Genomic DNA, 57,671 nt, shown 5'->3' with positions numbered 1-57,671 from the left:
GGTTGTCTTTGTTGATACGAATTTTAATTTCGCTATTGCCACTGACCACAATCGGACGGCTAGACAGGGTGTGTGGGTACATCGGCACCAAGCAGACCGCGTCAAGCTTGGGGTGCACAATCGGACCACCGCCTGATAAGGCATAAGCGGTAGAACCTGTTGGTGTGGCGGCAATCAAGCCGTCACTGTGCTGACGCGACACGGCTTGTCCATCAATGGTTAGGTTAAAATCCAACATGTGCACCGATTTGCCTGCATGCAGCACGATGTCGTTTAGCGCCATATCTTCATAAATCACATGCGCGCCTTGGCGAATCTCCATTTTGAGCAAAAACCGATGGTCTAGCTGATACGCGCCGTTTAGGATATCGTGCAGCTGTTGGTGCAGTTGTTCGGGGTTGATGTCAGTCAAAAAGCCCAACCGCCCACGGTTCACGCCAACCACAGGCACAGGGTATTTTGCCAAAACCTGCGCGGCGTGTAGCATTGAGCCATCACCACCAACCACAATCACCAAATCACACGCACCGCCCAGCACGCTGCGCTCAATCAAGGTCACATCGCCTAGCCGTTCGACCGATAGCGCAGGCAGACGCGCGGTGGTGCAATCCACCCACACTTGCAAACCTTGCGCATGGCAAAAATCACAAATTTGATAAATACTTTCAATATTACTGGTTTTATTGGCGCGTCCCATCACGCCAATGCGACGAAAGGCGGGGTTGCGAATGCGGCTTGTAGTCATAAGGCAAGCGTTTGGCTGATGAAAGCCTGTATTTTAGCACAGTTTTGGCGGATTTTTTGGTCGGTGGTCGGTTTTGCTGGTCTCAATTTGCTATTACCAAATGCAATTGACTAGCGTTACGTTTTGTCACAACAAACGGCTATACAAATAGGGTTTAGCTTGCTATGGTAGCACACAATAACCGCAAGGGATTTTTGGCAGATAAATCTTGCAAAAACAGCAGGATAACACCATTAATAAGCTTAGGCGGTTTTATTTTTGCCTAGTAATGGGATGTTAATTTTTTTTGATTAGAGGATGGATTATGGCAAATCCAATTATTTCTCGCGCTGAGTTTACGGTCAGCAATCAGCCATTGACGGCGCGCGGTGTGGCAAACAAAACCGCGTTTTTGCTGGCGATTTCGGTGATATCGGCGCTGGCCTTTTTTGGCTACTGCGTATCAGCGCGTATTTCATACGGCTTTATCAATGCGATGTCATTGGGCAGTATTTTGTTGGCGTTTGGTCTAAGCGTGTTTATCGGTTTTCGCCCACACATGGCAAAAACTTTGGCTATTCCGTTTGCGATTTTAGAAGGGGTGGTAGTCGGTGCGATCTCGTTGTTTACGGCACGGTTAGACCCAAGCCTACCTGTGACGGCCATGTTATCGACCTTTGCCACAGGTGCGGTGATGCTAGCGTTATATCGCGCGCGCGTGGTCAAAGTGACGCAAAAATTCCGCTCTATCATGGTATCGGCAATTTTGGCCGTGATGGTGGTGTATTTGCTGCAAATTTTCTTAAGCATTTTCTTTCATAACTCAATCCCTGGATTGTTTGATGGTGGCGCATTAGCGATTGGCTTTAGCCTGTTTGTGGTGGTGCTCGCCTCATTTAGCCTGTTGTTGGATTTTGACAACATCGAGCGCGCGCAAGCGGCAGGTGTGGATGAAAGCTATGAATGGGTGCTTGGCGTGGGTGTGCTATCAACGCTGATTTGGATGTACTTAGAAATCACGCGCTTGCTTGGTTATCTACAAGACTAAGCGATTAGCTTAATGATATTTTTCAAATATATCTAAAAAACCTGCCAATTCGGCAGGTTTTTTTGTTGGCAATGCCTGATGGGTTAAGTGCGTAAGGTCTGCACGCCATCGGCAGTAGCTTTAAGCACGATATCCGCGCGATTAACGGCAAAAATACCATTGCACACCACGCCAACGATGTTGTTGAGCCGTTGCTCCATTGCCAACGGGTCGCGCACATCAAGCCCGTACACGTCCAAAATCACGTTGCCATAATCGGTGACAAAGCCCTCACGATACACAGGCTCGCCGCCCAATTCAACCAACTGACGGGCAACATACGAACGCGCTTGCGGTAAAACCTCAATCGGTACGGGAAAGTCCACCCCAAGCTGATTTACGGTTTTGGATGCATCAACCAAACAAATAAACTGCCGCGAGGCGGCGGCAACGATTTTTTCACGGGTCAAAGCACCACCGCCACCTTTAATGAGGTGGTGCTGGCTATCCACTTCATCCGCGCCATCAATGTACAAATCCAGCGTGCCTGTGAGGTTTAAGTCCATCACTTCAATGCCAAGTGCGGTTAGTTTTTCAGCGGTGACGTTTGAGCTTGCCACCGCACCTTTGAGCTGTACTTGTGGCAACAAGTCAATCAAGCAATTGACTGTGCTACCCGTACCTACGCCCAAAATCATACCTGTCTCGATGTACGCCAGCGCGGCTTGGGCGGCGGCTTGTTTTTGTTGTTGTTGGTTGTCAGTCATGGCGTTACCTATCATTGAGCGGTGAAAACATTTGCCAGTATAAAGAACCCATTGCGTGAGCGTCAAGCGGCGTTGTGCAAGCAAAATCTCACATGATGCACAAAAAAACTTGCAAGCCCACAGCGAAACGCCTACCCTATCTTATTTTAAAACCGTTGGCCGCCATCATCGCTAGGATGGCAGCAAATAATGCCAAATGATTGGGGTGAAATATGTTAGCAGATTGGGTGCGGTTAATTTTACAAGCCACGGTGTATGAGGCAGCGATTCGAACACCGCTTGAGCCTGCCAAACGCCTGTCTCAGCGGCTAGACAATGAGATTCGCTTAAAGCGTGAAGACTTGCAGCCTGTGTTTTCGTTCAAGCTGCGTGGCGCGTATAACCGCATTAGTCAGCTGACAGCCGCAGAACAGGCGCAAGGTGTGATTTGTGCATCAGCAGGCAACCATGCCCAAGGCGTGGCATACTCTGCCAGCCGTTTGCAGCTGCCCAATGTGATTGTCATGCCAACCACCACACCCGACATCAAGGTTGAGGCGGTTAAGGCATTGGGCGGTAATGTCGTACTACACGGAGATAGCTTTGATGAAGCCAATCGCTATGCCATCGCGCGCGCGCAAGCTGATGGCTTGACGTTTATTCCGCCCTATGATGATGCATTGGTGATTGCAGGGCAAGGCACGATCGCGCTTGAGCTGATGCAGCAATGGCGCGCGCTCGATTATGTATTTGTTGCCACAGGCGGCGGCGGTTTGTTGGCAGGTGTGGCGGCGTTTTTGGGCGAGGTTGCACCGCATGTCAAGGTGGTGGCAGTCGAGCCTGAAGAAGCAGCGTGTTTGCAAGCTGCGTTAACAACGGGCGAACGCGTGCGCTTACCGCAAGTTGGGCTATTTGTCGATGGCACAGCGGTGGCACAAATCGGCGAGTTGCCGTTTGACGTGGTGCGCATGCCCAAATCTGACGGCACAGGCACGGTGGTTGAGCCTGAGGTCGTGACGTGCAGCAACGATGAAGTGTGCGCCGCCATCAAAGACGTATATGACGAGACACGCAGTATCGTCGAGCCTGCGGGCGCATTAGCGGTGGCAGGTATGAAAAAATACATCGCTGAGCATGACTTACATGGCAAACGTTGTGTGACGATTTTGTGCGGCGCGAATATGAACTTTGACCGCTTACGCTATATCGCAGAGCGCACCGAGATTGGTGAGAAAAAAGAGGCAATTTTTGCCGTCACCATCCCCGAGCAGCGCGGCGCGTTTTTGGCGTTTTGCCAAGCACTCAATGGGCGTAACATCACCGAGTTTAACTACCGTTTGCACCATGCCGAAGCCGGGCTACCCGATGGTGCGCAGATTTTTGTTGGCATCGGCCTAAAAGGCGGTGCAGCAGAGCGCAAGGCGTTGAATGAACTTTTCGCCCAAGCCAATTATGCCGCGGTGGATTTGACAGATGATGAAGTCGCCAAAACCCATATTCGCTATCTGATTGGCGGGCACGCTTGCCTGCCTGATGAGCAGCTACTGCGAATCATGTTCCCCGAGCGTCCAAGCGCGTTGCTCAAGTTTTTGACAACACTGGGACAAGATTTTGACTTTAACATCAGCCTGTTTCATTACCGCAACCACGGCGCGGCAGAGGCACGCGTTTTGGCAGGGATTCAAATGCCTGCCGACAGCGTTGGCGATGTGGTCAGCAAACTGCAGCAAATCGGCTATGATTGTGAGGTCATTACCGACAACTTGGGCTATCAGCTGTTTTTACGCTAAATCAATCACTTGAAAAAAGCTGATCTAAAAATCATTGACTAAAAAACGGATTGCCAATACCAAGATTAGCAAGCCGTTTTTTTGGCTAGACCTTTTAACAATACTTAAGCGCTAAGCTTAGGCGCTGAGCTGATCCAAATCAATATACTCATCAACCAGCGGTGCCAAATCAATCTTCACGCCCAAATTAACCAAATTCCAATACTGCCCAGACAGCGTACGCTCAAGCATTAGCGTCAAAGGCGACGGCTGAAACTGCTGCCAGTATTTAAGTGACTGCTTGGCTTGCTCAACGATTTGGTGATGCACTTGACTATGCTCAAAATCAAACGGCGCGTGTTGAGCCAAATCATACGGGGGATTGTGTAAATCCGTAAACCCGTACGGTGCAAGAACAAGGTTTAACCAATTGTGATAAAACGGTTCGGGCAGTGGTTCGGGCGTTTTTTTTAGCCCCAGTGTCACCAAATCCGCGTCAATCGCTGACGCGTCACCACGCAGCGCGTCACAAGCAATTTGATAAAACTGGCGCACCTCAGCATGGCTATAGGTTTTGATGCCGCCAAAATCATACGCCACCACCGTACCATCGGAGCGAAACGCAAAATTGCCAGGGTGTGGATCGCAATGCAAGCGATACAGCTTAAACAACTGCCCTGCACTAAAATGAAACAACCGTGTGGCGATTTGTTGCTTGATGTCATTATCCCACGTTGCCGCTACCGACAACGGTTCGCCACGCTCTTCAGACAGCGTCAATACACGGCGGCTTGAATGACTGGCAAAGACCCTAGGTATCACAATGCCTGCATCATCGCGATGAAACTCACCAAAAATCGCTAAATTTTGCGCCTCCTTTTGATAATCCAACTCATCGACCAAGCTATCGCGCAATTCAGCAAAAATTTGGTCTTGCAATGCCTTGTCAATTTTTAGCACACCAGTTAATTTGAGCGCAAGACGCACTTGTTTTAAGTCGCTGTCGATGTGCGCGTCAATATCGGGATATTGCACCTTAACCACCACCGCTTGTCCATCAGGCAAGCGCGCGCGATGCACCTGCCCAATGGACGCAGCTGCAAACGGTTCTGGCTCAAATTCGGCATACAACGTTGCCAATGGCTGACCCAATTCGCGCTCAACTTGCTGCTCAATAACATCAAACGGCATAGGCGGCGCGTCATTTTGCAATTTTTCTAAGGCTTGCGCGATTTCGGGCGGAAAAATGTCTTTGTATTGTGAGGCAATCTGCCCAACTTTCATCGCCGCGCCTTTCATCTCGCCCAGCGTATTGGCGATTTGCACGCCGACTTGGGTCAGCATTTCACTGCGTGCGTCTGCCTTTTGTTCCTCGCTGCCCGTGGCATGGCGGATAGCAGTTTTGGCGGCTTGCCCTGCAATGTTGGCGGTCATGCCTGCCAATTTAAGTAAGCGTTTTTTAGCGGTCATACTATCTTTATTATCAAAGGGTTGGTGATACTATCGCGCAAAACTTGGTGCAAGTCAAACGCCAAACGCGTGCGCCTTACACATGCAAATCATACCCACAACGATCACAAAAATTTGCCTCACGCGCATGACCAAACTTACCGCAATTTGGACAACTCACAGGCTGCAATTGTGGGCGCATGGTCTTATTCAATTCTGCGGTAAACAATCCCGTTGGCACAGCAATGATAGAATAACCCATAATCATCACCATCGATGCCAGCGCTTGCCCAAGCGGCGTTTTGGGTGAAATATCGCCATAGCCCACCGTCGTCATGGTGACAATCGCCCAATAAATACTGACAGGAATACTGGTAAAGCCGTTATCCGCGCCCTCAATGCTATACACAATCGAGCCGATAATCGTCACCAAAATCAGCACCGAGATAAAAAACACAATGATTTTTTGCCGACTACTGCGCAGTGCCATCATCAAAAAGCCCGCCTGCTGCATGTAATCGGTAAGTTTTAAAATCCGAAACACGCGCAAGATACGCAAAATACGCACCACAAGCAGCGACTGCACGCCTGCCATGCTGATAAACAAGCCCAAATACGTCGGCAAAATCGACAAAAAATCGACGATACCAAAAAAGCTTAGCGCGTAACGCCAACGATTGGGCGCGGCAAACAGGCGCAGCAAGTATTCAACAGTGAATAAAATGGTAAAAAACCATTCGGCGTAATAAAAGTAGGTGCCGTATTTAAGACGAAACACCAGCACGCTATCGAGCAGTACCACTGCCAAACTGGTGATAATCGCCACCAACAGCAAAATATCAAACGCCTTGCCCAACGGCGTGTCTGTGCCATCGATAATGACATGAATAGCATGGCGCAAGCCTTGTTCATCATCGCGCAAGCTATCAAAACGCAAGACACCAAAACCCGAGCGGCGTTTGCGTTTGGCAGGCGCGTCAGGCACCCAGACGTGCTCCGCTTCGCTGTCTGCGTCATCTGTGTCAAACAAATCGCTATCGTCAAGCGTGTCGCGCTGATCAGCGGTACTGGCGGTACGTGGTGGCTGTTTTTTGTTTGAGTTTTGGTTTGAATTCGTGCGTGATGCCAAGCCGATTTACTCCCACACCGCGCCTATCGCGCAACCGATTAACGCTGCCCATCGTGTCTGCATATCCACATCGATATATCCACGTCGATATAGCCACATCAGTCAATTTTTTAATCATTTTTTAAATAAAAAAATCAAACTGACCAAATCCGACGCCAAAACGTGATATAGGGCGCATACGTTATTTGCTCAATTCGTGCAAAATTCACCCCATACCCCCTTTTACCAAGCAAGGTACGTCGTTTATAATATCGCCGTTTTTCACATCGCGTTTTTGCTATCGCTGGTGCAACATACTAGCACGTTTGGAGGAAAAAATCACATGGCAGGACATTCTAAGTGGGCAAATATCAAGCACCGCAAAGCCAAACAAGATGCCGCCAAAGGCAAAATTTTCACCAAAATTATCCGTGAATTGGTGTCTGCAGCAAAACAAGGCGACCCCGACCCTGCCAGCAACCCACGTTTGCGTGCTGCTGTCGAAAAAGCCTACTCTGCCAATATGACCAAAGACACCGTCAAACGTGCCATCGAGCGCGGCGCAGGCGGTGGCGAAAACGACAACGTACAAGAAATCACCTATGAAGGCTATGGCTTAGGCGGTGTGGCGGTTTTGGTTGAAACCATGACCGACAACCTCAACCGCACCGTGGGCGAAGTACGCCACGCCTTTAGCAAAAATGGTGGCAATCTTGGTACATCAGGCTCGGTGGCGTATTTGTTTAGCAAACGTGGCGAAATCACCATCAGCGACTTGACATTAGAAGACCGCGTGATGGAGATTGCGCTTGAAGCAGGCGCGACCGACATCGAAAATGATGGCGAAACCTTGCTGGTCATCACCGAACCTGACAGCTTTGGTGCGGTCATGGACGCGCTTGAGCAAGCCGAAATCAAACCTGAAAACGCTGAAGTTACCATGTCCGCCTCGACCTCGGCAGACATCACCGATATTGAAGACGCCAAAAAAATCATGCGCATGATTGAAATGCTTGAAGACTTAGACGACGTGCAAGACGTTTATACCAACGTCAATTTTAGCGACGATATCATGGTCCAGTTGGATGCTTAACGCCCAACACGCTGAGCATTTTGTTATCCGCCCAATCAAACCCGTGTCTGTGCTGTATGACGCGACGGCATGGGTGTTTGGATGATCGCAGCAGGGCATCTTGCCACCTCAAGTAACTCAGCATTTGGATAAAGTGTGACAAACACACGCGCAAAATCACTATCATGCCACAATGGCGTGCTGACATCCGCCGCCAAGACGCCATTTTCTTGCTGCTCATTGGTATGAATCAACAGCCAAACCGCATCTAATTTGCGCCGCGATTGATACGCATCGACCTTGCTGGCTTTTTTTGCCATGACCGCATCAATATCACGCTGGCAAATCAATGAATCAATCGGTACACCGCGGCTATCCGCCATATCCTCCAAAAACGCACGCGGCAAAAAGCGCATGGTATGGGCAACCGTTTGCTGCACGCGATTGCCCCACGTGTGGCGGCTATGTTGTGCCAAGGGCTGTGCAGAGGTGGCTAACACACACGCGGTATTCGCCCAAAGACCAAGCGGCGTGTTATTGATTTGTGCTTGCCACGTCAAATGCTTTGCTGCCAACGTCGTTGGGTGAAAACGGCTATAAAACTGTAAGCACGATTGCCAGTACCAACGTTTGAGCATCAAATTATCATTGCCCAAGCGGTCACGCAAGCGCGGCAAGGTAGTCAGCTCAATGCCAATATAATATTCACCGCCTGATTGTTTAGCAAAAACGCACGTAAAATCAGGCTCTTGTCCATCATCTTGCCCCGAGATGGTCTTAAGTGGGTGCAACTGCGCCAACGCCAAAAAATGCGCCAAATACACCCATTCGCGCTGACGTTTGAGCTGCTGCTGTGACGTGGGCGATTTGACAACTTTACTTGCCGAAGATTGCGACGACATACACCAAACTCTTTAACCAAAAATTTAACAAACGTCTAAATCAACAAACCAGATCAGCGCCCAAACGCATACCGCATAACAATCGCTTGGGTAAAATTGGCTTACTGTAGCACATAAATAAGACAGTTTTGTTTAAAGCATTTTTGGCAAGCTGTTGGCAATTTTTGATAGCCTTTTGGCAAAAAAACCATCTTAACCCTTGCAAATTTACGCACAAGTCCCATATAATAAACAATCTAATTGGGGATGTTCTGGCTTCGACGCTGGTAATGAAACTCAATGAGGCATGTCGAGAGAGTATGTCCTCTCGTAAATCAAATATACATTAAACTAGTCGCAAACGACGAAACTTACGCTCTAGCAGCCTAAGGGCTGTTTGGGTCGCCACTGATTGTCTTTGGTCAGGTTGGTCACCCCGAAGCGAACGTACAAAGAATCGGTCAATACGTTGTCTTGCCGTATTGGCTTAAATCTTAAAGACTCGCCCTTGCTATCCTGACTGTCGGTTCAGTAAGGGTTAAAGCCATAGACAGAATCTAAACATGTAGATTCATGAGCGTAGTGCTGGCGGACGCGGGTTCAACTCCCGCCATCTCCACCAAATTATTAAAAACCAATGGCTAATTAGTCATTGGTTTTTTTATTGCCTACTAGGACTGGCTAGCAGTTAGTTCGCTTAACCGTCAGATCGCTTTGCAAAAAATGCCATAAAATAAACCATATAGATAGATTTTTCTGAATAAATAATAACGCAAATTATTATCTTTATTAGCATCTTTGTTAGTTACATAATTAAACATAAATATTACCAAATTTATTAAATTCTGTCATAAAAATGTCATGTAGAAAGAAAAAGTAGGTCAAACTACTACCGTATTTACCAAAACTTATTTGTTCAGTAACTATTATAAAATTATAATTCACGCTCCTAAAGTTAAATTAATCAATCCCCGATTGGCGGATATTTTGTGATTTTTGGTTAGGCATTGCGCCACAACCCATCACAACATATTACGCCAAACAACCAGTTAAACCGAACAAGTCAGCGACTGTGAATGTGTTTTTTTACAGGTACCGCTATGGGACTTGGATAGCGTGAGCTTTAGGTTAAGTGCTATTTTAAGCAGTGAGGTATGGCTGCTTAACACGCGAGGTTTAAACGACAAAAGGAACGTTTGATGAAATATCTTTTGGCAAGTCTGCTGCTTGTGACAACAGCAAGCCAAGCCAGCGTGGTATCATGGTACGGCAAGCAGTTTCACGGCAGAAAGACCGCTTCAGGTGAAGTTTTTAACCAAAATGCCCTGACTGCAGCAAGCAATTCGCACAAAATGGGCAGCAAGTTAAAAGTCACCAATCGGGCAAACGGTAAAAGCGTCGTTGTACGTGTGACAGATACGGGAGGTTTTGGCAAATACGGTCGCGCATTGGATTTATCGCGCGGTGCGTTTAGCAAAATCGCAGATTTATCAGCAGGTATCGCACACGTTGATATTCAAGCTTTAGACTAATGACAAATTGGTCGGCGTTTGCCAAAAAGAGACGGCTCTAAGCTGTCTCTTTTTTATTGTGGGCAGTAAATACTATATCTAACCTGTAAAATCGGCCGCTTGCCACTGTGTCGTATGCACCTGCTGGTCAAGATGGTTTTGTAAAGCAGGCAAATTAAAGCCGTCTGACTCACTCACAAAGCTAATACTCAAGCCTTGATTGCCCGCCCTGCCCGTACGCCCAATACGATGGACATAATCGTCAGGATTATCAGGCAAAGTATAATTGACCACGCAAGCCACGTCATCAACATGGATGCCGCGCCCTGCCACATCGGTGGCAACCAAAATATCTGCCTTGCCATCACGAAATTGGCTTAAATAGCGTTCGCGCTTGTTTTGAGCGACATCACCCGATAGCATCACCACCGAATACTGCCCATGAATGCGGTTGTATAAGGTACGCACTTGGTCTTTACGATTGGCAAAGATAATCACCTTTTGCTCGTGATAATGCTGCAAAATGGTTTTTAGCGCGTCTAGCTTGTCTTGATCAAGCAAGGTATAAAAACGCTGCTCAACGTTGGCACTGGTTTTTTGTTCAGGCGCAATTTCAACGAATATCGGGCGATATAACCAGCGATATGCCAAATTCATAACATCTTGATTAAACGTCGCTGAAAATAATAACGTTTGCCGATGGGTATTAGGCGGCATCATACGGATCAAGCGCTTGATATCGGGGATAAATCCCATATCTAGCATACGGTCGGCTTCATCTAGTACCAACAATTCAATACGATCAAGAAACACCGCATGCTGATGGCACATATCAATCAGCCGTCCTGGGGTCGCAATGATGATATCAACAAGCTTGTTTTGTAGCTGACTAAGCTGTTTGTCGTAATCAATGCCACCAAGTAAGCATACCGTGTGTAAATCGGTGAACTGGGACAGCTGTTGGCAATCTTGGTAAATCTGTTGGGCAAGTTCACGCGTCGGTGCCAAGACCAGTGCACGTGGCTCGCCTAAATAACGTTGCCCGTCTTTTTTTGCGACAAGTGGGTTTGTGAGTAGTTCTTGAATGACAGTCAGTAAAAACGTTGCTGTTTTACCTGTACCCGTTTGTGCTTGTCCGATCGCGTCTTGTCCTGCCAGTGTATTAGGCAAAATCTGCGCTTGGATGGGGGTTAGACGCTCATAGCCTAAACGCTCAATGGCTTTGAGCAGGGCGGGCACCAATGGCAACTCATGAAAAAATTGGAACACAATGACCTTAATTGACAACAAATCAAAGTAGGCTTGATTAGCTGGGCGTTTTGTATACCGCCAACCTTCGCGCTATGATTTTTAAATTTATTACTAGGCGGACTAAAATCGTCCAATCGCGTTCTACTAATGATTACAAACGCATGGACAAGGGCATTGTCACTTGACACTACCCTATTGTTATACTTATATTTTATATCATGAATTTACTGTTAGTAGTAAATTTCAATCTATTTAGTCAATTTTGGTGACTTCTTCGGCTTGTAGGCCTTTTTGGCCTTCCACCACGGTGAATTCTACTTTTTGACCATCTTGCAATGAACGGTAGCCATCACCTTGGATTGCGCGGAAATGAACAAAAATGTCCTCACCGCTGCTACGTTGGATAAAACCAAAGCCTTTCGAGTCGTTAAACCACTTTACCACGCCTTGTTCACGAACTGACATAATAATTTCCTCAAATTACTGCTAATTAGATTTGCTAACCTTTGTTAAAGGCATATTGTCTTAAAAATAGCTCTGCTGCGATTGGTAGTTTTGCATGGGCTAAATCAGGTAAATTTGCCAGTCAGCAATATCTAAATCTACTCTTCTACAATGTTCGCGCGCGCGATCTCAACAGTACCACACAAGATACACAACGTTGGCGTTGCATTGTAGTCTGCAAGCATAATAGCATGGGTTTTTTACAAAACAAAGAAATTTTGTGTTTTTTTAGCAAAATTGTTGCACGAATCACGACAAATGATGACAGCGCATTGACACGTTGGCAAATAAGCGATAAATCGTGTGCTGGGCGTGGTTTGATACAAGCAATTAACACCTTGCCCTGCTGTATGTGCCAGTAAGACACCAAGATGCTTGGGCGTGATGTCACTTAACACATTTTTTCCAACAGCATCAAACAAACGACTGTCACAGGCTTGGCGTTGTTTGAGCAGACATTCCTTTAAACACCACAACAGCTGACGCGCTGGTGCTTGTTGCGCCTTGGCAAGAGTAGCAAGCCAACTATTTTCAGCGGCATGAAAAAACCGCCGCGCAACCGCTGTTGAGACAGGCTGATCTTCGATATCAACGGCTAACTTGGCAAATGGGGCGATTAGCACAGCGATCTGCTTACGGCTATGGCTAAAGCTGACAAAATAGTCTGGCGTTATGTCACTTTGCTTGGTGTGTACCAAACGATAGGGCAAGCTATCATCGGATAACTTGCCCTGTAGCCCAATTTTGGCTTGTAGTTTTGCCAGCAACGTGCGACAGGCAGCAGAACCTGCGGTTTTTTCTGCCTGCATTGGGTAGCTGGCTAAGATATCAATTGCTAGATAGGCATGGCAATTTTGGGCATCAGCTGCCGTTTGAGCCACAGGGCTGATATTTGACACAGGGTCGATCTCAAACGCCCACCAATGCACAAACCTTGCCTTATCCAGTCAGTTTTGGTTACCAGTTAATTTGCTAAAAGTTTAGTAAGATAAGACCGCGCGACGATTTTTTGCCCATGCCGCTTCGTCGTGTCCTGGGTCGGCAGGTTGTTCCTCACCATAGCTGACAGCTTCGGTACGGTCAGCAGCAATGCCTTGGCTGGTCAGATAGTTTTGGGCAGCGCGAGCACGACGCTCACCCAATGCCATGTTGTACTCACGGCTACCACGCTCATCGGTATGACCTGCAATCACGACACGCGCGTTTGGGTTGGCTTGCAAAAATTGCGCTTGTTGCGACAACACCGCTTGACCTTGTGCGTCGATATCGCTGCTATCAAAGCCAAAATACACCACATCGCCCATGCTACTGGCATTTGCAGCATTGACCACTGCTGCGCTGTTATTGACCAACGCGCCGCCGTCATAATACGCGCTGCCATTTGTACCTGTCACACCCATTGGCGCAACAACGACTTCTGAAGTCGGTTTTTTGGCAGAACAGCCTGTCAAAGCCGCAGTAAGGCTGACGCAAGCAATGGCAGACAAACGCAAAGCAGAGGTAGGTAAAAATTGCATGGCGATTTCCTTGAATATCAGGGCACTTAAAATCACAAAATATGGCTTGCTAAGCTAGCACTGTTCATACTAAGTAGTCAAATATTGACTTCCTCCCCAAAGTGAGGGGATTCCTTCTACAAGACGGTCAAGCCCGACCGCAAACCTAAGATAGTGGCAACCGCCCGTACAACACACCGTACATCTTAGGTTCTTATTTTAAGCTAATCTTACCGTTAGGATTGTCGTAGACACAAATTAACTTAAGCGTGTGTTTGAAAACGTCTTACCAGTTAAGTTACTGCGTACTCGCAATTTAGTCTTAACTTAACTGTGGACGGTAAGACATTAAATACAATGAGATGCGTGTAGCAAAACTTATCGCATTTAACCATTGCCTTATAGCCACCGCCCAAAATCGGTGATTTTAGGGCAACGGAGGATAAACCACAGTTTTGCTATAGAGTAATAGAAATGCTAGGCTTTTGTAAACATGCTTGAGTCAAATTTTTTGCGCGTTCGTCGGTAAATTTGGCAAAACATGGCAAAATATTAACGCCAATAGCGCAAACGATTGAGCACAAACAAAAACGCCACAAACATACCCAGATAATACGCCAATTTAAGCTCAAATGTTGGATCACGCAATTTAAAGGGCAAGGCAACCACCGTCACCCCTGTCGGAATCCATAGCAGCATAAACGCCCAATAATCCAGCACATCAACCCAGCCCTGCAAGTTATTGCCATGCCGCAGTTGTGACAAGCCCAATAACACACAAGCACCGATTAACAAATTGATCAATGCTTTAGGCAAATTAACAGGATAAATCGAGTAGTGCGTAAAGGCAGGTTTTGACATATTGATGACTTTAAAATTTTAAGAATACACTGACATCAGCCACAGCATAGCAACACAGCTAAATAGCAGCCCAAGCGTTGCTGCATTGCGCATTTGGATTGGTGCACGTCCGCTAATGCGGTTCATCACCCACGCGCCTACCATAAAGCCAGCAGGTAACAGCACACAAAATTCGAGTAACGTCAACAGCATGGGACGCCACAGGGCGTCAAATGTTTCGCCCAATGCCAAACGAAAGCCATAACCTGCCAGTGCCAACACCACGGCAAACGCGGCTAAGCCATACGTTACGCCAATCGGCACTAAAGATGGCTTGGTGTTGCTTAAGTCAGTATCGGCAGGCGATTGTGAAGGCATAGGTAGATCACCACAAATTTACGTCAATCATAAAATGAATTTTAGCGTTAGACCTGTTTGGCGTGCACCAACGTCAATTCAGCGCGCATGGCAGCGATCGCCGCTTGGTAATCTGCTTGCCCAAAAATTGCCGAGCCTGCAACAAACATATCCGCACCTGCTTCAGCCACCGCACGGATATTTGTTGCCTTGATACCGCCATCGACTTCAAGCCGAATGGTACGCCCCGATGCGTCGATACGCTCACGCACGGCACGGATTTTATCCAATGTACTGTCAATAAACGCTTGCCCGCCAAAGCCTGGATTGACACTCATAAGCAAAATTTGGTCAATTTTATCCAATGTATAGTCCAAATAATGCAGTGATGTAGCAGGATTAAACACCAATCCACACTGCGCACCGCCGTCTTTGATCAACTGCAACGAACGGTCAATATGCTGACTGGCTTCGGGATGAAACGTGATCACGCTTGCACCTGCCGCCAAAAACTGCTCAATCATGCCATCCACGGGGCTAACCATCAAATGCACATCGATTGGCGCACTGATACCATAATCACGCAACGCCTGACAAATCATGCTACCAAACGTTAGATTTGGCACATAATGGTTATCCATAACATCAAAATGTATCACATCTGCGCCTGCCGCCAGCACAGCTTCGACCTCTTGCCCAAGGCGGGCAAAATCCGCCGACAAAATCGACGGTGCGATCAAATACGGGCTATGATTTTTTGGATGATTAAAAGCGACATGGGTGGCGGCAGTCATGGCGTACCTACTATATTATATACCTGTGATTGATGATTAAAGTATTGATAAAGCCATTCGTTGTTGGCCGTCTTTGCTGTATTTTAACAGGTTAAGCATTGGTTTAAAATTGACTTCCTCCCCTCCCTAAAGTGAGGGGATTCCTTCTACAAGACGGTCAAGCCCGACCGCAAGAATGTTCTTACTGGCATTGATATCTCTATCATGCCACGTGCCACACTTAGCACAAGTCCATTCTCTTATTCGCAAACCTGCTCTACCTTTTGGACTACTGGACATATCGCCACAGCACGAACAAGTTTGGGTAGTGTATTTCTCATTTACGATTTCAAAACGGCAACCTGCATGCTTGCATTTGTAGGTCAGTTGCCGTTTGAGTTCAAACCAACCTGCGTCATATACGCTTTTGGCTAGTTTGCCTTTTTTGCTGTTAAATTGACTGGTTTTAACATCGCCGACCACGATTAAGGCATTGTTTTTAACTAGCCCTGTGGTGAATTTGTGTATGAGGTCTTGGCGTGTGTTTTTGATTTTGGCATGAATCGCTTTGACACGTTGTTTGTTTTTGGCTCGTTGGGCGATACCCAATTTTTTAGCCCATGCCTGTGTTTGTTTGATTTGTAGTTTATCGCCGTTTGAGGCGGTGGCACTATCTTTTAAGCCTAAGTCTATGCCGATACTACCTGTACCACAGGGTTCTGTTGGGTATTCTTTAACGGTGATACACGCATACCAACGGTTACGGCTGTCTTGGACGACCTCAAGGGTGTTTATTTGATATAGGCTAAGATTGTAGCTGTCCCATAGGTCGATGATAAGCTTTTGCCCTTTGGCTAAACTAAGCTGTAGGGTTGATTTTAAGCCTTTTTTACCCGTCTGATGAGTAGTCAGTAATTTGATTGCGGATTGCTTAAATGGAATCCAACCTAAGCTTTTACGCTTTGCCTTTGGGTTGTTGGTTCGCCAGTTAAGTTTAGCCTTTTTGAATTGGCGTCGCGATTTGGCGTGAGTTTCATTAATGGCTTGTATGGTTTGAGAATGCAAGCCTAGCAGTTCACCGCTACCTTTGGTGTATTCGTTTAGGTCATAGGCACTAAAGAATTTACCAGTACGTTGTCGGTATTTAAAACTCAAGTCATTAACATAGTTCCACACAAAATTGACCAAACCGCTTAGGCGGTTTAGTTGGTCTGTGTGTTTGTCTTTTATGCGTAGCTTGAGGGTTTTCATGGGGTTAGTTTAACATATTTAACAAATTTCTGTGTGTAAGCATGGTTTCGGAGTTGCCATAAAACCACCGCCTAAAGTCGCAGGTTTACGGCAACGGATGATAAAAAAAGCCCAAACTTGTGGGCAGCAAGTTTGGGCGATCGGGCATATGGGTTGTAGTTATCGCTATCCTAGCTTCGGCGTCCCTACCGAATCAACACCGCTGCGTTTCATCCTGAATCGAGCGTTTTTCCCTGTGTTGTGCGCTCAGTATACGCCACAGCGCAATGTCTGACTATTCGCCAAAAGCCGAACTTGTTGTAGGTTTTGGCTTACATTTGCCCGATTTTGTCGGCTAAAACGTCAGCACAAACTGTCGTGTTGTATTTTAGGCAAAATTTTGCGCAAAACTGGCTAAAATTTTGCTTGCAAAATTGCCCAAAAACAGGCATGGTAGCAGGTCATGTAAATTTTTGCCATGTTGTTTGGATCAGATACGCCGCATGGCTAACTAAATTGTACGGCAATTTAGCGTCGGAGCGTGTATCGGTTGGATAGCTTAAAGGGGGACACAATGGCGCAATTACGGGTTGGGTTTGTCGGCTGGCGCGGTATGGTCGGCTCGGTGCTGATGCAGCGTATGGTTGAAGAAGGCGATTTTGACGGCATCACGCCCGTGTTTTTTTCAACCAGTAACGCAGGCGGTGACGCGCCTAATTTTGGTGTGATCAGCCATGCAGGTAAATTGCAAGACGCGCATGACTTGGTAGCACTGGCGGACTGTGATGTCATCGTCACGTGTCAAGGCGGTGATTATACCAAGGCGGTACATGAACCGCTGCGCGCGCGCGGTTGGACAGGTTATTGGATTGATGCAGCAAGCACTTTACGTATGCAGGACAATAGCGTGATTGTGCTTGACCCTGTCAATCGTGGTGTGATTGACGCTGCATTGTCAGCAGGACAAAAAGACTTTATTGGCGGTAACTGTACTGTGTCGTTGATGTTGATGGCGATTGGTGAGTTGTTCCGTCAAGATTGGGTAGAATGGGTGTCTGCCATGACTTACCAAGCGGCGAGCGGTGGCGGTGCTAACCACATGCGTGAGTTGATTCGCGGTATGGGCTTTTTGCACCAAGGCGTGGCGGATAAGCTCAATGATCCTGCGGCGGCGATTTTGGACATTGACCGCCAAATCGCTACGTTGCAACGCAGCGCAGATTACGATGTGACCCATTTTGGCGCACCCTTAGCAGGGAGCTTAATTCCGTACATCGACAGCCAACTTGATAACGGGCAATCGCGCGAAGAATGGAAAGGCATGGTCGAGACCAACAAGATTTTGGGGCGACAAGGTGGTACGGTCGTGCCGATTGACGGCGTGTGCGTGCGCATTGGTGCGATGCGCTGCCACTCACAAGGCTTGACGATCAAGCTCAAACGCGATGTCAGTTTAGACCATATCGAACAAGCACTCAAAGACAGCCAAAACCCGTGGCTAGATGTGGTTGAGAACACCAAAGCCGCCTCTATGCAGAGACTAACACCTGTTGCGGTGACAGGCACGCTGACTGTGGCATTGGGTCGCTTGCGCAAAATGCAGCTTGGTGAGGAGTATTTGGCGGCATTTACGGTGGGTGATCAGCTATTGTGGGGTGCAGCCGAGCCGTTGCGCCGTATGCTTGCGATCATTCGCGGACAGTTATAAAGCGGCACAGCGTTCAGTCGCACCCGTCATACCTTGATTGTTAATCGGTGGCAACGCAATGAGCGGTAGAGCTAAGCTTTACCGCTTATTGCTGATTTTAGGCACGTTACAACAATGCCACTGGTATTTTTTGGGCAATTTTGTTATAACATATTGCACAATTCTACCAATCAATGCCGCTTTACTTTATAGGTTAATAAACATAGGTTAATAAACTAAACAGGCTGTGTTGATTGTTTAACTATTTACACTATTTTGTCGCCCAGTTGTGGCAAACAGAGGATGGTATGCACAGGTTTGCGCAATTTCGACCACGCCGCTTACATTGGTTTTTGTGCACGTTGCTAGCGTTGCCTGTACCCAGTTTTGCCATTGAAGTGGGTGAAACCTATGTAGAATCAGGGCAAAATCAGCCGCTAAGCGCGCGCATCAATGTAACGGATATTGATCCTGCCAGTTTTAGCGTGAACCTTGCCAATCCGCAAGCTTACCGCCAGCTTGGGCTCAATAAAGCCAGCGATATGGCGATTCGTTTTGAGCCAACCAGCAGTAACGGCGGGATGATCGTGCTGACCAGTCGCCAGCCGATCAACGCACCGTTTACCGATGTGCTTTTAACCATCAACAATGCAGGACAAACACGGCTGCTGCCCAAGACTCTGCTACTACCGCTTGATAGCAAACAGCGCATCACACCACAATCAGCTGCCAAGCTGATTGAACCAACACCGACCACCGTGGTGGTGGGCAATACCGAGGCGGTACAATTGCCTGTGATTAATGAGCCTTTGTTAGTGAAACAAACGCCACCACCGCCCTTGCCGATGGTAGACGCGCCCGTTAGCTTGGCAAACGCAGATACTAGCGCACAACCTGTGCAAAATAGTACCCCAAACTTGCCACAAACGGTTGCGCCAAATATCGCGCAAAATACCTTGCCACCGATTGATGCCGCACCAATCACGATGGCTGATGCGTCTGTCATCGGTTCTGGTAATCGCGCCACACCAAACAATACACCTACACTGCAAGTACCGCCAAAGCGTCCCTACCCTGACGCAGCGGCACAAGCTATTACCGCGCAAAACCAACAGACTGCTAAACAGCCCACACCACAAACCACAGTGAGCGCTGCGAATACAACTGCCGCGAATACAACTGCCGCGAATACAACTGCCAATGACACGACAGCAAACAACGATGATGCCATGACCACTTATGTGGTTGAGCGCAATGATAACCTATGGACGATTGCCAGTGATTTAGCCAAACAAAGCAACACCGATGTCCATACCATCATGCAACGTATTGTCGAGGATAATCCGCAAGCCTTTGCCAATAATGACCCAAGCCAGCTGTACGCCAATGCCAAGCTCGCCATTCCAGCAACATTTGATACGCGCCCATCCAAGCGTAGCGTGAATGCTGCCAATCAAGCACAGGCACAAAAAAATACCAAAGCCAATAGCGTCAATGACGACACGCGCAAAACCACGGCAACCAACCGACGCAGCGTGCGCAAAACCCGCAACCAGACAACCACCAGTGCACGCAAACGCCGCATGACGCGCGCTGCTGAACGCCAAGCACAGACGATTCAAAGCCGTTCTGCCAAACGACGTGCTGAGATGACCATCATCACACCCAGTCAGCAAAATGGTGCAGCCCAAGGCGGCTTGAGCCAAACAGGCAATGGCAATATCAGCAACGCACTGTTAAGTAAAGTCAAATCTAAGCGGCAAGCCACTGCCCAACAAGCGCGCGCAGTTGGGCAGCTCAATCAAAATCTGATACGCGCCGAAAATCGCCTACAAATTCAAAATACGCGCTTAGCCCAACTTGAGCAGCGACTCAAACAGCTTAATCAAGCCAACTAAGAACTGGCTAAAAGATAAGTTATTCACCAATTAACACAAGATACCAACGAATCAAGGAGAACAAACCATGACACCGATGATGATGGGCATTATCGCCGCTGTGGTCATTGTGATAATCGTAGCCGTTGTGCTCATGCGCAAAAAATCAGGCAGCGATGGTGGTATGGCAACTGGTGGCAATCGCCCCAAAACCCTTGCCGAACAACAACAAGAAATACAAGCTCGCACCAAGATAGCCGATAACGCACCAGCGACCACGTCAGAGGCTACGCTCACCTCTAGCCAGCCCAGCGAAGACGTGTTAAAAAATGCCCAGCATTTATTTGATCAACGCGATTATGAACGCGCCGAGCAGGTGCTAAAACCTGCCATCGCACGTGAGCCCAATCGCAGTGATCTGGTATTGCTTTTGCTCAATACCTATGCCGTGAGCAAAAACTATGACGCATTTAACGCGCTCTACCCAACGTTGCAACGCTTTCATGACACCCACGTGCAAACGCAAGCGGCAAACCTAAAATCCTTGATCGACGAAGAGATGGCATTTAGCAGCGCGCCTACTGCCAGTGCACAGCCCATGACCCAATCAGCCGCCCAGCCAGCAATGGCTACAACAGCAGCGTCATCGGTCGCACCCTCTGTCAGCGCAGCCACCGATGACAGTCTAGATTTTAATTTTTCATTGGACGATGAGCCAACCACTACCTCGCAAGCAACGACCAGCACACCTGCTGCAAGTGCACCGACCGAACCGACCGTGGAGCTAGACGATTTTGACTTTGATTTGGCATTGGATTCACTGAGCACAACATCGCCCACCGCGCAGACACCAACCGATGCTGTACCCAGCGAAAAAGTGTTGTCTAGCGACGACACCGAATTGGTATTGCCTACCGCCACACCTGATAGCATGCCTGCCCAATCATCCAATGATGGGCTGACACTAGACGACAGCCTGTGGCAAAATGCCACGCAAGCGGCTACCACAACCGCACCAACGCCACAAGTCACACCTGCACAAAACAAAGTATTAAGCAGCTCTGATACCGAGCTTGATTTGTCTGATTTTGGTGATCTAACACTTGACACGCCAGCACAACCGTCAACCAGCGCAACAGACGTGCCGACTACCACTACCACCGACAATACCACTAACGCGTTTGATTTTGATGATTTAACGTTTGAACTCGACGAGCCTGCCCAGCCAAACAGTCAGCCTGCGCTCAACACCGATACGCCTGTGGTCAGTGCACCACCCGTTGATGATGTCGCCCAATTTGATGAAATTGATTTGACCTTTGATGAACCAAGCACAGCGCCTGCCGAAACAGTTGTTGAGCCAGTTATCGAAGCACCCGAGGCTGAAACCACCGAATTCGATTTTTCAAATCTAGAACTCGATGTACCAAACGCCATTGAAGCACCAGCTAGCACCGAGACATCGACAACGAATGATGCGGCATTTGATTGGGCAGATCTTGACCCAGACGTTAGCGAACCTGCCAGCACAACCACCCCAGAAACGCCGACCGTTAGCACCAGTGAAGTTTTCGCCCCAAGCGCGGCACAGCCTAGCGTTAGCGAGCCTGATAGTGTTGCGACGGGCGACGCGTTACGCCCTGATTTGAGCGATGCACTTGCGCAGGTGGAGCAATTAGATAGCACGACGCTAACCCTTGAGCTTGCCGAGCAATATCTTGAATTAGGCGAGTACGACAGTGCCAAACGCTTGCTCAATGAAATTGCGCCACATGCCAACGGCGAAGCGCAAGCCAGAATCCATGCGCTGCTAGACAAAACGTATTGATTTAATTCAGTTTAACGTGTTTGTTATGGCAAAAAAAGGACGGTTTAATCTGTCCTTTTTTATCAGAACTACAGGAGAAATACCATGCCCGATAAGCTCTCCCCCAGCGCGATTACCAAGCCTGCCAAGCCTGTGCCCGATGACGCATTTGGCGATATCGGCGATACGCATGAACTAACTGAGCCGTTGCAGTCATCGGTTGCGCCATCCGACGATTATTTTTCGGCAGTGCGTACCAGTGACCTACCACCTGTGGCAGAAGAGCAGCATTTTACCGCGCCAATGACCTCACCGCTTGAGCGCGCTGAGCTGCCAACAACTGCCACCGCTCCCGTGGCGGATGATGAGCCTGTCAGTTTTGGCAGTCGGCTGATGACAGCAGTGATGGTCACGCTGCTGTACGCGCTGATTGGCTTATTGATTGATGTTGCCATCAATGTAGTGCAGTCGTTATCGGGTATCGGGACTGGCAAGACCGATTGGCTATTTTTGCCAATCTTGGCAGTGCTAGGCGTCGTGTTTGGGCTGTTGTTTGGCAGCAAGGCGTTAGATATCGTGTTTGCACCATTTCGTGACCGTGATGACGACACAGGAGAGGATTTATTTACCGCAGGCATTTTACGCGCGATTGGTTTGGCATTGGCAATCGGCGTGTTTGGCTGGCTGGTGATGATGATGCTAATGTAAGCGTGCCATTATACAGGCAGATCTAATGCATTGGCATAGGCGTTAAACCTGTTTTAAACGCTTGCGCTTTGGCGACATACTGGGCGGCAGATTGTTTAAGCATGGCGATCTGGGCATCGCTCAAGGTTTTAATGACTTTAGCAGGGCTACCGACGGCAAGTGAGTTACCAGGAATATGCGTGCCTTCGGTGACCAGTGCATTTGCGCCGATGATGCAATTTTTGCCAATCACGGCATGGTTGAGTACAATCGCGCCGATGCCTATCAAGCTGTTGTCACCAATTCGGCAACCGTGCAACATGGCCAAATGCCCAATCGTCACACCCTCACCGATTTCAACGCTTATACCTGCGTCGGTGTGAATGACACAATTTTCTTGTACGTTGCTGCGTGCACCCAAATAAATGGGACTGTTGTCACCACGAATCACCGCGCCAAACCACACGCTGACTGCTTCGCCCAAATGTACATCGCCGATAATTTGCGCGCTGTCAGCAATCCAACCGCTAAACGGTGCTTGGTAGGTGGGCTGTTTGTTATTATATTGATAAAGCATGGTGTGATCCCTTAGTTGGCTGATGTTTAACCAATCGGGATACATCCATATACCCCGATATTTGGTAATGCAAAAAATTACAAACCTGCCTTGAGGCTGGCTTCAATAAACTTATCAAGATCGCCATCCAATACTGCCTGCGTATTGGACGTTTCTACGCCTGTGCGCAAATCCTTAATGCGCGAATCATCAAGCACGTACGAGCGAATTTGACTGCCCCAGCCGATATCAGACTTGCTGTCTTCTAGGGCTTGTTGTTTTTCCATGCGTAGCTGCATCTCGCGTTCATACAATTTGGCGCGTAGCATTTTCATCGCCGTTTCACGGTTAGAGATTTGGCTGCGCTCACTTTGGCACGCCACCACGATGCCTGTCGGTTGGTGGGTGATACGCACGGCAGAGTCTGTGGTATTGACGTGCTGTCCACCTGCGCCGCTTGAGCGATAGGTATCAATGCGCAAATCGGCAGGGTTGATGTCAATTTCGATATTGTCATCAATTTCAGGCGACACAAACACGGCAGAAAATGACGTATGGCGACCGTTATTGCTATCAAACGGTGATTTACGCACCAAACGGTGCACGCCTGTCTCGGTGCGCAGCCAACCAAACGCATGATCACCTTTGACATGCAGCGTTGCGGATTTGATTCCTGCTACTGCACCTGATGACAGCTCAATGAGCTCGGCTTTAAAGCCATGCGCGTCGCACCAACGCTGATACATACGCAGCAGCATTTCTGCCCAGTCTTGCGCCTCGGTGCCGCCCGAGCCTGACTGGATATCTAAATAGCAATCGTTGCCGTCCATCTCACCGCTAAACATGCGCTTAAATTCTAAATCCGCTACCTGCTCATCGGCGGCGTCTAGTTCAGCTTGCACATCATCCAGCAAACTGGTATCGTCGGCCTCCACCGCCAAATCTAACATCGCGCGCGCGTCACTTAGCTTGTCATCAAGCGTTTGGATCACGCCAATCACACCATCAAGCTGGGCTTTTTCTTTGCTGATTTTGGTCGCGCGTTCGGGGTCATTCCATAGATCGGGGTTTTCAAGCTCCAGATTGACTTCTTCTAGCCGCTCGATTTTGGCATCGATGTCAAAGATACCCCCGAAGCTGGTCGCCGCGTTCGGCAAGATCTTTGATGCGTTCAAGATACGGGTTGATTTCCATGATAGCTCCTTTAGCAAGCATTGATGATACAGAAAACTTGCTATTATACCTCAGTTTTGCCAATACTGTTTAGCGTTCGCCCAATCTGTCTAGCAAAACTTGAGCAAAATCATTTAAATCCGCCAATCCTCAATCGCCCACTGGTGTGCCAACGCATACGCATGTAGTGCATCATCGGGCGATACCGCCACCGCCACATCTGCCCAGCTTAGCAGTGGAATGTCATTTTTGGAATCTGAATAAGCATAAGTTTTGCTATACGTCACACCTTGCGCCTGCTGATTGGCTAGCCATTGTTCCAAATAAAACAACTTACCGTCTTGAAAACTCGGTTGTCCTGCCAGCTTGCCTGTATAACGGTCGTTTTCAATAGCAAACGGGGTGGCAATGATTCGCGTTGCATCGTCCAAAAACAACGCCGCCACGGCTTGCACGATAAAATCATTGGTCGCTGAGATAATCAGCACGTCGTGCCCTGCGTCAATATGCATTTGCATGGCGTGTTGGGCTTTGGGCCGGACATGTGGTGCGATGGTATTTTGCACATAGTCATCACGCCACGCCTGCAGCGTCGGCATGTCATGCTGTGCCAAAAACCCCGCGACAAACTCGCCATACTCAGTTGAGTCAAGCGTACCCTCAACATACTGCTCATAAAACCGCTGATTGCGCGCGCGAAAATTCGCTTCATCAACCAGCTGATTTTTTACCAAATATTCACCCCACAAATAATCGCTGTCTGCGTCAATCAAGGTATGATCAAGGTCAAAGACGGCTAGCTCGCGTTGGCTGACTGAAGGCTGTGTTGCAGACTGTGATTGATTTGACATCATTTTTTCCTAATTAAATCTTGTAAAATCCAAGTTTTAGCAGCAGGTGTGTAAAAACTACCTAATTTTCCTCAACTTGTAGGCTGTCGCCAAATCGCCATGTGCGAATGATACGCAATTCTAAAATATCCTGCATATCATCGCTAAATTTGCCAAACGGTGCAGCTTTGCGCACCGATTCTTTGGCAGCTTCATCAAGTAGCGGCGAGCCCGATGACTCAAGCACGCGCAACGCCTTGACCTTGCCTGTGTGGTCGATGATGACCAGTAGGCGGACATCGCCTGTAATGTTGTTGGCGCGCGCCGCCTGTGGATAGTTTTGGTTGCCAACGTGGTAAGCTTGTTGGCGAAAGTTCTCAATGTATTGTGCTGCCGCGCCTGCCGTGGTTGAGTTGCTGCTTACCGTTTGCACAGCAGATTTTTTGGCAAGCAGTTGCTGACTGGTGCCGATTTTGGTTTCTAATGTAGCGATTTGCTCACGAATCCGCTGCTCTTGCTGTTCAAAGCTCTCACTGGCTTGGTCTTTTTTGTTGTCATCTTCCACAGGTGCTTTTTGTAGGCTCAGCGTGGTGCGCAAGTAGCTTTGTTGGTACTGTTGTTGGCGTCGGGTCTGCGCTTGTGTGATGATGTCATCGGTTGGATTGACTGTATCTGCCTGCAGTGGACTGATCGATGCGGTTTCCATCAGGTGCTTTTCATCCGCCTCACCACCACCTTGCTGACTGGCATTGGCAATAAAATCCGCCTGCTCATTTTTTTGTAAGTTATCGGTCAGCACCGTGGTGACATCTTGCGCTACCTTGCTGGGGGCGGCAGCTTCGCTAAAGCTGATACCAAAAATCACCGCCGCATGCAACCCAACTGCCAGCACGGTGGCAAGCAAAAGGCTATAATCACTGCCCATCTTGGGCGCGCGAAAGTGATAACTGCGGCTGTCTTTGATCTGTGACCCCATCAACGCGGGCATGTTGGCTTACCATTTTTTGGCTGATAAAACTAAATTGGTGTAAAATTTTCACACAAAACCCCGTTATCTTAACATATTTTGTCGCTGTCATTGATAGGTTTTAAGGGTATAATGCTGGGTTAATATTCGCTGATTTAATGATTGTTTTTAGCCATCAACTAGCAATCAACTTAGATAAAAGGGCGTATTGTGAACAAGATAACGCAAGCATTACAAGATTTTTTGACCGACCTAGCAAATCAAGGGCTAAACGCGCTATTGGCAAAGACCCAGGACTGGTACGCGCGATTTGAGGATTTTTCTGAGCAAGAGATTTTGCTACCAATTAGCGAACAACAGGTGAATGACGCCTTGGCACAATATGTCACCAAAAAAGTTGCTGCCGTACTGGATTTGCATTTAGATTTGCATGACAGCTGGCTGCGTCTGCACACCACGGTCAATGTCAAAGGTATATTTGCCCAGCTTGCGGTTAATTTGCGATTGGTGCACGTGCAGCTAGATCGTGACCGTCAGCGGTTGGTATTTGGACAGCTATCGAACACCGAAGTATTGGTACTGCACACCGACAGCTATCTTAAAACACAAGCAATCCGTGCGGCGTTGTGGGGTTTTCAAGGTGTCCTCAAGCGCGACCCGTTGGGCTTGGCACTGGGCAGAGCCAATCTAGCCACCCAAAAAGATGACATTTTGTATTTGGACTTGGCGCGTTGGCTGCGTAAAAATGAAAAAATCATGGACACACTCAATAAAGTGCAGATCAACCATGGCTTACTAGCTGAAGAGCAGTTGTTGCTCAAAGCGCAAGTTAATATCAGTGAAATCATCAATTTGGGCTCAGGACAAGTGGTAATCACCGAAGATGATAACCCAGACAATCCCAACAACGACCCCAACAGCCCAACACCCAGCGATAAATTGACCGATAAACACACTGATCATACCGATGAGGTAGACCCTGCACCGTCCCAAACAGTGTATGTCGCTGCCTAAGCGCGGCCAGTTACGCCTATTACCAATAATTTTCGACCGCGATATTGCCCTCACCGCGCCGATTCATCAGCAAGCCGCGGTTTTGTAGCGCGGTTTTGGTGTCAGCGACCATCTGCGGATTACCGCATAACATCACATGACTACTATCGGCGGACAATATTTGCCCAACGGCATGTTCAAGCGCGTGATTGTCAATCAGCGCTGGCAAACGTTGGCTAAACTGCCCTGCGCCTGCCTCACGAGTGACGATTGGCACATAATGAAATTGCGCCGCTTGGCCCTCGGTATAAGCTTGAAAGGTTGTGGCAAGCTCGCTGATCTGTGTTTGATACGCCAACTCTTGGGAAGTACGCGCGCTATACGCCAGCACGATGGTTTGGTAATGTGTCCAAACATCTAGTGTCTGCAACATCGACAAAAACGGCGCAAGCCCTGTACCCGTTGCCAGTAGCCACAGATCTTTTGGTGCAGGCTGCTGATAGCGTGCCAATGTCAAATAACCAAACGGCATAGGATTTAGCCACAATCGATCACCAACCTGCAAATACTGAAGCCGACTAGTAAACGCGCCATCGACAATCACCACCGAAAAAAACTCCAAAAACTCATCAAACGGTGACGACGCAACCGAATACGCCCGAAAAATCCGCTCGTCAAGCACGCTGCTCGCTAGCGTTGATTGGTCTTGATTAAAGTGTTGTAACTCAGTAGGATTGAGTCCCAAACGCACAAATTGCCCTGCGGTAAATTTAAAACCCGATGGGCGACTCACCCGAAAACTAAACAACGTCGGTGCCCATTGATGCACCGACAATACCTCAACCGCCACAGCTTTAGCATCTGACATAATCATCCTCATTTTGTTATCACCCGATAAAAAACGCGGCTAAGATTGCCGCGTTTTTTGTGGTGATCGATGGTAATTTGCAAGTCTTAATAAATTTTAATGGCTAGCAAAATTTTTGACAACCACTCAGGGAAGATACCCAAGTAAAGCACTGCCAACGTCACTAACAACACCATGATACCGCCTGCTTGCAAGCCCCAATGATTGACCGCATCATACGCGCGCGTGTTTTGCTCACGGCTGAAGTCAGCGCGTTTGAATAGGCTAATCATGAAGTTTAGGTAATAGTACAAACCAATCGCACTACCCACAATAATCATTGCCGTTAGCCACCATGCTTGTGCACTGGCGGTAGCAAAAATTGCATAAAACTTACTGATAAAGCCTGCAGTCAAAGGCACACCTGCCAAAGACAACAGCATAACCGTCAATACCGCAGTCAAGACAGGACGCTGCCAAAATAAACCACGGTAGTCATCCAGCGTCTGCGCCTCACCCCCTTGATACGGGCTTGACATAATAGAAATCACGCCAAACGAGCCCACAGTAGTGAGCGCGTACACCGCCATGTATAGACTAGCAAAGCCGACTGACTCAATTGTCACCGCACTTACCACTGCCAACACATAACCCAAATGCGCAATTGACGAATACGCCAACACGCGTTTGGCGTTGCGCTCACGCAGCGCAAGCATATTACCCAACAAAATGGATAAAGTCGCAATCACCACCAATAAAAACTGTACCGCAGGGATCGCCAATGTTGCGCTGGTCAGTAAAAAACGCAGACCCACAACAAGCGTCGCCACTTTTGCCACGCTACCCAAAAAGGTCGCCACAGGTGCAGGTGCGCCTTGATACACATCGGGTGTCCATGTATGAAACGGTGCTGCCGAAAGTTTAAAGGCAATCGCAAATACCATCATTGCTGCACCGACCACCAAAAGCGGTAAGTTCATACCTGCTTGTAGGCTATTGACAGTTGCCACGCCAATTTGACGAAATGACAACGTACCTGTACACGCATACACCAATGCCATACCCATGAGCAGCGTAGCTGAAGCCGTGGCAGATAGCACCAGATACTTCATACCTGCTTCAAGCGATTGCTCGCGCGCATAAGTATACGCCAGCATGCCATACATGGGTACAGACAACAGCTCAAGGCTAACAAAAAACGCCGCCATGTGGTCAGTACATGCCATCAACAGCGCGCCCAATGTGGCGATCAACATCAAAATGTATAGCTCTTCTTTTTGCCCGTTAAGCCCATTAGCGGTCGAGTTTTCGATATAACCATGTGCCAATGTAAAACATGCCAACGCACATACCAAAATCACGCCCATATTAAACTGAGCAAAACTATCGACAACAAATAAGCTTGATACCACGCCTTGCATTTGTGCCAGTGGATTGAGCACACCCCAAATCACCAACACCAACGCAATATTTAGCCCAGCCACACTGATGGTACCTGCTGCCGTATTTGAGCGTTTGAGCGCGATGGCGATCATCACCATCACCGCAGTCAGCGAAATGACCAACATCGGCGCAAGTGGTATCAGACTTGTCCAGCCTGTCGCGCCCATCATCCCATTCGCCAAGCCAGTAGTAGCCATTGGATTCATTAACGCACCTCCAAATGCGCGAAAGGTTCGTTGGTTGCGCCTGTTGAACCTGCCAACGTCGCCGCGCTATCCGCCGCCGTGGCTGTGGGTTGATACGCCTGCTCAATCCAACGCATACTTGACTCAGACACATCTAAAAACGTTTGTGGATAAAGCCCAAGCCACAACAAACCAATGGCTAAGGTCAATAAAATCGCAACTTCACGCGCACTTAGATTGGCAAAACGTTGCACAAAACCATGCGTGCCCATGTGTGTGTGGTGGTGTGTATCATGCGCCACACCATTGCTAGCTGCCGCCGAATACGTATCTTGCATCACGGTCGCTGTTGTAGACTCAGCTGCCGCAACTACTGTAATTGCTTTAGCATCATCTGTAGACATAGGATTTACAGGCGCGTGCGCAACAGGCAAATCATCAGGTGTATGACCAAATAGTGCGCGATAAATCAAGATCAACGCATACAAACCTGCCCACACCAAGCTAAACGTTGCCAATACCACTGCCACAGGATGGCGGCTAAACGCACCCAGCAAAATCAAGAACTCACCAATAAAATTACCCGTCGCAGGAATACCCAACAGGGCCGCACTAAAAAACATCAGCAGTGGTGGATAATAACGCAGCTGTCCCCATAGTCCACCCATTTTGGTCAAATCACGAGTGTGCAAACGCTCATACAACTGCCCACTCATGATAAACAACGCCGCCGAGCTCAAACCATGCGCCAACATCTGAATCATCAAACCCTGTAGGCTAAGTAAGCTACCAGCATACATTGCCAACACGACAAACCCCATATGTGACACACTGGTATAAGCCAATAAGCGTTTCATATCGGTTTGCATAAATGCAAGCCACGCGCCATAGAAAATACCAATCGTACCAAGAATAATCGCAATCGGCGCAAACTCTGCACTGGCATTAGGAAACAACGGCAAGACAAAACGCAACAAACCATACGCTGCGGTTTTAATCAAAATACCTGCCAAATCCACCGAACCTGCCGTAGGTGCTTGCGCGTGCGCATCGGGCAACCAACCGTGCAAAGGAAAAATCGGCAACTTAACAGCAAAACCAATAAAAAACAACAACATCAATGGATATTCCCAGCCGCCCAACGACGTGCCCAGCAAATCCATATAATCAAAGGTTAATTGTCCTGATGTGCTGGCATGAATCATCACCAACACCAAAATACCAACCAACATGATCAAGCCAGAAGCTTGTGTGTAAATGAAAAACTTAGTCGCCGCGTACTCTTTGGTTTTACCATTGATAGCGTTATGCCCCCAAATGGCAATCAAAAAGTAAATCGGTACCAGCATCATCTCCCAAAAGAAGAAGAACAAAAACAGGTCGATTGCCAAAAATACGCCAATAACCCCGGCCAAGCTCCATAGCAAGTTTAAATGAAAAAACCCAACGCGCCGCTGAATCTCACCCCACGAACACGCAACCGCCATCATGCCCAAAAATGCCGTCAAGGCAACCATCAACAGCGACAAGCCATCCACCGCCAAGTGAAAGCTTACACCCAATGACGGCACCCAGGGTACACGATATTCTGCAAGCCACGTTGGGCGCGCACCGATCGCTGGTAGACTTTGCATCGCTTGGCCAAAATCGCCTGAGTGCCACAACATCAATGACAGCACAAACGTAATCAACATGCCCAAAAACGCAATCCAACGCGGCAAGTGCTCATCGGCTTTCTCAACCAACCAGCATAAAAAGCCAGCGATTAAGGGCACAAAAATTAAGGCAGGTAACAATATATTATTTTGCATTGGTTACATCCCTATCATCATCATGACCAACACCAACAGCACCGCCATACCCAGCGCAAAGCTTGCGGCATAGCCCCTTAAGGAACCAGATTGCAACCAATTGCCCACGCGGTTACCCGTCATAGCAAGTGCAGGCAAAATACCCCACGTTTTATCCACAGGGTCGGCTTTGAATAAACGCCCAATCAGTAAAAATGGCTTAACGAAAATCGCATCGTACAGTGCATCAAAACCCAAACCATGATAGCACCAGTAGTTCATCGCGCTGCCCAAGCCCGAGTGTTTCCAACGAGTCAAAAGTCGTCCTCTGTCCAACACATACAACGCCGCAGCAACCACAAAACCTGCCAACATCGCACCCATTGCAATCAGTTCAGCCGTGTGTTTGCCATGTGCATTACCTGCTTGCTCAAGCAGCACTCCTTGGCTCTCTGGCAATACTTGTACCAATGGCGGATGAATCAGTGCACCAACGGCTGTCGATAGTACCAACAATACCACCAATGGAATTTGATATGACAAGCCTTTTAGTGGCTCAGCATGAGTTTTTGGCTCACCAAAGAATGTAAACCAAATCAAACGGAAGGTATAAATCGATGTCAAAAACGCCCCTGCGACTGCCATCCAAAATAGCGTCATATGACCGCTGGCAAAGGTTTCCCAAATAATTGCGTCTTTTGAATAATAGCCTACGGTAATCCATGGCACTGCTGCCAACGCACCACCACCGATGACAAAACACCAAAATACCAGTGGGATCGTCTTACGCAAACCACCCATACGGAAAATATTTTGCTCATGATGTACGCTGATAATCACCGCACCTGATGACAAGAACAACAAGGCTTTAAAGAACGCATGGGTCATCAAGTGGAAAATCGCAATTTGCCACGCACCCACGCCCAACGCCAAAAACATATAACCAATTTGGCTCATCGTTGAATACGCCAAAATCCGCTTGATGTCGGTTTGTGCCAATGCACAAAAACCTGCCACCAACAGAGTCAGCGCGCCTGTAAAACCCACCCAATTAACCAATACATCAGGGGTCATGATAAAAATTGGGTGTAAACGTGCAATCAAATACACACCTGCGGTGACCATCGTCGCCGCGTGAATCAATGCTGACACCGGGGTCGGGCCTGCCATCGCGTCTGCCAACCATGAATGTAGCGGAATTTGCGCCGACTTACCCATCGCGCCCAATACCAACATCACCGCCGCCAACTGTAGCATACGGTCATTGGCACTAAACACTTGTGGCACACGTGTGACAATATCATGAATATTGAGCGTACCTACGCTATAGAACAGCAAAAACAACCCAAACGCCAAAAACACGTCGCCAACCCGCGTCACAGTAAACGCTTTCATCGCTGCGCGCCCATTGGCACGGTCATGAAAATAAAAACCGATCAATAGATACGAACAAATACCGACACCTTCCCAGCCTAAATACAGCAGCATCAAGTTATCGGCAAGCACCAACAATAACATGCTGGCAACAAACAAATTCATATAGCTAAAAAAGCGTGCGTAGCCTGCTTCACCACGCATGTACCACGAAGCAAACAAATGAATCAAAAAGCCCACACCCGTGATAATGCCCATCATGGTCACAGCAAGCCCGTCGACTGCCAAACCAAAATTTGGCGCAAACTCACCCACGCGTAGCCATGTCCACAATGGCATTTGCACCAATGTGCCAACAGGATAGTCCATCAAAAAATGACCACCCGCCAGCAATGCGCAAACCGCTGACAACGCCATACTACCTACGCCAATCATAGCAGCTGTAGGCTCACTCAAACGATCACGCCCAATGGTGAGTATCAAAAAGCCCAAGAGTGGCAAAATAAATGTTAATGGTAATGCATTCATTCCTGTCACCCTTGCATCCGATTGGCGGTATCAATATCCAAATGCCCGCGCTTATGATAAAACTGAAGCAACATGGCAAGTCCAATCGCCACTTCCGCCGCTGCCAGCGTCAGCACCAAAATAAACATAATTTGTCCGTCAGCATTCACCCAACGGCTGCCTGCCACGACAAACGCCAACGCTGCGGCATTGAGCATCATCTCAAGCCCCATCAGCATAAACAAAAAATTGCGCCGCGCCATCACGCCAGCAAAGCCGATGGCAAATAACATCGCTGCCAGCATCAAGCCATGACTTAACGGAATCTGCCCCATTATGCTCGCTCCTTGCTCAAGCCCATCACCGCATCTTGCTGCACACTATTGGTAGGTGCGACAGGCAGGTTTGGCACATCTGCCCGCAAGCTATCATGGGTCAGGTTTTCATCATCCAGCGCGCGTCGTGCCAAGTGATACGCCGCCACCAATGCTGCAAGCAACAAAAAGCCTGCAACTTCTACCAACAATAAATATTCTGTGAACAAACGCGTGCCAATCATTTTGGCATCAACCACTTGTCCACCAATCATACCCAAACCAACTTGCGCTTGCTGTACCGCAACTGGCATACCATTGGCATCTACACCTACCGCTTCTACCACCATATTATTGCCATGCTGCAAGCCTACAAAACTTACCAACACCACACCAATAATAAACGCCAATCCCGTTGGCACTGCCCACGCCGATGATGTCAGCCAGCTGCGTTCTTGCTCAGCGTTTTGGCTGCCTAAATTTAGCATCATCACGACGAATACAAACAGCACCATAATCGCGCCTGCATAGACAATAATCTCTAGTGCGCCAGCAAACGGTGCGCCTATGGCAAAAAACACACCCGATATCGCCATCAATGACACAATCATATTAAGTAGCGCATGCACAGGATTGACCCGCGTAATCACTCGTAAGCTTGCGATCAATGCCACTAACGCCAAAATATAAAACCCGATCGTCGCTCCTGTCCACATCATGGCAATAAGCTCCGTAAGTCAATGGGTGCAGATTCATTTTGTGCTGCACCTTTGGGTTTTTCTTTAATCGCCATCCCCGTTACCCGATAGTAATTGTAATCAGGGTATTTACCAGGGCCTGAAATCAGCAAATTTTCTTTTTCATAGACCAAATCTTGGCGGTTATATTCTGCCAACTCAAAATCAGGTGTCATTTGAATCGCTGTAGTGGGGCAAGCCTCCTCACACATACCGCAAAAAATACAGCGCGAAAAATTAATACGGAAAAATTCAGGGTACCAACGCCCATCTTCACGCTCTGCTTTTTGCAATGAAATACAACTTACAGGACATGCCACCGCGCACAGGTTACACGCCACACAACGTTCATCACCATCGGGGTCTCGCGTCAAAACAATACGTCCACGAAAACGCGGCGGTACGGGTACAGGTTGCTCAGGATACATGATCGTATCACGCGGGCGTGTGGCATGGCTTGCAACCATCAACATGGTGCGCAGCACACTGCCAAAGCCCGTGAGGGTGTTTTTTAACATCGTCCAATACATACGGCACTCCTCCCCCGTTTAGCCAATCACCTGTGGCGAACGCCACAAGACAAACGCCGCTGTCAGCAGCAAATTCACCAATGTGATCGGCAAGCAAATTTTCCAACCAAAATTCATCACTTGGTCATAGCGTGGGCGCATCAACGAACCACGCAGCAACACAAAAAACGTCATAAAAAACAATGTTTTGAGCATAAACCAAATAATCGGTGGAATCCAAGTAAAAATCGCAATATCCGCAAGCGGCTGCCAACCACCAAAAAATAGCACCGTAATCAATGATGAAATCAACACGATATTGACATATTCACCGACAAAGAACATACCAAATTTCATGCCTGAATATTCAACGTGATAACCCTCAGCAAGCTCTTGTTCGGCTTCAGGTTGGTCAAAGGGAAAACGGTGAGTAACCGCCACACCTGCCACTAAAAACGTCAAAAAGCCCAAAATCTGCCCAAACACGTTCCAATGCCAAAAGCCTCCTGCTTGTGAGGCAACGATGTCACGCAAGTTAAACGATCCTGCCAACGCCACCACACCCATCAAGGATAAACCCAAAAACACCTCATAACTGATGGTCTGAGCCGCTGAACGCAATCCACCCAGCAAAGCAAACTTATTTGCTGATGCCCAACCGCCAAACATCACCGCATAGACAGCCAAGCCTGCCATAGCAAAAAAGAACAAAATACCGATGCTCCAATCTGCCCCACCTAATGCCGGTGTGATTGGCACAATGATATAGGCTGCCAACGCGGTAAACATCGCAATTGCAGGAGCAAGCACAAAAATAAACTTGTCGGCAAATCGCGGTGTCCAGTCTTCTTTAAAGAAGATCTTGAGCATATCGGCGACAACCTGTAGTGAGCCTTGCCAGCCAACACGGTTTGGTCCATAGCGGTCTTGCCACAAACCCAACATACGGCGCTCGTAGGGAATCATCAACGCTGCTGCAATCACCACCGCCAAAAAAATCACCAGCGATTGTAATACCAAAAATAGGATTGACCAGCCTTCGGGGCTAAACATGCCGCTGAGCCACATCGGCACCTGAGGCAACTCTCTGACCGCATACTGCATTAGACTCCCTCCCCTGCTGTTACCATCACGCTGCTGTCTGCCACAGACGTAGCTTGCGCGGCTTTTGCCACTTGCACGTCAGGTTTTTGATGGCTTGATAACGCAATATGCAATGCAGGTACCTGACCTGCAGGATAGCCAATACAACCTTCTGCCAAATAATCCACCAGCTTCACAGGCAATGTGGCTTGTGCTTGTCCCACCGTGACCATGATCATATCACCGTCTTGTAGCTGCCAATCTGCCGCATCATCGCGCCCAATGCTAAATACTGGTGTGACCAACTGCTCTGCTACCACAGGGCTACGCGCTGCCAATTCACTGCTAGCAAAAATATTGAAAATCGGTACCAACTGATTACGCGCCGATGGCTGATCAAGCATGTGATAATCGCGTGTAGGCAGTTGCGTTGCTGTGTCGAACAAGCGCACACCAGGGTCGCCATGTTTAAGGTGACCGCCTACTTTATCTTGGTACTTGTTCCACGCTTGCGGCGAGTTCCAACCTGCTGCCCACGCAAACGGAATTAATGCCGAGTCCGTTTGCGTACCCACATAGCCTTCTTGTGAGAAAGTCAAACTGGTATCAATGTCTTTGGGCTGCTCAGGTTCATGTACCGAGATTGGCGCGCGCATGGCGGTGCGCCCCGAATAACGCCGTGGCTCACGAGCAATTTTTAACCCCGTAATACGATACGCTGCTGACGGCGCAGCTTCGACGATACTTGCTAGATTTGGATTGGCATTGGCAACAGCTTGCACGACATCATCAAGCTGTGTCCAGTCAATCACACGCCCTTGCAGCTCTGATTCGATGGCATGTAGCCAACGCCAGCTTTCTTTAACATGGGTCTGCGGACGATAATACGAGGGCTCATAGACCTGAAAAAATCGCTGTGCGCGTCCTTCGGCTGATACCAACGTGCCATCGGCTTCGGCAAACGTTGCTGCTGGCAAGACCACATCTGCACCGCTGTGCCAAGGGTAAGCTTCGTGGTCAAGTACAATTACGGTTTTGCCTGCCAACAAACGTTCGCCATCAGCTTCGCTTAGACGTTTGGCGAGGTCATTTTCCATGACGATCACCACGTCGGCCTGTTTGTTTAACAATGCATCAAGCGGCTGTCCGCCCAAGAGATTTACACCGATACTGTTGGCATGTGGTACACATAAATAGATATTGGCGGTTTGATGGTAATCCGCGGTCATCTTCATGTGCTCAGGCAATTTGACTTCAGGTTTATCGTCTTTTTTGCCGTCGCCTTGTGCATGAGCGACTTCTGCTTTTTGCTCAGCATCAGCTTGTTGCTTAAGCGCGGCTTGCTCAGCATTGATTTTGGCAATTTCTTCATCAACCGCCACATTGTGCGCATCGACAACGGTTTTTTCATGGGCAATAACCGAGCCACGTTGCTGACCTGCTAGTTTAGCAATTTGTGCCGCTGCTTGGATAATCGCGGTTTCGCCCAATGATGTACCAGCAATAATCAGAGGTTTTTTGGCTTGTAGTAAAGTTTGTGCGATACGTTTTGCCATTTGTTGCATGGTATCATGATCGGCGGTGCCTACATCTTGCCCGACTTCATCGACTGGTAAGTCTTTAGGCAAAATATCGGTTTGTAAACCTGCCAGCGCATCGGCGATTTGAAAACCAAACGCGGCGATGTCGCTAGGCGTTGCCACGCAGCTAAGTTCAGCGATGTCATCAAGTTTGGTGGTCGTGACATCGATGATAAAAATCGGGCTGTAGGCATTTTGTCCGATACGACGCACAGGCTCTGCTAGCCATGTTGGCGTGCGCAGCGCGGCCGTCATTTGCTTAGCTTTGTTTTTAGCGGCTTGACGCACGGCAAGCGCGATACGTGGATGGGTTTGGGTGATATCTTCGCCCAAAATCAGCACTGCATCATGTTCTTCAATTTCACGCATGCTAACGTTGTGCATGTCTTGGGTGGTCAAAACATCAATACAGGTTTGTACCAAATCTTGCTCAAACGCACTGACGCCGATGCTATAGTTTTCTGCACCCACCAAACGTTTAAGCGCGTAGTTCGACTCTAAACTGGCAACGGGTGAGCCAATACCTAGCACAGCTTTACCTTGTAGGCGACTTTTGACGGCATCTAACGCATAGTCGACACTGACAGGTGCCATGCGCTCGCCAATGCGCTCCAACGCTTGCATCGGGCGATCGGCGCGATTGACGTAGCCATAGCCAAAGCGTCCACGATCACACAGGAAGTAGCCATTGACTTCACCATTATAGCGGTTTTCGATACGACGCAATTCGCCATAGCGCTCACCTGCCGAAATATTACAACCTGCTGAACACTCATGGCATACGCTTGGCGCGTATTGCATATCCCATTTGCGGTTATAGCGGTCAGAGTGGGTTTTATCGGTGAATACACCCGTTGGGCAAACTTCGGTCAAGTTGCCCGAAAATTCGCTTTCAAATTGTCCGTCTTGCTCACGCCCAAAATATACGCGGCTTGCTGATGCATACACACCTAGGTCATCGCCCCCTGCATAGTCTTTGTAGTAGCGTACACAACGATAGCAAGCAATACAGCGGTTCATTTCATGATTGATGAACGGCCCTAAATCTTGGTTTTGGTGTGTGCGCTTGGTAAAGCGATAACGGCGGCGGCTGTGCCCTGACATATAAGTCATGTCTTGTAAGTGGCAATGCCCACCTTCTTCACACGTTGGACAATCGTGTGGGTGGTTGGTCATCAAAAATTCGATCAAGCTTTTGCGAAACGCCTTGACTTCAGCATCGGTCACCGAAATATACATGTCTTCAGTGGGATTGATCATGCAAGACATGACCAAACGCCCTTTACCTGCCTCAAAGTCTTCTTTGTTATTAAACTGTTTGACGGCGCACTGACGGCATGAGCCCACTGACCCAAGCGCAGGGTGATAGCAAAAATACGGCACATCAATACCCAGCGATAAGCACGCTTGTAGCAGATTGTCCGCGCCGTCTACCTCGACAGTTCGTCCATCGATATGAATGGTTGCCATAGATATTCCTTACACAGCCTGTTTAGGCGCGCCTGCTGTACCTGTCGGCACATATGTGGTCACGCTGCTTGTTGTATTGCCTGTTGCCTCGGGCGTATCAAGCGCAGGCAAGATTTTAGCGTCAAATTCATGGCGGAAGTATTTAAGCGCGCTTTGTAACGGCTCAACTGCCCCTGGAGCATGCGCACAAAACGTTCGTCCAAGCCACAAATCCTTGGTGAGCTGCTGCAACACTTCGATATCAACCGCTTGCCCTTGTCCTGCATCAAGTGCCGTCAAGGTCTTCACACCCCACGGCAAGCCATCACGGCACGGTGCACACCAACCGCACGACTCACGCGCAAAGAATTTTTGTAAATTCAGCGACAGCGCAACCATGTCTTGACTTTCATCAACCACCATAATTAGCCCTGTACCCATACGGCTACCAGCTTTCATAATGGTGTCAAATTCCATTGGCAAATCTAAGTGCTCAGGCGTTAAAAAGTCCGTTGAGGCTCCACCAGGTAGCCATGCTTTGAGCACGCGATTATCTTTCATGCCTTTGGCATAATCATAAATCAACTCACGCGCGGTCACACCAAATGGCAACTCCCACAATCCAGGCTCATTGACCAACCCTGAACAGCCAAAGATTTTGGTACCTGGCACATCAGACTTACCGCCAGAGATGCCCTTATACCAATCCACACCGTGCAGCAAAATTGCCGACATGTTGCTCAGTGATTCAACGTTATTGACCACCGTTGGACGACCCCACGCGCCTGACACTTGCGGAAACGGTGGCTTGGTACGCGGATTGGCGCGGCGACCCTCTAGTGAGTTAATCAATGCGGTTTCTTCACCACAGATATAACGCCCTGCGCCTGTATGCACGTGAATATCAAAGCTATAGCCTGTGCCTAAAATGTTATCGCCCAAATAGCCCTTGGCACGCGCCTCAACCAATGCAGCATTTAAACGCGCAGCTGCCTCAATGTATTCACCGCGAATAAAAATATAGCCTGCTGTCGCGCCGATGGCATAGGCAGCAATCGTCATACCCTCAATCAGCTGAAATGGTACGCGCTCCATCAATAAGCGGTCTTTAAATGTCCCTGGCTCCATCTCATCGGCATTACACACCAAATAGCGAGGCCCACCATCAGGTGGGGTCATAAACGTCCACTTAAGACCAGCATTAAAACCTGCTCCACCACGTCCACGCACGTTGGCATCTTTGATCATCGTGGTAACTTCTTTAGGCGATTTTTCTAAGGCATTTTTTAAGCCTTGATAGCCTTTAAGGCTTTCATAAGTCGCCAAATCTAGCACCGCCTCATGGTGCGCCAAACGCCATGTCAAAGGACGGGTTTCACTGGTAGCAGTAGCCTTGTCGCCATAAATCGGGATACTTTGCTGTCCCAGCTGACTTGGCGACTTACCGTGCTTGCGTTGTTCTAATTGTTGGGTGATATTCATGCGTATTGCTCCAACAGCTCGCCAATTTCTTCAGGCAACACAGGCCCGTAAGTGTCTTCATCAATCAGCACCGCAGGCCCTTTATCGCAGTTGCCCAAGCAACAAATCGGCAATAACGTAAAGCGATTATCAGGCGTGGTTTGCCCAAAACCAATGCCCAAATGACGCTCAAACGCTGCCGCCAAGCTTTCTGCACCGACCAAATAACACGCGATTGAGTCACACACCAAGATAACATGCCGACCCACAGGCGAGCGATAAATACGGTTATAAAACGTTGCGACGCCCTCAACGTCTGTCACGGCAATTTGCAACAGATTGGCGATTGCACCTACTTGCGCGTCATCCACCCAGCCGTTACGACGTTGGACAATTTTTAGTGCATCCAATAGCGCGGCGCGTGGCTGCGGATAATGGTGCATGTATTCGTGAATTTCGTCAATCTCACTGGCAGTCAAAATGCTGGCAATATCGACTTTGGGGGTTTTATCAGTAACAATTTTCATGCGTGCTGCTCTACTCATCGATGATGGTTGTTAGATCGTGGTCTTAAGTCACGTTAGCAATCAGCGATCCACGTCTGCCATCACCACATCAATCGATGCCAAATAAATAATCAAATCCGACACCAAACTACCGTTAATCACCGAAGGCATTTGCTGTAAATGGGCAAATGTTGGCGTGCGAATACGCGTGCGGTAACTCATCGTTGAGCGATCCGAGGTAACATAATAGCTATTGATCCCTTTGACTGCCTCAACCATCATTGATGATTCGCCCGCAGGCATTACAGGCCCCCATGACACCGACAAGAAGTGGTTAATCAAAGTTTCAATGTCATTGAGCGTACGGTCTTTAGGCGGTGGCACTGCCAGCGGATGGTCGGCTTTATACGCGCCCGATGGCATGTTGTTCAAACATTGCTCAATGATACGCAATGATTGGCGAATTTCTTCAATTTTCACCAAACAGCGGTCGTAAGCATCGCCGTTAAAGGCAATTGGTACTTCAAAATCGAAGTTTTCATACCCCATATACGGGCGCGCTTTACGTAAGTCATAACCGATGCCTGTTGCGCGCAAACCTGCCCCCGTCACACCCCATGCCAATGCTTGTTTGGCATCGTATTGCGCGACGTTTTGGGTACGCAGTTTGAGGATTTTGTTTTGCATGGTGGCTCTGACGTATTCATCGATACGCGATGGCATCCAGTCTAAGAACTCACGCACCAGACGCTGCCAGCCGTTTGGCAAATCCATCGCTGTGCCACCAATACGGAACCACGCAGGGTGCATGCGATAGCCCGTTACTGCCTCAATCACGTCATAAGCTTTTTGGCGGTCGGCAAACATATAAAAAATCGGTGTCATGCCGCCTGCGTCTTGGATGAATGTCCCCCAATACAGCAGGTTATTGGTGATACGAAAAAACTCGCTCATCATGATACGGATGGTTTGCGCGCGCTCAGGCACGGTAATACCTGCCAGTTTTTCCACCGCCATGACGTACGGCAATTCGTTCATCACCCCACCTAGGTAGTCAATACGGTCGGTGTAAGGGATGAAAGAGTGCCACGTTTGTCGCTCAGCAATTTTTTCTGCACCGCGATGATGATAGCCGATATCGGGAATACAATCGATGACTTCTTCCCCATCTAGCTGCAGTACCACACGAAACGCACCGTGCGCCGATGGGTGGTTTGGGCCTAAGTTTAGGAACATAAAGTCTTCATCGCGCCCGCTACGCTTCATACCCCAATCTTCAGGCACAAAGCGTAAGTTTTCTTGCTCAAATAGCTGCTTACCCAAATCAAGGTAATACGGTGGCACTTCGGTGGCGCGTGAGGCATATTCTTTGCGTAGCGGATGTCCCTCCCAGTATTTGGGTAACAAAATCCGCGTCAAATGCGGATGCCCCTCAAAGCGAATGCCGAACATATCCCACACTTCACGCTCATACCAGTTGGCGTTTGGCCAAATGCGTGTTGCGGTGGGTAGATTCAAATCATTTTCTGACAACGCCACTTTTACCCGAATATCGCTGTTGCGCTCAAGCGACAACAAATGATAAAACACAGTAAAATCGCTGTCAGGTAAGCCTTGACGGTGTTGGCGCAAGCGCTCATCGATTGCCGATAAGTCAAGCAGCATGACGTATGGCTTGGGCAAGGTGCGCAAATACAGCAACACATCTAACAGTTGCTCGCGGCTCACCCACACCGTTGGGAAATCATCACAGGTGGGCTGCACCACAAATTGACCAGCAAATTTTTGGTTCAATTCTGTAATGACGATGGGCTCATCAGCGGTTGGTCGATTTTCGGTTACCGTTACCATGCGTCGTACCTTACCTTACATATCTGGACATTGCTTTTGGATAAAACTGGGTGGTTACTAGGCTACGGGCTTTTATACGGGCACTTTTAATAGCGCACATGACTCAACAAAAAACCCACAGCATACAATACATCAAAAGATTGAGCGTTTATTCAATCCCATCAGGGCTGCGCAAGTTTTTCACCGCGATGCGGTCAGCTTGCTTACGGTCACGCTCAGATTGCATGACAGGCTGATAAATGCCTTGGTCATTGACATGAATACCAAGCGGACGGCGTTCTTTGGTAATTGATTCTTGCAGCACCAAAATCGCTTGAATCAATGCCTCAGGACGCGGTGGACAGCCAGGGATGTACACATCAACAGGCAAGATTTTGTCTACACCTTGCACCACAGAGTACACGTCGTACATACCGCCTGAGTTGGCACACGCACCCATCGAAATCACCCATTTAGGCTCAAGCATTTGCTCATATAAACGCTGAACCACAGGTGCCATTTTCATAAAGCACGTACCTGCCATAATCATGACATCGGCTTGTCGAGGTGACGCACGAATCACCTCCGCACCAAAACGTGACAAGTCATGCACACCTGTCAAAGTCGTTGCGTATTCAACATAACAGCAAGACGTGCCAAAGTTAAACGGCCACAATGAGTGTTTACGCCCCCAATTGACCAAACTATCAAGGCGCGTCATCACGATATTACGGTTAATCTCTTCTTCATCTATGATTTGGCGCGACTGCATTGGAAAGCGGTCATTGTCCAAATTGGCTTTGGTTAAGGTGTATTTCATAACAAAACCTAATCTAACGTAAGGTAAATTTTGATCAATATAAATTTATCTTAGCAACGGCTAATTTTCACGGTTCACGCCGACAGTGGTGTTTGCCCTATATCAAGCAAATAGCAAGTGATCACCCTTTATCAGCGTGATGATCCTACAGGGGTTTTGATCAATTTTGGCTGTACAGGCGCGGCAGGTACAGGTGCAGACTGAGCAGGCACCTTGCCAGTTGGGTCAGTTTCTAGCTCGGTTACGCCATCAAAACGCGTGATATCCGCCAAGTTAAAATTGGCAGGTGCAGCCACCAAGCGCGGCTGATGGGCTTTTTTATCACTAGGCGACCAGCTTAATGCCCCTAATCGCACTAAATAATACAAACCTGCTAGCAGCTCAGCGATAAACACTAAAACAGTGAAAAAGCCCAACCACCCTGCTTCACGTACTGACACCGCATAGGTGTATAGATACAAAGCTTCAAGGTCAAAAATCACAAAGAAAATCGCTACCACGTAGAACTTTGCTGATAGCCGAATGCGTGCCGAGCCGACACTGACGACACCTGCCTCAAAGTTTTCTTCTTTTTGAAAGCCTTTGGACGTGCCGCCCATCAATCTTGGCACGACCAGCATAAAGATACACAGCCCGACAGCCGCCAAAATATAGACAATCGCTGACCAATCCAATGCGGACAACATCGACAAGCTCCTATCACGGCGCAACGCAGAAAGCACCAGCGATGCAACAACACACTACCAGCATCAACATAGAAAAATAAGGAATAAATGGCTGGTAGAAACCCTTGTCGCGCTTGAATGAAATTTGTCATATTTAGACGATTGTCACCAACAGACAAACACGCGCAACATCAGGGCTCACTGGCTACATAAAATAACGCACAATAAAATATCGCATAGTTTAACCAGTTTATGGCAAAAATGCTAGTGTTGCGCAGGGTCTTTGGCAATATTCTTGTGAGATAAGCTTTGTACCATCACAGCTATCTTGTTATTTTTACAGTGATTTTAAGGTTATAGCAGATCTTTAGTTAAGACAATTTGACTTCCTCCCCTCCCTAAAGTGAGGGGATTCCTTCTGCAAGACGGTCAAGCCCGACCGCAAACCTAAGACAATGGCAACCGCCCGTACGACACACCGTACATCTTAGGTTCTTATTTTAAGCTAATCCTACCGTTAGGATTGTCATAGACACGAATTAGCTTAAGTGTGTGTTTGGAAACGTCTTACCAGTTAAGTTACTGCGTACTCGCAATTTAGTCTTAACTTAACTGTGGAATGTAAGACATTGAATATAGTGAGATGAGTATAGCAAAACTCATCGCATTTAACAATTGCCTTATATCCACCGCCTGAAGTCGCAGGTTTACGGCAACGAATGATAAAACATGGCACCAAAAAACGCGAATCCGTGTTCGCGTTTATTTACTTTTAGCAATCAACAGCTGTTTGGTTTATTGGGTAATCACGTCCACACCCTTAGGCGGCGTAAAGACAAACTGACTGGCAGCAATCGCTGGGTTGCGCTTAATACCACTAAAGTCAATACGCGTAACCTGCCCTAGATTGTCATTGAGCACCATCGTGGTGGGCACACCGCCGTTAAACGCCAACGCTAAGCTACGAAAATTGGCATTGGCTGTTTTGGGATATAGTACATAATACGCTTTACGCGCATCGGGCTGGGTCACGCGAAAACTTGCACCAATACGGCTAGGATCGCCCGATAATAGCAAGGCAGGCGTGTCTCCAACTTGGTTATTGACGCTTTGGCGCGTCGCTTGGCTAAGGTCTTTATCATAAATCCACAAGGTATTGCCATTGGCAACAATCAGCTGCTCGGCGTTGCCTTGGGTGTGCCAGCGGAATTTATTTGGGCGTTGCACCTGCATGGTACCCGTAAAGCGTTTGCTGCTATTGAGCGCATTTTTTTGTGCACGGGTCGCACCACTGGTGGTTTGGACAAAGTTTGCCGTCATACTTTTGATACCACTGAGCTGTTGGCTCAAGCTTTTGACAGCGGCAGCTTCTGAGGCAGGCGCGGCGTACACAGCATTTGGTGCCAACAATGCCACAGGCGTGGCGACGCTCAGCAAGGCTGTACCCAATGTGCGTGCGGCAAGACGTTGGCGTAAAGTGGTTTTGGGTTTATTGGCAAAGTTCATAATTACCCCGTCAAATTGTTGCATCAAACAAAGTTACTTCATGTTAATTTTAAATAACCCAATGGGCAAAATCGGCTTGCCCGTTGTGATGACACTATTGTGCGTGTTCTTTTCTTACCTCGCTAGCCATCCGCTGCAACTTTTTGCGGTGCATTTGTTTAGCGTGTAACAGAATATTTCAGCTTAAGCGATTATTTTAAACAATTGCGGTGGTTTTGGCTAAAAAATAGGCAATAAAAAACCCAATCAAACGACTGGGTTCTTGTTTAAAACGCTGACCATGCTGATCGCACAGGCTTAGCCTTCACTTTCAACCGATACATAGCGGCGATGAAATTCACCTTTAACGGCAAATTTTACCACACCGTCGGTCAAAGCAAATAGCGTGTGGTCACGTCCCATGCCCACGCCTTCACCTGCGTGGAACTCAGTACCGCGCTGACGCACAATGATATTGCCTGCGCTAACTTTTTGACCACCAAAGATTTTTACACCCAGCATTTTTGGGTTAGAATCGCGTCCGTTACGGGTCGAACCTGCTGCTTTTTTATGTGCCATGTCTTGCTCCCAATATCAATTCATTTAAATCAAGGCTTATCTAGATTAAGCGTTGATTGATTTGATTTTTAGCAAGGTGTACCATTGGCGATGACCTTGCTCTTTGTGGTAGTGCTTGCGGCGGCGGTGCTTAACGATACGCACTTTTTCGCCACGGCCATGCTCAACCACTTCGGCTTCTACGCGCGCGCCTGTCACCAATGGCTGACCAATTTTGATGTCAGTGCCATCAACTACCATCAAAACGTCTTCGATGGTGATGGTGTCGCCTTGTTCGGCTTTGAGCAATTCGACTTTCAAAAGTTCATCAGGGGTGACGCGGTGCTGCTTACCGCCGCTTTTGATGACTGCGTACATTTGGGCTACTCCAAACTACTCGGATATCGTGACCGTTACCACAACGGCGCTTATCAACGATTGACCAGAGATTCAATACGGTTTGTCTTTGTGGGACCACGGTTTGCAATCGTGGTATTTTTTGGACAAATTAGGCGCAAGATTTTATAGAAAAACAGATCAAAAAGCAAGTGATTTTTATGGATAAATCGGGCGATATGCTGGCTAACCGTGCAAGCTAACCATGCGAGTCAAAAATTTTTGTTATGTGGGCATTTTTTGCGTAAATTACATTCGCCCTCTGTGGCAAAATCGCGCGCTGTGGTATAGTAGAGGTATATATTTGGCGGTAACTTTTTGATCGTCTTTTGACGGGCATTTTAACAATAACGGCATATATCTTTATATACTATACGTTTTATTGGTTTAACGGCATATCATGACAACGCATTCCACCGATTCAAAATCTCCTTCACATCCTGATGCCGCGGCTGATCCGCGTTTGCAATACGGCGATACGGCAACCTTAGACCATCAGCTACATGATTTGTTGGCAGCGCGTGGCAATCATGCGCACCATGCCGATGGTGTCAAGGCGACCAACAGCAATCCTGTGACGTATCAGCAGATCCAAGCAGTGGTGGCAGATGACTTTACCACGATGGATCAGCAGGTATTTGGTACGCTCAACTCCCGCGTCAAACTGGTTATGGCGGTTAGTCAGCATGTCATTGACGCAGGCGGTAAGCGTATGCGTCCGTTAATTTCGCTGCTGTGCTCGCGGATTTGTGATGATCGCCCCTCTGCCAAAGCGATGCGTTTGGGCGCGATTACCGAGATGCTGCACACGGCGACGTTGGTGCACGATGATGTCATTGATGCCTCAGGTATGCGCCGCGGTAAGCCCACTGCCAATGCGACATGGGATAACCCAACGGCGGTGTTGGTGGGTGATTATCTAATTGCGCGCGCGTTTAATTTGTTGGTTGAGTTTGGTTCGTTGCCGCTGCTTAAGCTGTTCTCTGATGGTACATGCGATATTGCCGAAGGTGAGGTATTGCAGCTACAGCACCAACACGATCCCGAAGCTACCGAAAGCGACTATATGCGTATTATCGATGGCAAAACGTCGCGGCTGTTTATGCTAGCGGCGCAAGGTGTATCAATTTTGCATAACCGCCCCGAGTATGACGCAGCGTTTGTCACGTTTGGGCAGCATTTTGGCAATGCGTTTCAGATTATCGACGATATTTTGGACTTTACAGGCGACAGCGCGGTGTTGGGTAAAAACGTTGGTGATGACATCGCTGAGGGCAAACCGACGTTACCGCTGATTAAGGCGCTCGAATTTACTGAGGGCGACACCCATGAAACACTACGCTTAGCGATTCAAACGGGTAAAGTTACCGATGCAAGCGTGATTATTGACATCGTGCAAGCCAGCGGTGCGTTGGATTATTGTCGCGATAAAGCCGAACATGAAAGCCAGCTTGCCCGCGCGTCGGTGCTGACGTTGCCGCCATCACCGTATCGTCAAGGTTTGCTTGATTTGATTGAACTGGCGCAGCAGCGGCTATATTAAACCGCTGCGTTCATGATCGACTAATAGCAAAAGGGTGGTTGCAATATCAGCGCATACGAGCAATCGCCTGATCTTGATTTTCTTATCTTAATTTTCTTAGCCTCGCCAAAATGCCGACCAACCATTGAAAAAACCCTTGGCAATCCTATCTAGGTAGCAGTTTTTGCGCCCATTTTGTTGAATTGCTTAGCCCTTGCCCCACCTGCTATGACCGATTTTGTTGCTGACGCGCCCTGCGCTGATTTGACCACAAACGCCTCTTCAATTCGCTTTCGCCCATCAAAGTATGCCGATTTTATGCAGGCAGCTAAGGTACGCACGCCCAAGTACAAGTTTTATGTAGAAGTGGGTGGTGCGCCAAACGCACCTGTGATCGTGCTGATCATGGGATTGGGAGCGCAAAGTTTGGCATGGCCAAATGAATTTTGTCAGGCACTGATTGCGGCAGGTTTTCGGGTGGTGCGCTTTGATAATCGCGATATCGGCAAATCCAGTAAACTAAAGCACAAAAAGCTGACCGCCGTTCATCAATCTGCCCTGTATAAAGCCAAATTATTGAGCCGTTTTAGCCTAGGCTTGCCGCTTAAAAACATTGACGCGCCGTATGATTTGTATGACATGGCAGAGGATGTTCATCAGTTGCTCAAAGTGCTTGGTATCACGCGTTATCATGTGCTTGGACAGTCGATGGGCGGCATGATTACCCAAATCATGGCGGCACGCTACCCACAGCAAGTGCAAAAAATCGGCTTACTATCAACCAGCAACAACCGCCCGCTATCACGCCCGCCTGCGCTCAAATCAATTCGCGCATTTACCCAAACGCCACCTGCCAAAACCAATCTTGAGGACGTCACAGCGCATTTTGTCAAAACCTTTAAGACTATCGCTAGCCCAAATTTTTTTGATGAAGCGCACGCCCACGCACGTGTTAAATCGCTATTTGAGCGGCGTTTTTATCCCAAAGGCACGCAGCGGCAGCTGTTGGCGATTTTGGCAACGGGCTCACTGGTGCGCTTAAACCGTCAAATTAACCAGCCGACTTTGATTGTGCACGGCAAGCAAGACCGCTTAATTCCTGTTTCCCATGCCAAGACCTTATCCAAGCATATTCAGCAAGCGCGGTTGGTGGTGTTTGATGAATTGGGGCATGATATGCCGTTGCCTTTAATTGCACCATTGGCAGAAGCGTTTATTGAGCATTTTAAAGATTAATTTTATAAATATAGGAATTTATTTAATTAAACTTATTAAAAGCAACCTTGTTCGTAGATATATTGAGTTTACCAGTTCAAAAATGTAATTATTTATCCGTGTACTAGCCAAATTTGTAACGCTGTTGGTTAAATGTAATCGTGTATTAACAATTTTTTGCGACACAAATGTTACTTATTGCTTTATAATACCGTCCAAATTTTTAATAATTTTGGTTATATATTCCTTTTCTTTGCTGACTGTGTATCGGTAAGCCTTGTTAGGTCAATTTTTTACCCATTGATACACTGTCGGCAAACGCTACTTTTAAGCTATTGATTTTTAAACTATTAATGATCTGATAAATCGAGGTTGGTATGCGTTACCCTGTTTTATCGCTGGTGGCAATGTCGGTGATTGCCGCGTTGGCGACGGTTGGCTGTGACAAGTCTAAGGATGCAGACGCGGCGCAAGCCCAAGCCGCTGCCATGCAAATGCCGCCTGCGGTGGTCAATGTCATGCCCGTGCAATTTCAGACGGTACCGCTGAGCAAAGAGCTGTCGGGCAAGGTGGTGGCGTATCAAGAGGCCATCGTTACACCACAAGTCACGGGGATTGTCGAAAAACAGCTGTTTCAGGACGGGCGTTTTGTCAAGCAAGGTCAGCCACTGTACCAAATCAATGCCGACACTTACGCCAATACGCTGGCAGGCAGTGAGGCAGATTTAGCCAAGGCGCAAGCCAGCATCAACACTGCTAAAGCCAATTATAACAACGCGATTGCCAGCCTTGAGAGCCGCCAAGCAGAGTTGGCATTGGCACGCGCCAATCAAAAACGTTTAAATTCGCTTAAAGGTACCGATGCGATTTCGGCGCAAGAAGTCGACGTTGGCGCAACCACCGTTGATACCGCTGAAGCTGCGGTGCGTAACGCACAGGCTCAAGTTGGGGTGGCAAAAGCCAATATTGAGGCCGCTCAAGCTGCCGCGCAAGGCGTGCAGCAGGTCATCAATACCAACAAAATCAACTATGCACGCACGCGCGTGGTCGCACCTATGAGCGGCGTCACAGGACGTTCAGCAGTTGATGTGGGTGCACTGGCGACCGCAGGGCAAACCCAAATGGTAACGATATCGCAATTAAATCCGATTTATGTCGATATCAGCCAATCTTCTGCTGAGCTGTTGGCGTTGCGCCAGTCGATGATGCAAGGCAATGTCAATGCCGCCAATACCGCGCAAGTCCAGCTAGTTTTACCCGATGGTTCGACGTATCCTGTCACAGGGCAATTACGTTTTGAAGAAGCGCGGGTGGATTCTAATACGGGTGCGGTCAATCTGCGCGCGGTATTCCCAAATGACAACGGCGTGCTGCTGCCTGGTATGGCGGTCAATGCGCGCTTGATTCAAGGGGTCATCCCCAATGCGGTGCTGCTGCCACAAAGTGCGGTCACTCGCACCGCCAAAGGTGATGCCACGGTGTACATCGTCGATGCCAACAAAAAAATTCAGGTGCGCCCCATTCAGACCCAAGGGACTTACCAAGGCAATTGGATTGTCACCGATGGCTTACAGCAAGGTGAAAATGTGGTTGTCATTGGTGGAATGAAGGTCAAACCCGACCAACAGGTAGAAGTTAAACCTTACGTGCCCGATAGCGAAGGCCAAGTAGCCAATGCACCGATGGCAGCGCGCGCCAATGCAGTGACTGCCGCTAACGCCAGCAGCCCGTCTGCTCAACCAACCGCACCATCAACCAATCCGCCAACGGCTGCAGGACGCACCAACGCGTCAGCAGCGCGTTGATGGTTGTATTGATGTCACCTTATTAGGGATTGGGAGCAACCATGTCAGAATATTTTATCAAACGCCCGATTTTTGCTTGGGTGATTGCGCTGCTGATTATGCTTGTCGGGGTGCTGTCGATTTTTAACCTACCGATTGAGCAATATCCGCGCATTGCGCCGCCAACGATCACGGTTAGCGCGACTTATCCTGGTGCATCGGCACAGACGATTGAAGATACCGTCACCCAAATCATCGAACAACAGATGAAAGGTTTAGACGGTTTGATGTACATGTCATCAAGCTCGTCAAGCGCAGGGGCAGCTACCATCACTTTAACGTTTGACAACGCCGTAAACCCTGACACCGCGCAGGTACAGGTACAAAACAAACTACAATCTGCCATGAGTGCACTGCCTGAAATGGTGCAGCGCATGGGCGTGACGGTCAATAAATCATCCAGTGGCTTTTTGATGGTATTGGCATTCACCTCAGAAGACGGCAGCATGAACCGCGCCGATATCGCCGACTATATCAACTCCAACATCGTTGATCCGATCAGCCGTGTTGAGGGCGTAGGTACGGTCAATGTGTTTGGATCGGCATACGCCATGCGTGTGTGGCTTGACCCTGCTAAGCTACAGACCTATAACCTCATGCCATCGGACGTGGTCTCAGCGATCCAAGCGCAAAACGCGCAGGTGTCGGCAGGTCAGCTTGCCCAACAGCCTGCCCAAGATAGTCGCGAGGTCATCAACGCTACCGTCACCGTCCAAAGCTTTTTGCAGACGCCTGAGCAATTTCGCAATATCTTGCTAAAATCCGATAACAACGGCGCGTTTGTGCGTTTAGGTGATGTTGCCGAAGTTGAAATCGGTAGCGAAAACTACAGCATCTTGTCACAATACAACGGCAAAGACGCGGCAGGTATGGGGATATCGCTGGCATCGGGGGCCAACGCGCTTGACACGCAAGCGGCAGTGGTTGCGCGAATTGAGCAACTCAAAGCCAACTTCCCTGCTGGTATGGGCGTGGATGTGGCGTATGACACCACCCCATTTGTGCGCCTGTCAATTAGCCAAGTTGTGTACACGCTGATTGAGGCGATTGTGTTGGTGTTTTTGGTGATGTATTTGTTTTTGCAAAACATTCGTGCCACCATCATCCCAACGCTTGCTGTACCTGTGGTGTTGCTAGGAACATTTGCTGTACTTAATACCTTTGGGTTAACCATCAACGTCTTGACAATGTTTGCCTTGGTGTTGGCGATTGGTTTGTTGGTCGATGACGCGATTGTGGTTGTTGAGAACGTCGAGCGGCTATTAGAAGAGAACCCTGAAATGACAGTGGTCGAGGCAACCAGTCGCTCGATGCAAGAAATCAGCAAAGTTGTCATCGGTATTACGCTGATTTTGTCGGCGGTATTCTTGCCAATGACATTCTTTGGTGGTTCAACGGGTGTGATTTATCGCCAGTTCTCTATCACCTTGATTACCAGTATGGTGCTATCGGCTGTGGTGGCATTGATTTTCACGCCTGCTTTGTGTGCCACGATTTTAAAACGCAGCAAGTCACACGATAAAAACGCACAAAAAAGCGGCTTTTTTGGTTGGTTTAACCGCACGTTTGATCGGCTATCGCGTGGCTATGAGCGTTTTATCGGGCGCAGTATTCGTTTTAAGTGGCTATTTTTAATCCCATTTATTGCCATCATCGCTGGCGCAGGCTATTTGTTTAAAAAAATTCCCAGTGCGTTTTTGCCTGAAGAAGACCAAGGGACTTTGATTACCTTGATACAGCTGCCTGCAGGTTCGACACAGTCAGACACGCAAGCGGTGCTTGATAAAGTTAATCGCTACTTTTTGACGCAAGAAAAAGACAATGTTAAGTCGATTTTTACCGTAAACGGCTTTAGTTTTACGGGGCAAGGGCAAAACGTTGGTTTGGGTTTTGTGCGTTTGATTGACTGGGAAAATCGTCCTGGTGCTGAGCGTACTGCGCAAGCGGTGGCAGGCCGTGCGATGGGCTATTTTATGACGCAGGTCAATGAGGCCTCGGTGTATGCCATCACGCCGCCATCGATCCAAGGCTTGGGTACCGCCAACGGTTTTGACTTGCAGCTACAAGACGCAGGCAACCTTGGGCATGAAAAGCTGCTTGAGGCGCGTAATATGCTACTTGGCATGGCAGCGCAAAACGACACGGTGGCAGGTGTGCGTCCTAATGGTCAAGAGGATTCCCCACAGCTAAAAGTTGATATCAACTACGACGCAGCAAGTACGATGGGTGTCAATCCTGGTAGTATCAACAGCGTGCTTTCAACCGCGTGGGGTAGTACCTATGTCAATAACTTCCTTGACCGTGGACGCGTCAAGCGCGTATACGTGCAAGGTGAGGCCAGCAGCCGCACCACCCCTGAAGACCTAAACAAATGGTACGTGCGCAATGCTGACGGTGAAATGGTGCCGTTTACGGCACTGGCGACAACACATTGGCAATTTGGCTCCCCCAACCTAAACCGCTACAACAGCTTGCCATCGATGAACATTCAAGGTAGCGCAGCGCCTGGCAAAAGCTCAGGTGAAGCGATGGCGGCGATGGAGAGCATGATTGCCAAACTGCCACAAGGTATCAGCTATGAATGGACTGGCTTGTCACTTGAAGAGCGCAAGTCGGGTAACCAAGCGCCGATGCTGTACGCAGTATCCATTTTGGTTGTGTTCTTGTGTCTTGCGGCATTGTATGAAAGCTGGTCGATTCCGTTTGCCGTGTTGTTGGTCGTGCCATTGGGGGTACTGGGCGCGGTGCTATTCACTGCACTGCGCGGCTTGACCAACGACGTGTATTTGCAAGTGGGTCTGCTGACGGTGGTCGGTCTGTCTGCCAAAAACGCGATTTTGATTATCGAATTTGCCAAAGAACGTCAAGACGCAGGACACGATTTGTTTAACTCGGTCACGGTGGCAGCGCGTCAGCGTTTGCGCCCAATTATCATGACATCATTGGCGTTTGGTATCGGTGTTGTGCCACTGTTTCGCGCAACAGGCGCAGGTTCGGGTAGCCAAAACGCGATTGGTACCAGTGTCTTGGGCGGGGTGGTGAGCGCAACGCTGTTGGGTATTTTCTTTATCCCGATGTTCTATGTGTGGGTACGCTCGATTATCAAAGGCAAAAAACCGCCGCGCAATCCTGATGCGTCTGACGACACGCACGCTGCGGATCATCTGCCAACAGATGACCACCACGAGCAGCTAGTCACGCCAAATGGTGCAGTGTACGCACCTAGCGACCGCCAAACGCCCTTGGTACTAAAAAAAGACGAGCAATAAAGGTTCGGTAACACTGGCAAGCAATGATGGCTTGCCAGTTTTGACAAGGTTATTTATCATCTGATGAACCGTGACCCATGATTATAAGAAGGTCTTATGCAAAATTCTGTTATGACACCCACGCTGCACCGTGTAACACGCCATACGACTTTGTGTGCCAGTGTGGTCGTAATGCTAGCGTTGAGCGCATGTCAAGCACCTGCGCGCAAAACCGAGGCGGTGGTCGCCCATCCGCAAATCCCCACCACCCAACCGTATGAGATATACGATAGCGAGACCGTTAGCCGCGCCGATGAGCCAAGTGTTGCTGCCCAACGTTGGCAGGATTTTTACAGCGATGCACGCTTGCGCCGCTTGATTGAACTGGCACTAGACAACAACAAAGACATCAATGCCGCCGTGTTGGCCATTCAAAAATCGCGCGCGCAGTACCAAATCACTGACATCAATGACTTGCCGACATTTAACGGTTCTGCCAGTGCCGCACGCACGGGCGATTTTAACGGCACAGCAACCACACGCTACAACGTCGGGCTTGCCTTGGCAAGTTATGAGTTTGACTTTTGGGGGCGTATCGCTAGCCTCAAAGAAGCTGCATTGCAAGATTTTTTGGCAACAGCTGCGGCAAAAGATGCGGTGCAAATTAGCTTGATTAGTAATATTGCACAAAGCTATGTTGCTTATAGCTACAACTTGGCGCAACTTGAGCTTGCCCGCCAAACGCTTAAAACCCGTGAGGATTCGCTGCGTATCAACCGCAAACGCTATGAAGCAGGGCTAGACTCACAGCTCACCACGGTGCAAGCGCAATCTTTGGTCGAAGCGGCGCGTGTGTCAATCGCCAATGCCGAAACCAATCTACTAAAAAACCGCAATGCCCTACGGTATTTGGTCGGTACACCGATTGATAGCAGCTTACTGCCACCGCCTGCCATCAACAGCATCACCAATAATCGCGTATTTAATGCAGGGCTGCCCAGCGATTTGTTGCTGTATCGCCCCGATATTCGCCAAGCCGAGCACACACTTAAAGGTGCAGGTGCGAACATCGAAGCGGCGCGTGCGGCATTTTTCCCATCCATTGGCTTATCGGGCAACGTCGGCACAGCAAGCTTAGAGCTCTCGGATTTATTCAAAAACGGTTCGTTTAATTGGGGCATAACGCCGACGGTTAGCTTACCGATTTTTGATGCAGGCAGACGACGGATTAATTACGAGCTTGCTGAAATCACCGAACAACAAGCACTGAATAATTATGAAAAATCCATCCAAACCGCGTTTAAAGAGGTCAATGACGTATTTGCTACCCGTTCTACGCTCAAAGATCAGCTTGCCGCGTATGATCGCATGCTGACCGCAAACCAAAAAAATCGCCAAATCGCTGACGCGCGTTTTAAAGCAGGGTTGGACAATTACCTCAACGTACTTGATGCCCAACGCTCGATTTATAGCACCCAACAAAGCATTTTAAATACCCGACAAGCGCAGTTGATCAGCCAAATTCAGCTGTACCAAGTGCTAGGTGGCGGTGTCAATCTTGACGTGCCATTAGATGCGCCCAGCCCGCGCTACCAAAATGCCAGCACCGTGGTAACCAACGTTACGCGCCGTGTGCTGCCAACCAACTTACAAAACACCCAAGGCGACCGTGCAGTGGCAATCACCAATACCACAACCACACAGCTGACAAATCATTGACTTCCTCCCCTCCCTAAAGTGAGGGGATTCCTTCTACAAGACGGTCAAGCCCGACCGCAAGAATGTTCTTACTGGCGTTAATATCTCTATCATGCCATGTGCCACACTTTGCACAAGTCCATTCTCTTATTCGCAAACCTGCGCTACCTTTTGGACTACTGGACATATCGCCACAGCACGAGCACGTCACGGCGGGCATAGCCCTTGTCTTGCGGACGGGCGAAGCAGTGCTTCGCTAGTGCCGTCCTCAGGTAGTGTATTTCTCATTTACGATTTCAAAACGGCAACCTGCGTTCTCGCACTTGTAGGTCAGTTGTCGTTTGAGTTCAAACCAACCTGCATCGTAAACCGATTTGGCTAGTTTGCCTTTTTTGCTGTTAAATTGGGTGGTTTTAACGTCACCAACCACAACACGCTGTTTGTTTTTTGCTCGTTGGGCGATGGCTAATTTTTTAGCCCATGCTTGGGTCTGTTTGATTTGCAGTTTATCACCTTTTGAGGTGGTGGCACTGTCTTTAAGCCCTAAGTCAATACCGACACTACCTGCTCCGCATTGTGTTTTAGGGTATTCTTTGACGGTGATACAGGCATACCAACGGTTACGGCTGTCTTGCACTACTTCAACCGTATTGAGGTCATACAAGGCAAGATTGTAGCTGTCCCATAGGTCGATGATAAGCTTTTGCCCTTTGGCTAAACTAAGCTGTAGGGTGGATTTTAAGCCTTTTTTACCCGTCTGATGGGTAGCTAGTAATTTGATTGCGGATTGCTTAAATGGAATCCAACCTAGGCTTTTACGCTTTGCCTTTGGGTTGTTGGTTCGCCAGTTAAGTTTAGCCTTTTTGAATTGGCGTCGCGATTTGGCGTGGGTTTCATTAATGGCTTGTATGGTTTGAGAATGCAAGCCAAGTAGTTCACCGCTACCTTTGGTGTATTCGTTTAGGTCATAGGCACTAAAGAATTTACCAGTACGTTGTCGGTATTTAAAACTCAAGTCATTAACATAGTTCCACACAAAATTGACCAAACCGCTTAGGCGGTTTAGTTGGTCTGTGTGTTTGTCTTTTATGCGTAGCTTGAGGGTTTTCATGGGGTTAGTTTAACATATTTAACAAGTTTCTGTGTGCAAGCATGGTTTCGGAGTTGCCTTATATCCACCGCCTAAAGTCGCAGGTTTACGGCAACGGATGATAAACCTTTGCTTTGAACAAACGCTAAAAACGCGCCGTCAAATTGGCAGCGCGTTGTTTGTTCATAGTCTTTAGTAAG

The 57,671-nt window shown here is 48.4% G+C and carries 48 protein-coding genes, 1 other RNA gene and 1 pseudogene (1 of these 50 running past the window's edge); 15 read left to right on the top strand and 35 right to left on the bottom strand.

All coding sequences use genetic code 11. The features are described 5' to 3' along the window. Positions 1-745: the 5' portion of an NAD(+) kinase gene (locus MA2_RS05765; RefSeq protein ID WP_067057847.1), read on the bottom strand. 191 nt of this gene lie to the left of the window's left edge; the window shows 745 of its 936 coding nt (coding positions 1-745); it begins with the start codon at positions 743-745; its stop codon lies off the left edge, out of view. A 304-nt stretch (positions 746-1,049) separates the two neighbouring features. Between MA2_RS05765 and MA2_RS05760 the strand changes: the two genes are divergently transcribed. Then, positions 1,050-1,772: a Bax inhibitor-1/YccA family protein gene (locus MA2_RS05760; protein WP_067057845.1), complete on the top strand. Its 723-nt coding sequence runs from the start codon at positions 1,050-1,052 to the stop codon at positions 1,770-1,772. An 83-nt stretch (positions 1,773-1,855) separates the two neighbouring features. Here the strand turns inward: MA2_RS05760 and rpiA are convergent, their stop codons facing one another. Continuing rightward, entirely contained in the window at positions 1,856-2,518 is a 663-nt protein-coding gene (rpiA, locus tag MA2_RS05755) for a ribose-5-phosphate isomerase RpiA (protein ID WP_067057961.1), read from the bottom strand. Positions 2,519-2,730: 212 nt separating this feature from the next. Between rpiA and ilvA the strand changes: the two genes are divergently transcribed. After that, positions 2,731-4,287 (top strand): threonine ammonia-lyase, biosynthetic, encoded by a 1,557-nt coding sequence (ilvA, locus tag MA2_RS05750; protein ID WP_067057843.1) that lies wholly within the window; start codon positions 2,731-2,733, stop codon positions 4,285-4,287. 117 nt (positions 4,288-4,404) lie between these two features. Here the strand turns inward: ilvA and MA2_RS05745 are convergent, their stop codons facing one another. Both MA2_RS05745 and MA2_RS05740 read right to left on the bottom strand, forming a co-directional pair. Next, positions 4,405-5,736, bottom strand: a complete 1,332-nt coding sequence (locus MA2_RS05745; RefSeq protein WP_067057841.1) for an ABC1 kinase family protein — start codon at positions 5,734-5,736, stop codon at positions 4,405-4,407. Positions 5,737-5,812: 76 nt separating this feature from the next. Beyond that, positions 5,813-6,637: an ion transporter gene (locus MA2_RS05740; RefSeq protein ID WP_067057959.1), complete on the bottom strand. Its 825-nt coding sequence runs from the start codon at positions 6,635-6,637 to the stop codon at positions 5,813-5,815. 529 nt (positions 6,638-7,166) lie between these two features. Here MA2_RS05740 and MA2_RS05735 point away from each other — a divergent pair. Then, positions 7,167-7,916 (top strand): YebC/PmpR family DNA-binding transcriptional regulator, encoded by a 750-nt coding sequence (locus MA2_RS05735; RefSeq protein WP_067057839.1) that lies wholly within the window; start codon positions 7,167-7,169, stop codon positions 7,914-7,916. Positions 7,917-7,951: 35 nt separating this feature from the next. Here the strand turns inward: MA2_RS05735 and MA2_RS05730 are convergent, their stop codons facing one another. Further along, the gene (locus tag MA2_RS05730) at positions 7,952-8,797 is read right to left on the bottom strand and encodes a hypothetical protein (RefSeq protein ID WP_067057837.1); all 846 of its coding nucleotides are present in this window, start codon (positions 8,795-8,797) and stop codon (positions 7,952-7,954) included. Between the two features lie 242 nt (positions 8,798-9,039). Here MA2_RS05730 and ssrA point away from each other — a divergent pair. Together ssrA and MA2_RS05720 are read left to right on the top strand one after the other, a co-directional pair. Next, positions 9,040-9,398, top strand: a transfer-messenger RNA (tmRNA) gene (ssrA, locus tag MA2_RS05725). A 577-nt stretch (positions 9,399-9,975) separates the two neighbouring features. Further along, positions 9,976-10,308 carry a septal ring lytic transglycosylase RlpA family protein gene (locus MA2_RS05720; protein ID WP_067057834.1) on the top strand — a complete coding sequence of 111 codons (333 nt, stop codon included), beginning with the start codon at positions 9,976-9,978 and terminating at the stop codon, positions 10,306-10,308. 78 nt (positions 10,309-10,386) lie between these two features. Here MA2_RS05720 and MA2_RS05715 read toward each other — a convergent pair whose 3' ends face one another. The 8 genes from MA2_RS05715 to MA2_RS05680 form a co-directional block, all read right to left on the bottom strand. Beyond that, positions 10,387-11,556, bottom strand: a complete 1,170-nt coding sequence (locus MA2_RS05715; RefSeq protein ID WP_067057957.1) for a DEAD/DEAH box helicase — start codon at positions 11,554-11,556, stop codon at positions 10,387-10,389. A gap of 234 nt (positions 11,557-11,790) precedes the next feature. Continuing rightward, on the bottom strand, positions 11,791-12,003 hold the full coding sequence (locus tag MA2_RS05710) for a cold shock domain-containing protein (RefSeq protein WP_067057832.1): 213 nt from the start codon (positions 12,001-12,003) through the stop codon (positions 11,791-11,793). A gap of 239 nt (positions 12,004-12,242) precedes the next feature. Beyond that, positions 12,243-12,971, bottom strand: coding sequence for a 4'-phosphopantetheinyl transferase family protein (locus MA2_RS05705; RefSeq protein ID WP_067057828.1), 729 nt, complete (start codon positions 12,969-12,971; stop codon positions 12,243-12,245). A gap of 51 nt (positions 12,972-13,022) precedes the next feature. After that, positions 13,023-13,559, bottom strand: coding sequence for a peptidoglycan-associated lipoprotein Pal (pal, locus tag MA2_RS05700; protein ID WP_067057826.1), 537 nt, complete (start codon positions 13,557-13,559; stop codon positions 13,023-13,025). A gap of 531 nt (positions 13,560-14,090) precedes the next feature. Further along, positions 14,091-14,399, bottom strand: coding sequence for a hypothetical protein (locus MA2_RS05695; protein WP_067057824.1), 309 nt, complete (start codon positions 14,397-14,399; stop codon positions 14,091-14,093). An 18-nt stretch (positions 14,400-14,417) separates the two neighbouring features. Next, positions 14,418-14,756, bottom strand: a complete 339-nt coding sequence (locus tag MA2_RS05690; protein ID WP_067057822.1) for a hypothetical protein — start codon at positions 14,754-14,756, stop codon at positions 14,418-14,420. Between the two features lie 47 nt (positions 14,757-14,803). Continuing rightward, positions 14,804-15,529: a ribulose-phosphate 3-epimerase gene (gene rpe / locus MA2_RS05685; RefSeq protein ID WP_067057820.1), complete on the bottom strand. Its 726-nt coding sequence runs from the start codon at positions 15,527-15,529 to the stop codon at positions 14,804-14,806. Positions 15,530-15,655: 126 nt separating this feature from the next. After that, positions 15,656-16,759, bottom strand: a complete 1,104-nt coding sequence (locus tag MA2_RS05680) for an RNA-guided endonuclease InsQ/TnpB family protein (protein ID WP_067057818.1) — start codon at positions 16,757-16,759, stop codon at positions 15,656-15,658. A gap of 553 nt (positions 16,760-17,312) precedes the next feature. On the opposite strand from MA2_RS05680, the gene asd reads away from it, so the two are divergent. The 4 genes from asd (at position 17,313) to MA2_RS05660 (ending at position 22,817) form a co-directional block, all read left to right on the top strand. Beyond that, the gene (gene asd / locus MA2_RS05675) at positions 17,313-18,446 is read left to right on the top strand and encodes an aspartate-semialdehyde dehydrogenase (RefSeq protein WP_067057817.1); all 1,134 of its coding nucleotides are present in this window, start codon (positions 17,313-17,315) and stop codon (positions 18,444-18,446) included. A gap of 287 nt (positions 18,447-18,733) precedes the next feature. Further along, positions 18,734-20,323, top strand: a complete 1,590-nt coding sequence (locus tag MA2_RS05670; protein WP_143821821.1) for a FimV/HubP-related protein — start codon at positions 18,734-18,736, stop codon at positions 20,321-20,323. A 67-nt stretch (positions 20,324-20,390) separates the two neighbouring features. Next, positions 20,391-22,130 carry a FimV/HubP family polar landmark protein gene (locus MA2_RS05665; RefSeq protein WP_067057813.1) on the top strand — a complete coding sequence of 580 codons (1,740 nt, stop codon included), beginning with the start codon at positions 20,391-20,393 and terminating at the stop codon, positions 22,128-22,130. A gap of 84 nt (positions 22,131-22,214) precedes the next feature. Continuing rightward, positions 22,215-22,817 carry a hypothetical protein gene (locus tag MA2_RS05660; RefSeq protein WP_067057811.1) on the top strand — a complete coding sequence of 201 codons (603 nt, stop codon included), beginning with the start codon at positions 22,215-22,217 and terminating at the stop codon, positions 22,815-22,817. A gap of 22 nt (positions 22,818-22,839) precedes the next feature. On the opposite strand, the gene MA2_RS05655 is transcribed toward MA2_RS05660, so the two are convergent. The 4 genes from MA2_RS05655 to MA2_RS05640 all read right to left on the bottom strand — a co-directional run bounded on the left by MA2_RS05655 (position 22,840) and on the right by MA2_RS05640 (position 26,343). After that, positions 22,840-23,373 (bottom strand): gamma carbonic anhydrase family protein, encoded by a 534-nt coding sequence (locus MA2_RS05655; protein ID WP_067057955.1) that lies wholly within the window; start codon positions 23,371-23,373, stop codon positions 22,840-22,842. A 77-nt stretch (positions 23,374-23,450) separates the two neighbouring features. Beyond that, positions 23,451-24,546, bottom strand: a protein-coding gene (gene prfB, locus MA2_RS11130; RefSeq protein ID WP_115254029.1) for a peptide chain release factor 2 whose coding sequence is annotated in 2 segments (ribosomal slippage) — positions 23,451-24,473 and positions 24,475-24,546 — 1,095 coding nt in all. Because the reading frame shifts where the segments join, the coding sequence is not laid out codon by codon here. Positions 24,547-24,659: 113 nt separating this feature from the next. Continuing rightward, complete coding sequence (locus MA2_RS05645; RefSeq protein WP_067057953.1) at positions 24,660-25,376, bottom strand: HAD family hydrolase; 717 nt, start codon at positions 25,374-25,376, stop codon at positions 24,660-24,662. 61 nt (positions 25,377-25,437) lie between these two features. Continuing rightward, positions 25,438-26,343 carry an energy transducer TonB gene (locus MA2_RS05640; protein ID WP_067057805.1) on the bottom strand — a complete coding sequence of 302 codons (906 nt, stop codon included), beginning with the start codon at positions 26,341-26,343 and terminating at the stop codon, positions 25,438-25,440. Between the two features lie 189 nt (positions 26,344-26,532). Between MA2_RS05640 and MA2_RS05635 the strand changes: the two genes are divergently transcribed. Beyond that, complete coding sequence (locus MA2_RS05635; RefSeq protein ID WP_174519465.1) at positions 26,533-27,336, top strand: hypothetical protein; 804 nt, start codon at positions 26,533-26,535, stop codon at positions 27,334-27,336. Positions 27,337-27,355: 19 nt separating this feature from the next. Here MA2_RS05635 and MA2_RS05630 read toward each other — a convergent pair whose 3' ends face one another. The 17 genes from MA2_RS05630 to rplU form a co-directional block, all read right to left on the bottom strand. After that, positions 27,356-28,183, bottom strand: a complete 828-nt coding sequence (locus MA2_RS05630) for a ferredoxin--NADP reductase (RefSeq protein WP_067057951.1) — start codon at positions 28,181-28,183, stop codon at positions 27,356-27,358. Between the two features lie 86 nt (positions 28,184-28,269). Beyond that, a complete protein-coding gene (locus MA2_RS05625; RefSeq protein ID WP_373279754.1) occupies positions 28,270-29,811 on the bottom strand; it encodes an NADH-quinone oxidoreductase subunit N in 1,542 nt (513 codons plus the stop codon). Then, positions 29,811-31,601 carry an NADH-quinone oxidoreductase subunit M gene (gene nuoM, locus MA2_RS05620; RefSeq protein WP_067057802.1) on the bottom strand — a complete coding sequence of 597 codons (1,791 nt, stop codon included), beginning with the start codon at positions 31,599-31,601 and terminating at the stop codon, positions 29,811-29,813. Before nuoM ends, MA2_RS05625 begins: the two co-directional genes overlap by 1 nt. 3 nt (positions 31,602-31,604) lie before the next feature. Next, a complete protein-coding gene (gene nuoL / locus MA2_RS05615) occupies positions 31,605-33,482 on the bottom strand; it encodes an NADH-quinone oxidoreductase subunit L (RefSeq protein ID WP_067057798.1) in 1,878 nt (625 codons plus the stop codon). A gap of 5 nt (positions 33,483-33,487) precedes the next feature. Then, the gene (gene nuoK / locus MA2_RS05610; RefSeq protein WP_067057795.1) at positions 33,488-33,796 is read right to left on the bottom strand and encodes an NADH-quinone oxidoreductase subunit NuoK; all 309 of its coding nucleotides are present in this window, start codon (positions 33,794-33,796) and stop codon (positions 33,488-33,490) included. Next, positions 33,796-34,491, bottom strand: a complete 696-nt coding sequence (gene nuoJ / locus MA2_RS05605) for an NADH-quinone oxidoreductase subunit J (protein ID WP_079352176.1) — start codon at positions 34,489-34,491, stop codon at positions 33,796-33,798. Before nuoJ ends, nuoK begins: the two co-directional genes overlap by 1 nt. Beyond that, positions 34,491-35,042, bottom strand: coding sequence for an NADH-quinone oxidoreductase subunit NuoI (gene nuoI, locus MA2_RS05600; protein ID WP_067057790.1), 552 nt, complete (start codon positions 35,040-35,042; stop codon positions 34,491-34,493). The genes nuoJ and nuoI overlap by 1 nt, the downstream gene beginning before the upstream one ends. An 18-nt stretch (positions 35,043-35,060) precedes the next feature. Then, on the bottom strand, positions 35,061-36,125 hold the full coding sequence (nuoH, locus tag MA2_RS05595; RefSeq protein ID WP_079352174.1) for an NADH-quinone oxidoreductase subunit NuoH: 1,065 nt from the start codon (positions 36,123-36,125) through the stop codon (positions 35,061-35,063). Continuing rightward, positions 36,125-39,154 carry an NADH-quinone oxidoreductase subunit NuoG gene (gene nuoG / locus MA2_RS05590; protein ID WP_067057786.1) on the bottom strand — a complete coding sequence of 1,010 codons (3,030 nt, stop codon included), beginning with the start codon at positions 39,152-39,154 and terminating at the stop codon, positions 36,125-36,127. Before nuoG ends, nuoH begins: the two co-directional genes overlap by 1 nt. A gap of 9 nt (positions 39,155-39,163) precedes the next feature. Next, a complete protein-coding gene (gene nuoF, locus MA2_RS05585) occupies positions 39,164-40,561 on the bottom strand; it encodes an NADH-quinone oxidoreductase subunit NuoF (protein WP_373279756.1) in 1,398 nt (465 codons plus the stop codon). 50 nt (positions 40,562-40,611) lie between these two features. Continuing rightward, positions 40,612-41,121 carry an NADH-quinone oxidoreductase subunit NuoE gene (gene nuoE / locus MA2_RS05580; RefSeq protein ID WP_067057783.1) on the bottom strand — a complete coding sequence of 170 codons (510 nt, stop codon included), beginning with the start codon at positions 41,119-41,121 and terminating at the stop codon, positions 40,612-40,614. Positions 41,122-41,181: 60 nt separating this feature from the next. Next, positions 41,182-42,951, bottom strand: coding sequence for an NADH-quinone oxidoreductase subunit C/D (gene nuoC, locus MA2_RS05575; RefSeq protein ID WP_067057780.1), 1,770 nt, complete (start codon positions 42,949-42,951; stop codon positions 41,182-41,184). Positions 42,952-43,099: 148 nt separating this feature from the next. After that, positions 43,100-43,750, bottom strand: coding sequence for a NuoB/complex I 20 kDa subunit family protein (locus tag MA2_RS05570; protein ID WP_067057778.1), 651 nt, complete (start codon positions 43,748-43,750; stop codon positions 43,100-43,102). A 131-nt stretch (positions 43,751-43,881) separates the two neighbouring features. Then, positions 43,882-44,433, bottom strand: coding sequence for an NADH-quinone oxidoreductase subunit A (ndhC, locus tag MA2_RS05565; RefSeq protein WP_172459200.1), 552 nt, complete (start codon positions 44,431-44,433; stop codon positions 43,882-43,884). Positions 44,434-45,210: 777 nt separating this feature from the next. Next, the gene (gene lolA / locus MA2_RS05560; RefSeq protein WP_067057775.1) at positions 45,211-45,945 is read right to left on the bottom strand and encodes an outer membrane lipoprotein periplasmic chaperone LolA; all 735 of its coding nucleotides are present in this window, start codon (positions 45,943-45,945) and stop codon (positions 45,211-45,213) included. Positions 45,946-46,218: 273 nt separating this feature from the next. Then, complete coding sequence (gene rpmA, locus MA2_RS05555) at positions 46,219-46,479, bottom strand: 50S ribosomal protein L27 (RefSeq protein ID WP_067057772.1); 261 nt, start codon at positions 46,477-46,479, stop codon at positions 46,219-46,221. A 45-nt stretch (positions 46,480-46,524) separates the two neighbouring features. After that, positions 46,525-46,836, bottom strand: a complete 312-nt coding sequence (gene rplU, locus MA2_RS05550) for a 50S ribosomal protein L21 (RefSeq protein WP_067057769.1) — start codon at positions 46,834-46,836, stop codon at positions 46,525-46,527. Between the two features lie 640 nt (positions 46,837-47,476). On the opposite strand from rplU, the gene MA2_RS05545 reads away from it, so the two are divergent. The 5 genes from MA2_RS05545 to MA2_RS05525 all read left to right on the top strand — a co-directional run bounded on the left by MA2_RS05545 (position 47,477) and on the right by MA2_RS05525 (position 56,402). Beyond that, entirely contained in the window at positions 47,477-48,397 is a 921-nt protein-coding gene (locus tag MA2_RS05545; protein WP_115254089.1) for a polyprenyl synthetase family protein, read from the top strand. A 207-nt stretch (positions 48,398-48,604) separates the two neighbouring features. Beyond that, positions 48,605-49,612: an alpha/beta fold hydrolase gene (locus MA2_RS05540; protein ID WP_067057766.1), complete on the top strand. Its 1,008-nt coding sequence runs from the start codon at positions 48,605-48,607 to the stop codon at positions 49,610-49,612. Between the two features lie 356 nt (positions 49,613-49,968). After that, positions 49,969-51,396, top strand: a complete 1,428-nt coding sequence (locus MA2_RS05535) for an efflux RND transporter periplasmic adaptor subunit (RefSeq protein WP_079352170.1) — start codon at positions 49,969-49,971, stop codon at positions 51,394-51,396. A gap of 41 nt (positions 51,397-51,437) precedes the next feature. After that, positions 51,438-54,704, top strand: a complete 3,267-nt coding sequence (locus MA2_RS05530; protein WP_079352169.1) for an efflux RND transporter permease subunit — start codon at positions 51,438-51,440, stop codon at positions 54,702-54,704. Between the two features lie 96 nt (positions 54,705-54,800). Continuing rightward, positions 54,801-56,402: an efflux transporter outer membrane subunit gene (locus MA2_RS05525; RefSeq protein ID WP_079352168.1), complete on the top strand. Its 1,602-nt coding sequence runs from the start codon at positions 54,801-54,803 to the stop codon at positions 56,400-56,402. A gap of 13 nt (positions 56,403-56,415) precedes the next feature. Here the strand turns inward: MA2_RS05525 and MA2_RS05520 are convergent. After that, a pseudogene (locus MA2_RS05520) lies at positions 56,416-57,492 on the bottom strand (RNA-guided endonuclease InsQ/TnpB family protein). Positions 57,493-57,671 lie beyond the last annotated feature (179 nt).

The organism is Moraxella atlantae NBRC 14588 (assembly GCF_001591265.1).
Lineage (GTDB): Bacteria > Pseudomonadota > Gammaproteobacteria > Pseudomonadales > Moraxellaceae > Faucicola > Faucicola atlantae.
The sequence above is the reverse complement of the archived record's forward strand: the minus strand, read 5'-3'. Positions and strand labels throughout refer to the sequence as shown.

Coding starts and splice junctions, on each gene's coding strand:
- MA2_RS05535 (WP_079352170.1), top strand. CDS start 49,969: ATGCGTTACCCTGTTTTATCGCTGGTGGCAATGTCGGTGATTGCCGCG.
- MA2_RS05720 (WP_067057834.1), top strand. CDS start 9,976: ATGAAATATCTTTTGGCAAGTCTGCTGCTTGTGACAACAGCAAGCCAA.
- nuoC (WP_067057780.1), bottom strand. CDS start 42,951: ATGGTAACGGTAACCGAAAATCGACCAACCGCTGATGAGCCCATCGTC.
- rpe (WP_067057820.1), bottom strand. CDS start 15,529: ATGACTGCCGCCACCCATGTCGCTTTTAATCATCCAAAAAATCATAGC.
- rplU (WP_067057769.1), bottom strand. CDS start 46,836: ATGTACGCAGTCATCAAAAGCGGCGGTAAGCAGCACCGCGTCACCCCT.
- MA2_RS05690 (WP_067057822.1), bottom strand. CDS start 14,756: ATGCCTTCACAATCGCCTGCCGATACTGACTTAAGCAACACCAAGCCA.
- MA2_RS05670 (WP_143821821.1), top strand. CDS start 18,734: ATGCACAGGTTTGCGCAATTTCGACCACGCCGCTTACATTGGTTTTTG.
- lolA (WP_067057775.1), bottom strand. CDS start 45,945: ATGCAACAATTTGACGGGGTAATTATGAACTTTGCCAATAAACCCAAA.
- MA2_RS05540 (WP_067057766.1), top strand. CDS start 48,605: ATGACCGATTTTGTTGCTGACGCGCCCTGCGCTGATTTGACCACAAAC.
- MA2_RS05660 (WP_067057811.1), top strand. CDS start 22,215: ATGCCCGATAAGCTCTCCCCCAGCGCGATTACCAAGCCTGCCAAGCCT.
- nuoG (WP_067057786.1), bottom strand. CDS start 39,154: ATGGCAACCATTCATATCGATGGACGAACTGTCGAGGTAGACGGCGCG.
- MA2_RS05625 (WP_373279754.1), bottom strand. CDS start 29,811: ATGAATCCAATGGCTACTACTGGCTTGGCGAATGGGATGATGGGCGCG.
- MA2_RS05665 (WP_067057813.1), top strand. CDS start 20,391: ATGACACCGATGATGATGGGCATTATCGCCGCTGTGGTCATTGTGATA.
- nuoJ (WP_079352176.1), bottom strand. CDS start 34,491: ATGTGGACAGGAGCGACGATCGGGTTTTATATTTTGGCGTTAGTGGCA.
- MA2_RS05695 (WP_067057824.1), bottom strand. CDS start 14,399: ATGTCAAAACCTGCCTTTACGCACTACTCGATTTATCCTGTTAATTTG.
- MA2_RS05710 (WP_067057832.1), bottom strand. CDS start 12,003: ATGTCAGTTCGTGAACAAGGCGTGGTAAAGTGGTTTAACGACTCGAAA.
- nuoI (WP_067057790.1), bottom strand. CDS start 35,042: ATGTATTGGACGATGTTAAAAAACACCCTCACGGGCTTTGGCAGTGTG.
- MA2_RS05745 (WP_067057841.1), bottom strand. CDS start 5,736: ATGACCGCTAAAAAACGCTTACTTAAATTGGCAGGCATGACCGCCAAC.
- MA2_RS05530 (WP_079352169.1), top strand. CDS start 51,438: ATGTCAGAATATTTTATCAAACGCCCGATTTTTGCTTGGGTGATTGCG.
- MA2_RS05640 (WP_067057805.1), bottom strand. CDS start 26,343: ATGCCCGCGTTGATGGGGTCACAGATCAAAGACAGCCGCAGTTATCAC.
- MA2_RS05760 (WP_067057845.1), top strand. CDS start 1,050: ATGGCAAATCCAATTATTTCTCGCGCTGAGTTTACGGTCAGCAATCAG.
- nuoM (WP_067057802.1), bottom strand. CDS start 31,601: ATGCAAAATAATATATTGTTACCTGCCTTAATTTTTGTGCCCTTAATC.
- asd (WP_067057817.1), top strand. CDS start 17,313: ATGGCGCAATTACGGGTTGGGTTTGTCGGCTGGCGCGGTATGGTCGGC.
- nuoL (WP_067057798.1), bottom strand. CDS start 33,482: ATGAATGCATTACCATTAACATTTATTTTGCCACTCTTGGGCTTTTTG.
- nuoK (WP_067057795.1), bottom strand. CDS start 33,796: ATGGGGCAGATTCCGTTAAGTCATGGCTTGATGCTGGCAGCGATGTTA.
- ilvA (WP_067057843.1), top strand. CDS start 2,731: ATGTTAGCAGATTGGGTGCGGTTAATTTTACAAGCCACGGTGTATGAG.
- pal (WP_067057826.1), bottom strand. CDS start 13,559: ATGCAATTTTTACCTACCTCTGCTTTGCGTTTGTCTGCCATTGCTTGC.
- MA2_RS05655 (WP_067057955.1), bottom strand. CDS start 23,373: ATGCTTTATCAATATAATAACAAACAGCCCACCTACCAAGCACCGTTT.
- MA2_RS05735 (WP_067057839.1), top strand. CDS start 7,167: ATGGCAGGACATTCTAAGTGGGCAAATATCAAGCACCGCAAAGCCAAA.
- nuoH (WP_079352174.1), bottom strand. CDS start 36,125: ATGCAGTATGCGGTCAGAGAGTTGCCTCAGGTGCCGATGTGGCTCAGC.
- MA2_RS05525 (WP_079352168.1), top strand. CDS start 54,801: ATGCAAAATTCTGTTATGACACCCACGCTGCACCGTGTAACACGCCAT.
- MA2_RS05730 (WP_067057837.1), bottom strand. CDS start 8,797: ATGTCGTCGCAATCTTCGGCAAGTAAAGTTGTCAAATCGCCCACGTCA.
- MA2_RS05570 (WP_067057778.1), bottom strand. CDS start 43,750: ATGAAATACACCTTAACCAAAGCCAATTTGGACAATGACCGCTTTCCA.
- nuoE (WP_067057783.1), bottom strand. CDS start 41,121: ATGAAAATTGTTACTGATAAAACCCCCAAAGTCGATATTGCCAGCATT.
- rpiA (WP_067057961.1), bottom strand. CDS start 2,518: ATGACTGACAACCAACAACAACAAAAACAAGCCGCCGCCCAAGCCGCG.
- MA2_RS05630 (WP_067057951.1), bottom strand. CDS start 28,183: ATGTCAGATGCTAAAGCTGTGGCGGTTGAGGTATTGTCGGTGCATCAA.
- MA2_RS05680 (WP_067057818.1), bottom strand. CDS start 16,759: ATGAAAACCCTCAAGCTACGCATAAAAGACAAACACACAGACCAACTA.
- MA2_RS05645 (WP_067057953.1), bottom strand. CDS start 25,376: ATGTCAAATCAATCACAGTCTGCAACACAGCCTTCAGTCAGCCAACGC.
- MA2_RS05545 (WP_115254089.1), top strand. CDS start 47,477: ATGGATCAGCAGGTATTTGGTACGCTCAACTCCCGCGTCAAACTGGTT.
- rpmA (WP_067057772.1), bottom strand. CDS start 46,479: ATGGCACATAAAAAAGCAGCAGGTTCGACCCGTAACGGACGCGATTCT.